Origin of the sequence: Sinomonas mesophila (assembly GCF_001999765.1) — a bacterium.
GTDB lineage: Bacteria > Actinomycetota > Actinomycetes > Actinomycetales > Micrococcaceae > Sinomonas > Sinomonas mesophila.
This window is the reverse complement of record NZ_KV908323.1, coordinates 398748-440938: the sequence shown is the minus strand read 5'-3', so window position 1 is coordinate 440938 and position 42191 is coordinate 398748. Positions and strand designations below refer to the sequence as shown.

The 42191-nt window shown below is 72.1% G+C and carries 25 protein-coding genes (1 of these 25 only partly in view); 13 read left to right on the top strand and 12 right to left on the bottom strand.

Translation table 11 applies throughout. The annotated features are described in order from the left end of the window. The 4 genes from BV907_RS03825 to BV907_RS03815 form a co-directional block, all read left to right on the top strand. The coding region (locus BV907_RS03825) for a putative PEP-binding protein (protein WP_342745502.1) at positions 1–622 on the top strand (622 nt) is incomplete at its 5' end. A 72-nt stretch (positions 623–694) separates the two neighbouring features. Further along, on the top strand, positions 695–973 hold the full coding sequence (locus BV907_RS03820) for an HPr family phosphocarrier protein (protein ID WP_077488358.1): 279 nt from the start codon (positions 695–697) through the stop codon (positions 971–973). A 142-nt stretch (positions 974–1115) separates the two neighbouring features. Next, positions 1116–1268 carry a hypothetical protein gene (locus BV907_RS18685; protein ID WP_175637355.1) on the top strand — a complete coding sequence of 51 codons (153 nt, stop codon included), beginning with the start codon at positions 1116–1118 and terminating at the stop codon, positions 1266–1268. Positions 1269–1357: 89 nt separating this feature from the next. Continuing rightward, a complete protein-coding gene (locus tag BV907_RS03815; RefSeq protein ID WP_245827773.1) occupies positions 1358–3031 on the top strand; it encodes an MFS transporter in 1674 nt (557 codons plus the stop codon). A gap of 80 nt (positions 3032–3111) precedes the next feature. Here the strand turns inward: BV907_RS03815 and BV907_RS03810 are convergent, their stop codons facing one another. Continuing rightward, positions 3112–3396, bottom strand: a complete 285-nt coding sequence (locus BV907_RS03810; RefSeq protein ID WP_077488356.1) for a hypothetical protein — start codon at positions 3394–3396, stop codon at positions 3112–3114. Positions 3397–3543: 147 nt separating this feature from the next. Between BV907_RS03810 and BV907_RS03805 the strand changes: the two genes are divergently transcribed. Further along, on the top strand, positions 3544–4548 hold the full coding sequence (locus BV907_RS03805) for a D-2-hydroxyacid dehydrogenase family protein (protein WP_077488354.1): 1005 nt from the start codon (positions 3544–3546) through the stop codon (positions 4546–4548). Between the two features lie 25 nt (positions 4549–4573). On the opposite strand, the gene BV907_RS03800 is transcribed toward BV907_RS03805, so the two are convergent. The 5 genes from BV907_RS03800 to BV907_RS03780 form a co-directional block, all read right to left on the bottom strand. Beyond that, the gene (locus BV907_RS03800; RefSeq protein WP_077488353.1) at positions 4574–5335 is read right to left on the bottom strand and encodes an SDR family NAD(P)-dependent oxidoreductase; all 762 of its coding nucleotides are present in this window, start codon (positions 5333–5335) and stop codon (positions 4574–4576) included. Positions 5336–5489: 154 nt separating this feature from the next. After that, positions 5490–6338, bottom strand: coding sequence for a class II fructose-bisphosphate aldolase (locus tag BV907_RS03795; RefSeq protein ID WP_077488351.1), 849 nt, complete (start codon positions 6336–6338; stop codon positions 5490–5492). Beyond that, positions 6338–7837, bottom strand: coding sequence for a GntP family transporter (locus BV907_RS03790; RefSeq protein WP_077488350.1), 1500 nt, complete (start codon positions 7835–7837; stop codon positions 6338–6340). The genes BV907_RS03795 and BV907_RS03790 overlap by 1 nt, the downstream gene beginning before the upstream one ends. A 102-nt stretch (positions 7838–7939) precedes the next feature. Then, positions 7940–8878 (bottom strand): NAD(P)-dependent oxidoreductase, encoded by a 939-nt coding sequence (locus BV907_RS03785; protein ID WP_281250839.1) that lies wholly within the window; start codon positions 8876–8878, stop codon positions 7940–7942. 48 nt (positions 8879–8926) lie between these two features. After that, positions 8927–10420, bottom strand: a complete 1494-nt coding sequence (locus tag BV907_RS03780) for a four-carbon acid sugar kinase family protein (RefSeq protein WP_077488347.1) — start codon at positions 10418–10420, stop codon at positions 8927–8929. Between the two features lie 199 nt (positions 10421–10619). Between BV907_RS03780 and BV907_RS03775 the strand changes: the two genes are divergently transcribed. Then, the gene (locus tag BV907_RS03775; protein WP_077488346.1) at positions 10620–11321 is read left to right on the top strand and encodes a FadR/GntR family transcriptional regulator; all 702 of its coding nucleotides are present in this window, start codon (positions 10620–10622) and stop codon (positions 11319–11321) included. An 88-nt stretch (positions 11322–11409) separates the two neighbouring features. Here the strand turns inward: BV907_RS03775 and BV907_RS03770 are convergent, their stop codons facing one another. Beyond that, positions 11410–12453: an NAD(P)-dependent alcohol dehydrogenase gene (locus tag BV907_RS03770; protein WP_077488344.1), complete on the bottom strand. Its 1044-nt coding sequence runs from the start codon at positions 12451–12453 to the stop codon at positions 11410–11412. A gap of 288 nt (positions 12454–12741) precedes the next feature. Here BV907_RS03770 and BV907_RS03765 point away from each other — a divergent pair, with 288 nt between their 5' ends. Further along, on the top strand, positions 12742–13008 hold the full coding sequence (locus BV907_RS03765) for a dsRBD fold-containing protein (RefSeq protein WP_077488342.1): 267 nt from the start codon (positions 12742–12744) through the stop codon (positions 13006–13008). Positions 13009–13014: 6 nt separating this feature from the next. Here the strand turns inward: BV907_RS03765 and BV907_RS03760 are convergent, their stop codons facing one another. Continuing rightward, positions 13015–13689, bottom strand: a complete 675-nt coding sequence (locus BV907_RS03760; protein WP_077488340.1) for a response regulator — start codon at positions 13687–13689, stop codon at positions 13015–13017. Then, on the bottom strand, positions 13686–15269 hold the full coding sequence (locus BV907_RS03755) for a sensor histidine kinase (protein WP_077488419.1): 1584 nt from the start codon (positions 15267–15269) through the stop codon (positions 13686–13688). The genes BV907_RS03760 and BV907_RS03755 overlap by 4 nt, the downstream gene beginning before the upstream one ends. 229 nt (positions 15270–15498) lie before the next feature. On the opposite strand from BV907_RS03755, the gene BV907_RS03750 reads away from it, so the two are divergent. The 4 genes from BV907_RS03750 to BV907_RS03735 are packed head-to-tail and all read left to right on the top strand — an operon-like array spanning position 15499 to position 19114. Then, positions 15499–16512, top strand: coding sequence for a Bug family tripartite tricarboxylate transporter substrate binding protein (locus BV907_RS03750; RefSeq protein WP_077488339.1), 1014 nt, complete (start codon positions 15499–15501; stop codon positions 16510–16512). After that, positions 16509–17012: a tripartite tricarboxylate transporter TctB family protein gene (locus BV907_RS03745; protein WP_077488337.1), complete on the top strand. Its 504-nt coding sequence runs from the start codon at positions 16509–16511 to the stop codon at positions 17010–17012. The genes BV907_RS03750 and BV907_RS03745 overlap by 4 nt, the downstream gene beginning before the upstream one ends. Continuing rightward, positions 17013–18725, top strand: a complete 1713-nt coding sequence (locus BV907_RS03740) for a tripartite tricarboxylate transporter permease (RefSeq protein WP_077488336.1) — start codon at positions 17013–17015, stop codon at positions 18723–18725. Further along, positions 18722–19114, top strand: coding sequence for a universal stress protein (locus BV907_RS03735; protein ID WP_077488334.1), 393 nt, complete (start codon positions 18722–18724; stop codon positions 19112–19114). Before BV907_RS03740 ends, BV907_RS03735 begins: the two co-directional genes overlap by 4 nt. Before the next feature lie 58 nt (positions 19115–19172). On the opposite strand, the gene BV907_RS03730 is transcribed toward BV907_RS03735, so the two are convergent. Further along, a complete protein-coding gene (locus BV907_RS03730; protein WP_245827772.1) occupies positions 19173–19982 on the bottom strand; it encodes a putative protein N(5)-glutamine methyltransferase in 810 nt (269 codons plus the stop codon). A gap of 143 nt (positions 19983–20125) precedes the next feature. Here BV907_RS03730 and BV907_RS03725 point away from each other — a divergent pair, with 143 nt between their 5' ends. Together BV907_RS03725 and BV907_RS03720 are read left to right on the top strand one after the other, a co-directional pair. Next, positions 20126–20335: a dodecin gene (locus tag BV907_RS03725; RefSeq protein ID WP_077488333.1), complete on the top strand. Its 210-nt coding sequence runs from the start codon at positions 20126–20128 to the stop codon at positions 20333–20335. Between the two features lie 20 nt (positions 20336–20355). Continuing rightward, on the top strand, positions 20356–21771 hold the full coding sequence (locus tag BV907_RS03720) for an MFS transporter (protein ID WP_077488331.1): 1416 nt from the start codon (positions 20356–20358) through the stop codon (positions 21769–21771). Positions 21772–21789: 18 nt separating this feature from the next. Here BV907_RS03720 and BV907_RS03715 read toward each other — a convergent pair whose 3' ends face one another. Next, positions 21790–23541: an HNH endonuclease signature motif containing protein gene (locus BV907_RS03715; RefSeq protein WP_175637354.1), complete on the bottom strand. Its 1752-nt coding sequence runs from the start codon at positions 23539–23541 to the stop codon at positions 21790–21792. 229 nt (positions 23542–23770) lie between these two features. Beyond that, positions 23771–42191, bottom strand: the 3' portion of a protein-coding gene (locus BV907_RS03710) for a hypothetical protein (protein ID WP_139346584.1). Its footprint extends 13664 nt past the window's final position; only the last 18421 of its 32085 coding nucleotides appear in the window; the start codon falls outside the window, past its right edge — the gene reads right to left on this strand; it ends in the stop codon at positions 23771–23773.

Sequence of the window (42191 nt, the reverse complement as noted above, 5' to 3'; positions counted from 1 at the left end):
CCAGCTCGCCGCCATCGCCGACGCCGCCGCCAAGAATGACGCCGAGGTCTGGGTCATGGCCCCTATGATCGCCACCCCCGACGAGGCCGCCCACTTCACCCGCCTCGCCCGCGAGGCCGGCCTCGCCACCGCCGGGGTCATGGTCGAGGTCCCCTCCGCCGCGCTCACCGCCGGGCACATCCTCGCCAACGCCGACTTCGCCTCCCTCGGCACCAACGACCTCACCCAGTACGCCATGGCCGCCGACCGCATGCTCGGCCCCCTCGCCACCCTCAACGACCCCTGGCAGCCCGCCGTCCTGCACCTGATCAAGGCCACCTGCGACGGCGCCGCCCAAGCCGCCCAGGCCAGCGCCGAGAACCCCGACGGCCGGCCCAAGCCCGTCGGCGTCTGCGGCGAGGCCGCCGCCGACCCGGCCCTCGCCGCCGTCCTCGTCGGCCTCGGCGTCACCACCCTCTCCATGTCCCCCCGCGCCCTCCCCGCCGTCAACGCCGTCCTCAAGACCATCACCCTCCCCCAGGCCCAGAACCTCGCCACCCTCGCCCTCCAAGCCCCCACCGCCGCCGACGCCCGCACCACAGTCCGCGCCCACCTCCCCCTCCTCGACACCCTCGGGCTGTAATCTGCGGCACAGCCCGGCCCGAGCACCTGTAGCCTGACTCCAATCCCTTTTCCTGACGACAAGGAGCAACCCATGGCAGAACGCACCGCAACGATCGGCTCCCGCGTGGGCCTGCACGCCCGGCCCGCGGCGATCTTCGCCGAGGCGGCCGGAGAGGCCGGCCTCGAGGTGACCATTGCCAAGCTCGGCGAGCCGGCCGACGAGGCCATGGACGCCTCGAGCATCCTGTCCCTCATGAGCCTCGGCGCGGAGTTCGGCGAGCAGGTCGTGCTGCGCGCCGATGGCCCCGGCGCGGACGAGGCCCTCGCGAGGCTCGTGACGATCCTCGAGACAGACCACGACGCCGAGTAGGACCGCGAACACAGCAAGGCCCGCCCGATCCGGGCAGACGCGTCGAGGCCCCCGCCCGGATCGGGCGGGGGCCTCGCGCGTCCCTGGGAGTCGAACGCGGGCGCGGAATGAGCTCCCTTTAGATCACAAAAAGGTAACGGTCTTGCCCGAGCCGCCACGCGCCCGGGCGGGCCGGAAGCGGGAGCGCAGGGCCGCCGTCGTGCGCGACCCGATCCGCGCGGGCATGGGGATGCGCCAGACGGACGATGGCGCCGTGACGCGCCCGCCGGCAGCGCGGCAGGGGCCCGGAGTGTGATCCGAGCCACGCCAATAACCGAGAGTGCCAACTCAAATCCCGGAACCCGTCGACTAGACTTGATGGCCATGTCACCAGACCGCAGTCAGATGACCGCCCCCTCACCGACCCGGCGCGTCGTGTTCCGCAAGCGCCGCCTCAGGGTCGATGACGTCAATGTCGTCGACCAGCCCATGCTCAAGAAGGCCATCGGCGGAACCATCGTCGGCAACACGATGGAGTGGTTCGACGTCGGCGTCTTCGGCTACCTCATCACCACGATGGGGCCGGTGTTCCTGCCCGAGGCCGACCCGTCCGTCCAGACCCTGTTCCTGCTCGGGACCTTCGCCGCGACCTTCATCGCGCGGCCTGCCGGCGGCGTGTTCTTCGGCTGGCTCGGCGACAAGATCGGCCGCCAGCGTGTGCTCGCGGCGACGCTCATCATGATGGCCGCCTCGACGTTCGCGCTCGGGCTCCTGCCCGGCTACGCGCAGATCGGCGTGTGGGCCGCGGTGCTGCTCGTGGCGATCAAGCTCGTCCAGGGCTTCTCGACCGGCGGCGAGTACGCCGGCGCCACGACCTTCGTGAGCGAGTACGCGGCGGACAAGCGCCGCGGCTTCCTCGCGAGCTTCCTCGACATGGGCTCCTACCTGGGCTTCGCGCTCGGCGCGGCCCTCGTCTCGGTCCTGCAGCTCACGCTCGGCCAGGAGGCCATGGAGGCCTACGGCTGGCGCATCCCGTTCCTCATCGCCGGCCCGCTCGGCCTGGTCGCGATCTGGTTCCGCCTCAAGATCGAGGAGAGCCCCACGTTCCAGGCCGCGCTCGACGCGCAGGAACAGGCCGGCAAGGAGCTCGCCGCGAACGACGAGGCCGCCGCGAAGGGCCCGATCGGGATCGTGCGCAGCTACTGGCGCGAGCTCCTCGTCGCGATGGTCCTCGTGGCCGCCGCGAACACGGTCGGCTACGCCCTGACCTCGTACATGCCGACGTACCTGACGGTCTCGAAGGGCTACGACGAGGTCCACGGCACCCTCCTCACCATCCCGGTCCTCGTCGTCATGAGCCTCTGCATCCCGCTCACGGGCAAGCTCTCCGACCGGATCGGCCGCCGGCCCGTGCTGTGGATCGGTGCCGTCAGCACGATCGTGCTGGCCGTCCCAGCGTTCGCACTCATCGGCATCGGCTCCGTGGCCGCGACCGTCGCCGGCCTCGCGCTCGTCGCGTTCCCCGTGACGTTCTACGTGGCGAACCTCGCCTCGGCCCTGCCGGCGCAGTTCCCGACCGCGAGCCGCTACGGCGCGATGGGCATCGCGTACAACGTGGCCGTTGCCGTGTTCGGCGGCACGACGCCGTTCATCATCGACGCGCTCATCCAGGCCACGGGCGACGACATGGCTCCGGCCTACTACCTCATGGGCACCTCGGTGGTGGGCGCCGCCGCGATCTGGTTCCTGCGCGAGTCGGCACAGCGCCCGCTCCCGGGCTCGCTGCCGAGCGTGGACACCCCGGCCGAGGCCGCCGAGGTCGTCGCGGCCCAGGACGAGGACCCGCGCATCGACCTCACGCACATGCCGCTGCCCGAGGTGCCGCTGGCCGTGACGGACGATGGCGACGAACTGCAGCTGGCGCTCGACCACCCGGCCGCCGTCGAGGCCGCCGAGCGCGAGGGCGTGGACCTTCAGGCGACTGCACTGGAAGCGCAGGCCTGCGGAAAGGAGCCCATCGCCTCGGGGCCGGTCTCGGGCCAGACGCCGGTCGTAGCGGGGGTTGGCGCCGCACTGTAGCCGCCTCGCCCGCACCACACGGAGCCCGCCTCCGCCTGAGATGGCGGAGGCGGGCTCCGTGTGTTCAGCTGGTTCGGCGCCTACGGTTTCAGCTCCTCGGTGAGCACCTCGTAGTCCTCCACCGAGAGGATATCCATATGCTGTTGCGCCGCCGTCTCGGCGCGAAGGGCGTTCGCAGCCTCCTTGCTGCCGTCCAGGGCCTCCTTGTCCTCCCACAGCGAGAGGGACAGCGACGTGCCGCCGTCGGAGAGCACGTAGTAGAGGCCCCTGCATCCCGGGAGCGCGAGCACGCGCTGGACCGTCTCCTCCGAGGGCTGCCCGGTGCTTCCAGCCTCGGGCCTGTACGTGCTGACTCTCATGAACATTGCTCTCTCCTCCGGGTCCCAGCGGCGCCGCGCCGGATAGCTGTGGAGGCAGTCCGCCTCCCTACCCAGTAGGGACCGGAACGCTCTGCGCGACAAGGAACGGCGCAGAGGAAACTTGGCGCAGAGGAATCTGCCTAGGCTGGCCCCATGACTCCCGCGAGCCCTCTTCGTCTCAGCATCGCCATCCTCGACGACTACCAGGGCGTGGCCCGCGAGCTCGCGGACTGGTCCGGGCTCGAGGCCGCCGGCGCCGAGGTCACGGTCTTCCGCGAGCACCTCGGGCACGACGACGCCGCCGTCGCCGCGGCGCTCGAGCCGTTCGACGCCGTCGTGGCCATGCGCGAGCGCACGCCCCTGCGCGCGGAGCGGCTCGCGCTCCTGCCGAACCTCAGGCTCATCGTCTCGACGGGCCGCCGCAATGCCTCGATCGACCTCGCCGCCGCCGCGGAGCGCGGCATCACGGTCTGCCACACGGGCTACCTCCCCTCCCCCGCCGCCGAGCACACGTGGGCGCTCATCCACGCAGCAACTCGGCGGCTCGACGCCGAGCTGGGCGGCGGCGGGGCCGGGTGGACGGACGACGGCGGGTGGCAGACGACCCTGGGCCGCGGCCTCGAGGGGAGGCGGCTCGGCGTCGTGGGACTCGGGAACCTCGGCTCGCGCGTGGCCCGGGTCGGGCTCGCGTTCGGGATGGACGTCGTCGCGTGGAGCCAGAACCTCACCGACGAGCGCGCGGCCGAGGTGGGGGTGCGGCGCGTGGAGAAGGAGGAGCTGTTCGCGACGTCGGACATCGTGACCCTGCACCTCGTCCTGTCGGCGCGGTCCCGGGGCATCGTGGGGGCCGAGGACCTCGCGCTCCTGAAGCACGACGCGATCCTCGTCAACAGTTCCCGAGGGCCCCTCGTCGACGAGGCCGCGCTGCTCGAGGAACTGACCGCGGGCCGGATCGGCTGCGCGGCGCTGGACGTGTACGACGTCGAGCCCCTCCCCGCGGGCCACCCCCTCCGCACGGCGCCGCGCACGATCCTCACTCCGCACATCGGCTACGTCACGCGGGAGCAGTACGAGGTCTTCTACCGCGACGCCGTCGAGGACATCGAGGCCTGGGCGGCCGGCTCGCCGATCCGGGTCATGGAGCCGCGTCCGAGCTAGCCCGGACGAAGTAGCAGGCTGGGGTTCACTCGCCCATCGGCCGGCGGGCCGGGTGGCCGAGGACCCGGTCCGGGAGCACCTTCGAGACGAGCACGGCGGCCTTGTACCGCCACGACGGGACGGACACGCTCCGCCCCGCGAGGCTGTCCTTGAGCCCGTCCCGGACGACGCTCTCGGCGCTCAGCCACGACCAGCGCGGGAGCCAGCGCGTCTCCATGCCCATGCGGTGATGGAACTCGGTGCGCGTCAGGCCCGGACACAGCGCCGTGACGCTCACCCCTGAGCGGCGGTAGTGCGCGTTGGCCCAGCGGCTGAACGCCACGACCCACGCCTTCGCCGCCGAGTATGTCCCGCGGGGCATGAACGCGGCGACCGAGGCGACGTTGATGATCCGCCCCTCGCCGCGCGCGAGCATCCCGGGAAGCACGGCGTGGCACAGGCTCATGACCGCCTCGACGTGCAGGCGCAGGTGGGCGACCTCCTCCGCCAATGGGTTGTGGTGGAAGTCGTGCAGGAGGCCGTGGCCGGCGTTGTTGACGAGGATGCTGACGGGCCGGCTCGGGTCCTGGGCGCGCACGACGGCGGCGGCGAGCCCCGCGGGGTCCGTCAGGTCAGCGCTGAGCACCTCGACCTCGATTCCGTGCCGGGACACGAGGTCCCGGGCGGCCGAGTCGAGCCGGTCGCGGTGGCGGGCCACGAGCACGAGGTCGTGACCCTGAGCCGCGAGCTGGCGGGCGAACTCCGCCCCGATGCCGGAGCTCGCGCCGGTGATGAGCGCCGTCGTCATGCGACCCAGCCTAGCGACTCGCCAGGAGGCGGCAGCCCCGGCGGCTTCCCGCAATTGTCGGGCTGAGCAGGGTGCCGAGCCTCGTCACCCTGCTCAACCCAACAATTCCGCCGGTGAGGTGGGGTGGGGTGGGGTGGGGTGGGCTGGGCAGGCCTCAGCCGCGCAGCGTCGCGAGGACGTCCCCCGCGACCCGGCCCGCCGCCGTCGACCACTCCCGGAGCAGCCCGGCGAGGTCCTCACCGTCCGCCTGCCGCCCCGCCACGCCCCCCGCCACGGAGGCGAGGACGGCGGTGCGCAGCTCGGTATTGACGTTGACCTTGCCGACGCGGAACGACGCGGCGCGGGCCAGGTCCGCGGCCGGGATGCCCGAGGCGCCGTGCAGCACGAGCGGCACCGGGGACTCCTGCGCGATCCGGCCCAGGACGTCCCACCGGATCTGCGGCTCGCCCCGGTACCGGCCGTGCACATTGCCGATCGCGACGGCGAGCAGCTGCGCGCCCGAGCGCTCGACGAAGCCGCGCACCTCGTCGGGGTCGGTGAGGCCCGCGGCCTCTTGCGCGAAGGCCTTGTCCTCGTCCCCCGCGAGGCCGCCGAGCTCCGCCTCGAGGACCACGTCCGGGCCCACGATCGCCCGCACGTGCCGGACGAACGCGACGTTGTCCTCGAGCGGCAGGGCCGAGCCGTCGGCGAGCACCGCGTCCGCCCCGGCCGCGACGGCGTCGGCGATCACGGCGGCGTCCGCGGCGTGGTCGAGCTGGACGCACACGGGCACGGACGCGCCGTCGGCCAGCGTGCGCAGCGCGGCGATGAGCCGCAGCCCCGCCCGGGTCGCGGCGGTCTTGGGCGCCACGTTGAGCACGACGCCGAGCCCCGCCTCCTCGGCGGCAGTCTCGGCTGCCTCGACAACAGCAGTGGCCGTGGCGAAGTCGTAGCACGTGAACGCCGGGACGGCCCCGCCCCCGAGGAGCGAGGCCGCCACGACGTCGTCGAGACGAGAGCGCATCAGTGCCCGAGCCCGCCGACGAGGATCCAGGCGACGTACGTGAGCAGGAAGCCCGCGACGCCGAGGATCGTGGTGAGGACGGTCCACGTCTTGAGCCCGTCCGCGACCGTGATGCCGTAGTACCGAACCACGACCCAGAAGCCGGCGTCGGTCACGTGGCTCAGGCCGAGGGAGCCGAAGCCGATCGCGATGACGATGACGGCGATCTGCGCGGGAGTGTAGCCGCCGGCCTGGACCGCTGCGGTGAGCAGGCCCGTCGTCGTCACGATGGCGACGGTCGCGGAGCCCTGGGCGGCGCGGAGGGCGAGGGAGATGATGAAGCCGAGGAGGATGATCGGCAGTCCGAGCCCGTCGAGGGTCGAGGACAGGGCCGCGCCGATGCCGCTCACGCGCAGCACCTCGCCAAACACGCCGCCGGCGGCGACGATCAGGAGGATCGAGGCGATCGGGGGCAGGGACTCCTCGAAGATCTCGCCGGTCTCCCGGAGGGACCAGCCGCGGCGCACCGCGAGCGTGAAGAACGCGAGGCCGACGGCGACGAGCAGGGCGAAGAAGGGGTTGCCGACGAAGGAGGCGACGCCGTAGAGCGGATCGGTCTTCGGGATCGTGAGCGTGCCGATCGTGCCGACCATGATCTGCACGATGGGGGCGGCGATGAGCGCGACGATGAGGCCGGGCTTCGGCGGGGCGACAACCTTGGTCTTCGTGGCGACACCGCCAGCGGAGCCGGCGGAGCCATGGTGCACGGCCTCGTCCTCGGTCTCGCCGTACTCGTCGAGCTGCGCCTTGACCGAGGGCAGGAGCTCCATCTCGCGGCGGTTCATGATGCGCCCCACCCAGTAGGACAGGAAGCCGAGGGGCACGCAGATGGCAAGCGAGATCATCGTGATGAGGCCGATGTCCGCGCCGAGGACGCCGGCGCCGGCCACGATGCCCGGGTGCGGCGGGACGGCGACGTGGATCGCGAGCATGATGCCGGCCATGGGCAGGCCGAACTTGATCGGGTGCACGTTCAGGAGCTTGGAGAACGCATAGACGATCGGCACGAGGACGATGATGCCGACCTCGAAGAACACGGGGATCGCGACCAGGAAGCCCACGAGGGTGAGCGAGACGGCGACGCGGGTGCGCCCGAACCGCTCGACGAAGTGGTCCGCGAGCGACTGCACGCCGCCCGAGACCTCGATCATCCGGCCCAGCACGGCGCCGAGCGCGATGAGCAGGGCGACCTTGCCCATCGTTCCGCCGACGCCCGTGGACACGACCGTGAAGATGTCCTTGAGCGGGATCTGCGCGGCCACGGCGACGGCGATGCTCACGGTGAGCAGCGCGACGAACGCCTGGATCTTGAAGCGGATGATCATGACGAGCAGCACGGCGACGCCGAGCGCGGCGATGGTGAGCAGCAGCGGGGTGCCGAGCTCGACGGCGGGCTTGATCGGCGGGGTCTCGGCGAGCGGGACCGCCGCCGCGATGCCGAGGGTGGTCAGGGGGTTCACGTCTCTAGTCTCCTTCGACTGGGAGCCGGGTGCGAGCCGGCGGAGGTGGGGGGTTGGGATGGGGGGAAGCGGGGATGGGGGGACGAGCGGTGGAGCCGGGACTCAGGCCGTGCGCTTGGCGGGCGCGACGACCTTGATGACGGCGGAGTCGTCCGCGGCGGCGAGGCCCTGGGCCTGGCCGATGAGGTAGAGCTGCTCCGCGGCGGCGGCGACGGGCGCGGCGAGGCCCACGGAGCGCGCGGCCTTGCCGACGATCCCCATGTCCTTGACGAAGATGTCGAGGCGCGAGAGCACCTCGGCGCCGTCCTCGGTGTAGGCCTCGAGCATGCGCGGGCCGCGGTTGGAGAGCATGAAGGAGCCCGCCGCGCCGGCGCCGAGCGCCTCGAGGGTCTTGGCCGTGTCGAGCCCGAGCGCGTCGGCGAGCGCGAGCGCCTCGGCGGCCGCGGCGATGTGCACGCCGCACAGGAGCTGGTTGACCGTCTTGAGGGCCTGGCCGTCGCCGGGCTTGTCGCCGACGACGGTCAGGGTCGAGGCGAGCAGCTCGAGGACGGGTCGGGCCCTCTCGTAGTCCGACGGCGTCGCGCCGACGACGATGAGCAGGTCGCCCTCGCCGGCGCGCACCGGGCCGCCGGAGAGCGGCGCGTCGACGAGGCCGACGCCGAGCTCGGCCAGGCGCGCGGCGGTCGCGGGGATCGCGTCGGTGCCGACGGTGCTCGTGAGGATCACGACGGCGCCCGGGGCGAGCGAGGCGGCGACGCCGTTCTCGCCGAAGAGGACCTCGTCGAGCTGCTCGCCGTTGCGCACCGCCAGCAGGAGGGCGTCCGCGCCCTGGACGGCCTCGCGGGCCGAGCCGAAGGTCGCGATGCCCGCGGCGGCGGCGAGGTCGAGGCGGGCCTGGGCGATGTCGAAGCCGTGGACCGTGAGGCCGGTCGAGAGGCGCGTGGCCATGGGCAGGCCCATAGCACCGAGGCCGAGGACGGCGACGGTGTGGGTCTGAGTCTGGGTATGGGTGGTGGCGGACACGGCAGAAATGTCGGACACGGGTGTTCTCCTATGAACGGGGCGGGGGATTCAGGGAGGTCAGGGGGATCAGAACGTGGAGCTGAGGGTCCGGGTGACGGCGGCGAGCGACTCGTCGTCGCCCACGTTGCCCGCGAAGACGATGTACGGGATGCCGCGCGCGGGGCCGTCGACCGGCTCCCACAGCGAGACGATGCCCGGCAGCATGGGCCCGCGCACGATCGCGCGGCGGATCTCGAGGCCGTGCGCGGCCACGTCCGAGGACGTGATGCCGCCCTTGGCGATGACGAAGCGCGGCGGCGTGGTCGTGAGGACGGAGTTGACCACGCGCACGACGGCGGCGCTGACCGTGCGCGCGATCTCGAGGCTCGCGGCCGGGTCGTCGGTCTTGACGAGGCGGCGGCTCGTGTGGACGATCACGTCCCCGTCCGCGAGCGCCCGCACGACGGCGGCGACGGTCGCCTCGAGGTGCGCCTCGGCGCGGGACGGGTCGAGGAGCTGGTCGACGTCGATCTCGACCGTGTGCGCGGAGGCGTGCTGCTCGGTGAGGCGGTCGAGCTGGCGGGTCGTGAGGCCCACGTGCGAGCCGACGACGATGAGTCCGCCGGCGGCGAGGTCCTCGCGCAGGGCCCCGGCGCCGCCGCCAGAGGCTTGGCCGCCGTAGATCTCCTCGGCCGTGAGCGGCGCCCGGACCTCCTGGCCGATGCGGCCGCGCACGAACGGCGGGCCCACGCGGTACAGGAGGGACTTGCCGCGGCGCTCGGCCTCCTCGAGGCCGAGTGCGAGGGCGCGTATGTCGCTCTCCCCCACGATGTCGGCGACGATCGGGGTCCCGTCCGTGGCGGGGGCGATCGCGTCGGCGATGGCCTCGGCGCCCGCGCGGATGATGCCGAGGTCCAGGACGATCACGTGGTCGGCCCGGAAGCGGCCGCCGGACTTCTCCTCGACGTACGCGGGGAGGAAGGAGGTCGAGAAGCCGAAGGTCGCGTCGCGGGCGAACTCGGTCTCGCTGACGGGGGTGAGGCCGGGCTGGGAGCCGGGCCCCGCCGTCGTGCGCATGTAGTGCTCGCCGCCGATGGTGACACGGCCGGCGTCGGGGAAGGCGGGCACCATGACGACGCCGTCGACCCCGGCGCCACCGTTCAGTTCAGACACAGTGCTCGCGATGACGTCCGTCTCGAGCGGGAAGTGGCCGCGGAGGGTCGAGTCGCTGCGGCTCACGAAGGCCAGCGGCGTGCCGCTCTCGCGGGCGGCCTCGAGCGCGGCGGCGACGACCTGGCGGTTGCGCTCCGCGGCCTCGGCGGGATCGAGGCTGCGCGTGTTGGTCAGGACGTAGACGGCCGAGGGGCGGGCGCCGCCGATGCGGGAGGCGAAGGCCCAGCGGAAGTCCTCGACCTCCCAGCGGGTGAGCACGGGCAGGTCGGCGACGGACTGCGTGCCGGTGGGGTCGTCGTCGAGCACGACGAGGACGCGGCCCGAGGCGGCGACGGCCGCGGCGACGTTCGCGGCCGGGATCTGGCGCTCGGACGGGTAGGCGGCGAGGGCTTCGGCTTCCAGGAGCATGGGCGACACTTCCTTGTGCGGGCAGATCGGCGGCTGCGGGTGAGCTAGTAAGATGTCAGACATCTAATATCTGCACTCAGAGTGACATAGAACGCGTTTCCGCGCAAGAGGCCCGTAGACTGGCGGCAGCCGGGGCCGGGTTGGACCCGGCGGACCGCAGCGAGCGGCCGCGCGCGCGGCGGAAGGGGTTGGAGACGCGGTGGCACGGAAGTCCCTCGTGGCCGAGGTCGCGGAGGAGCTCCTCGACCGGATCGTGGCCGGAGAGTTCCCTCCCGGGTCCGTCGTGCCCGGCGAGCTCGAGCTCTCGTCGCGGCACGAGGTGAGCCGCATGACCGTGCGCGAGGCCGTCAAGACCCTCGCGGCGCAGAACATCCTGCGCGTCGAGCGCGGCCGCGGCACGTATGTCAACCCCATCAACCGCTGGAGCTCCCTGCACGCCGTCCTCCGCGCGACGAGCGAGGGCACCGACGGCGCCTCGGCCGCCGTCCAGCTCATCGAGCTGCGCCGCATGCTCGAGACGGGGGCGTGCGAGCTTGCCGCCGCGCGCATCTCGGACACCGACCTCGCGGCCCTCGACGTCTTCGTCTCGAGGATGCGCGCCGCGCACGACGCCAAGGACCTCGAGGCGTTCGTCGAAGCGGATCTCGCGTTCCACGACGTCATCCTGCACGCCTCCGAGAACGCCTTCGTCGCCGTCCTCTTCGAGCCGCTGAGTCGGGTGCTGGCCCAGCGCCGGGCCGAGACGTCGGCGGTGCCGGAGATCCAGGAGCACGCCATCGCGATGCACGCGGGCATCGCCGAGGCGCTGCGCAGCCGCGACCCCCAGGCCGCGCGCGGGGCGATGGACGCGCACATGCAGCAGACCCTCGACGACCTGAGGACCTATGTCCTCGAGGCCTGAGTGCCCCCTGGCCTGAACCCGAGCCGGCCCTTCAACCCAGAAGACCCCCGGGAGTCGCCTCCCGGGGGGTCACTGAGGATCGCGTGCGCTAGGAGAGCGTCGCGGTGTCGATGACGAAGCGGTAGCGGACGTCGGAGGCGAGGACGCGCTCGTACGCGTCGTTGATCTTCTCGGCCGGGATGACCTCGATCTCCGCGCCGATCCCGTGCTCGGCGCAGAAGTCGAGCATCTCCTGCGTCTCGCGGATGCCGCCGATCATGGAGCCGGCGAAGGTCTTGCGGCCGGGGATGAGCGAGAAGACCTGCAGCGAGAGCGGCTCGGCCGGAGCGCCGACGTTGACCATCGCGCCGTCGACCGCGAGCAGGGACAGGTAGGCGTTGAGGTCGATCTGGGCGCTGACCGTGTTCAGGATCAGGTCGAACGTTCCGGCGAGCTGCTCGAACGTCGTCGGATCGCTCGTCGCGTAGTAGTGCTCGGCGCCCAGGCGCAGCCCGTCCTCCTGCTTCTTGAGGGACTGCGAGAGGACGGTGACCTCGGCGCCCATCGCGGCGGCGATCTTGACCGCCATGTGGCCGAGTCCCCCGAGGCCCACGACGGCGACCTTCTTGCCCGGGGCCGCACCCCAGTGGTTCAGCGGCGAGTACGTCGTGATGCCGGCGCACAGCAGGGGCGCGGCGACGTCGAGCTCGAGCGCGTCGGGGATCGTCACGACGAAGTCCTCCGCGACGACGACGTGGCTCGAGTAGCCGCCCTGGGTGATGGTGCCGTCGCGGTCCACGGCGCCATAGGTGCCAGTCATGCCCTTGAGGCAGTACTGCTCCTCGCCGCGGCGGCAGCTCGCGCACTCGCGGCAGGAGTTGACCATGCAACCGACGCCGACGCGGTCGCCGACGGCATGCTTAGTCACCTGCGGGCCGATCTCGGTGACGACGCCGGCGATCTCGTGGCCGGGAACGAGCGGGTAGGACGCCGGGCCCCAGTCGCCGCGGACGGTGTGGATGTCGGAGTGGCAGATGCCGGCGTACTTGATCTCAATCAGCACGTCGTGGGCGCCGAGCTCGCGGCGCTGGATCGTCATCGGCGCGAGCGGCTCGGTCGCGGACGTGGCGGCATAGGCGTGGGCGGTGAGCATGCTTCTCCTGGTCTTGATCTGCCCGGATCTCGGGCGGGACACCCTTCCATCCAAGCGCATCCGCCTCAGAGGCAGGGAGATCCTGCCGAACCGGGGTCTGGCAGTACCCCCCTCACGGGCCGGGGGACGAGACGGCCAAGAGGGGCCGCTCACTCCTTGCACAGCGCAGGCGGCAGAGCTACGTTGGCGCTGGCTCCACAGCAGCCGGCCCCTCCAAAGAGGCACTCTGGGACCGTGTCGCCGCTGGGAGCTTGACATATGGAGCTCTGACGCGAGGAGGCGGCCACCATGCCGGAGAAGAGCTGGTCGGTGAACATCGTCATCGACGAATACGAAAGCCAGACGCGGGCCACGGCCACGTTGTCGGCCGAGGGCCGCGCGGGGTGGGAGGGGGTCGGCCTCGCCCGACTCAATCCGGCGGACAGGGACATCCCGGCGATCGGCGACGAGCTGGCGGCGGCCCGTGCCCTAGCGGATTTGGCGCATCAGCTGATCGAGACCACCGCGGCCGACATCGAGAAGTCGACCCACAATCCGGCGCACCTCGAGGCCTAGCGTCAGCTACGACCCATCCCTCCAGAGGTAGCGGCGCTCGGGGCGGCCGACGCCGCCGTAGCGCAGCTGCACCTGGACCAGGCCCTCCTCGCTGAGGTACTCCAGATACCGGCGGGCGCTCACCCGTGACGTGCCCAGCTGCTCGGCGGCCTCGGTCGCCGAGACGTCCCCGGGCGCCTCGCGCAGCATCGTCTTCACGAGCTGGAGGGTCTCGGGGCTGCAGCCCTTGGGCAGCGGCCGGGAGGGCCGCCTGATGCCGAAGACCTCGTTGACGTCGTCCTGCCCCGCCTCGCCCTCGGACTCGGCGAGGGAGTGGTACGTGCGCCGGTAGTGCTCCAGCCGCTCCTTGAGGTCGTCCCCCGAGAAGGGCTTCATGAGGTAGTGCACGATCCCCCCGCGCAGGGCCCGGCGCACGGTGTCCACCTCGCGTGCGGCGCTGATGACGAGCGCGTCGAGGTCCGGCTGGGCCTCGCGCAGCCGCTGCAGGAGGTCCAGGCCGCTGATGTCCGGCAGGTGGATGTCCAGGAGCACGAGGTCCGGGGTGAGCCGCCGCGCCTCCTCGAGCGCCTCCGCGCCGGTGTGGGCGACGCCGACGACGGCGAAGCCCGGGGTCTGGCGCACAAAGCCGGCGTGGACCTTGGCGACCATGAAGTCATCCTCGACGATGAGGATCCTGATCATGAGGCGGTGCTCCACTTTCGCTGAAGTCGGGCCGTGAACACGGCCCCACCGTCATTGTGCACGTCCACCTCGCCGCCGCGGCGCAGGCAGACGAGCCGGGTGAGGGCCAGCCCGAAGCCCCGCCCGCCGTCGTTCGCCGAAGCCTTGGTGCTGAAGCCCTGCCGGAAGATCTCCTCGAGCCGGTCCACCTGGACCCCGGGCCCGGAGTCGCGCACGGTCACCCGGATCTCGCCGCCGCGCTCGGCCAGGCCCACGGCGACCTCCGCGCGCGGGAGCCCGGAGACGGCGTCGATCGCGTTGTCCACGAGGTTGCCGACGACCGTGGTGAGGTCGCGGGACAGCGCGTCGTCGTCCGCCCGCCCCAGATGGGATCCTTCGTCGAGGCTCAGGGCGACGCCGCGCTCGGCGGCGAGGCTGGCCTTTGCGATGAGCAGCGCGGAGACCGCGGGGTCCTCGACCTTGCTCGTGACGTCGTCGTAGAGCTGGGTCCGGCTCAGGCTCACGCCGTCGACGAACTTCACGACGTCGTCGTACTCGCCCAGCTGGATCAGCCCCGAGATCGTGTGCAGCTGGTTGGCGAACTCGTGGGTCTGCGCGCGCAGGGTGTCCGTGGTCGTGCGGGTGGCGCCGAGCTCCTTCTCGAGCGTGGACAGCTCGGTGCGGTCGCGCAGCGTCGTGACCGAGCCGATCACGCGGCCCCGGGAGCGCATGGGCCGCCGGTTGGCGACGACGACGCGCTCGCCGACGAGCACGAGGCGGTCCGGCTCGGCCTGGTCCGTCATGAGGACCTCATGCAGGGCCGGCTCCACGCGGAGCTCATCGAGGCTGCGCCCCACGCAGTCCGCGGGCAGGTCCAGGAGGTCGCGCGCGGCGTCGTTCGCGACGGTGACCCGCTGCTGCGGGTCCAGTGCGATGACCCCCTCCTTGACGCCGTGCAGGATCGCCTCCCGGTGCTCCACGAGGTTCACGATCTCGTCCGGCTCCATGCCGAGCGTCTGCCGCTTGACCCGCCACGAGAGCAGGAGGGAGCCCGCGGCGCCGAGGGCGAGCGAGACGCCGAGGTAGGTCAGCAGGTTCGGGGTCGCGGCGACCAGCCGCTCCCAGGCGGAGGGGTAGGAGCGGCCGACGGCGGCGATGCCCGCCATCCGCCCGGCGTCGTCGAGCACCGGCGCGTGGGCCACCAGATACTCGGCGCCGCCCATGACGACGACACCCGTCCACGCCCGCTCCTGCCGGATCGCGCTCTCGCCGACCTCGAGCGGGGCTCCGATCTGATCCGGGTCCGAAGAGGTCACAACCGTCAGGTCCGGCTTCGCGAGGGCCGCGATGCTCGATCCGGAGACGCCCCGGACGGACTCCGTCGCGGCGGGGAGCGCCGCGCCCAGGCGAGGCTCGGCCTCGGGCATCAGCGAGCGGACCACTGGCAGCGCGGCCAGCGACTCGGCGGCGGAGAGGACGCGGCGGCCCTCCTCGCGCTGGAACGCCTGGGCGGACTGGGTGAGCGAGATGGCGACGACGCCGACCAGCACCGCGAGCACGATCAGCAGCTGCAGCACGAGGTACTGCCCGGCCAAGGACAGCCTCAGCCCGTGGGGGCCGCGCTGCCCTCCGCTGTGCGTGCTCACGCCCATCCCTTCTCTCGTGTCCTGTCCATTATCGAGCGGCACGCGGTATCGAGCGGTGCGGCGCGGTCGGGGCGTGCACTCAATGAACACAACGTCCTTTGCGAACACAAGAGTGACCCGCGTCACGCTCGTCGCTACCGTGAAATCACGCTCGCACCCAACTTTTGAGACGAGGACAGCAACGATGCTTCGCAAGAATTTCAAGGCCCTCCGCCTGGCCGCCGCCGCCGTCGGCCTGGCCCTCGCCGCGACTGGCTGCGGCGTCACCGGCGGGGGAGGCGGGGGCGGGACCACCACCACCGCGGACCAGCCGCTGACCGGGCTCCGGATCATGGTCCCCAACACCGCAGGCGGCGGCTACGACACCACGGCCCGCACCGCCGCGAAGGTCATGGAGGAGACCAAGGTCGCCAAGGGCATCGAGGTGTTCAACCTCGCTGGCGCTGGCGGCACCGTGGGCCTGGCCCGCACGGTCAACGAGAAGGGCAACGGCGACCTCGCGATGCTCATGGGCCTGGGCGTCGTGGGCGCTAGCTATACCAACAAGTCCGAGGCCAAGCTGACCCAGACGACGCCGCTGGCCCGCCTCATCGAGGAGCCCGGCGCCATCATGGTCTCCAAGGACTCGCCGTACAAGACCATCACCGAGCTCGTCGACGCGTGGACGAAGGACCCGTCCAAGGTCGCCGTCGGCGGCGGCTCCTCCCCGGGCGGCCCCGACCACCTCCTGCCGATGCAGCTCGCTCAGGCCGTCGGCCTGGATCCGAAGCAGGTCAACTACGTGGCGTTCGACGGCGGCGGTGACCTGCTCCCGGCGATCCTCGGCAACAAGCTCGGCTTTGCCGCCTCGGGCGCCGGCGAGTACATGGACCAGATCGCCTCCGGCGAGGTCCGCGTGCTGGCCACGAGCGGGGACGAGCGGCTCGAGGGCGTGGATGCCCCGACGCTCAAGGAGTCCAACATCGATCTGGTCTTCACCAACTGGCGCGGCATCGTGGCGCCGCCGGAGGTCTCCGACGCCGACCGCGACCGGATCGTGGCCGCACTGACGAAGATGCACGGCACGCAGGAGTGGAAGGACGCGCTGGCCAAGAACGGCTGGAGCGACGCCTTCGCCACCGGCGACGAGTTCGCGTCCTTCCTCAAGGACCAGGACCAGCGCGTCGCGGACGTGCTGACGAAGCTCGGCCTGGCATGACCACCATCGCCTCCCGGCTCAAGGGCCGCGCCGAGCTGGGCTTCGCCGCCCTGCTCGGCGCGGTCGGGGCCGCCGTCCTGATCGATGCCTCCCGTCTGGCCGTCCCGTACTCGCAGTCGGACCCGGTGGGCCCGAAGACGGTCCCGTTCATCGTCGGCGGCCTGCTCGTGGTCTGCGCGGTGCTGCTCGTGGTGGACGTCCTGCGCGGCGGCCGCGGCGAGGCCGAGGGCGGCGAGGACGTGGACCTCACGCACCCGACCGACTGGCGGACGGTCCTGCCGCTCCTCGCGGCCTTCGTGCTCAACATCCTCATCATCGACATCGCGGGCTGGGTGATCTCCGGGGCCCTGCTGTTCTACGGCAGTGTCTGGGCCCTCGGCAGCCGCCGCTACGTGCGGGACGTGATCATCTCCGTGGCGCTGTCCCTGGCCACCTTCTACGGCTTCTACCTCGGCCTCGGCATCAGGCTCCCGGCCGGCTTCCTCACGGGGGTGCTCTGAATGGACACTCTGAACCTGCTCATGCAGGGCTTCGCCACCGCGGCGACGCCGATGAACCTCCTCTACGCCTTCCTCGGCGTGCTGCTCGGCACCGCCGTCGGCGTGCTGCCGGGCATCGGCCCCGCCATGGCCGTGGCCCTGCTGCTGCCCCTGACCTACGGCCTCGAGCCGACGAGCGCCTTCATCATGTTCGCCGGCATCTACTACGGCGGCATGTACGGCGGCTCCACCACCTCGATCCTGCTCAACACCCCCGGCGAGTCCGCCACCGTGATCACGGCCATCGAGGGCCACAGGATGGCCAAGGCCGGGCGGGCGGCCCAGGCCCTCGCGACGGCAGCCATCGGCTCCTTCGTCGCGGGCACGATCGGCACCGCCCTGCTCGTGGCCTTCGCCCCGCCCGTGGTGGACTTCGCCGTGAGCCTCGGCCCGTCCAGCTATCTGGCCATCATGGTGCTGGCCTTCATCGCCGTCACCGCGATCCTCGGCTCCTCGAAGCTCCGCGGCTTCGCCTCCCTCGGACTCGGCCTGGCCATCGGCCTCGTCGGCATCGACCCGGTGACCGGGCAGCAGCGGCTCGTCTTCGGCCAGCCCCTGCTGGCCGACGGTCTCGACGTCATCGTCGTCGCCGTGGCGATCTTCGCCGTCGGCGAGGCGCTCTGGATCGCCGCGCACCTGCGCCGGAACCCGCTCTCCACGATCCCCGTGGGACGGCCGTGGATGGGCAAGCAGGACTGGAAGCGCTCCTGGAAGCCGTGGCTGCGCGGCACCGCCTACGGCTTCCCCTTCGGGGCCCTGCCCGCCGGCGGCGCCGAGGTCCCGACGTTCCTCTCCTACGTGACCGAGAAGAGGCTCTCCAAGCACAAGGAGGAGTTCGGCCACGGCGCGATCGAGGGCGTGGCCGGGCCCGAGGCGGCGAACAACGCCTCGGCCGCAGGGACCCTGACCCCGATGCTGGCCCTCGGCCTGCCAACCAACGCGACCGCCGCCGTCATGCTCGCCGCGTTCACGCAGTACGGCATCCAGCCCGGACCGCTGCTGTTCGACAACGAGCCGGATCTCGTGTGGGCGCTCATCGCGAGCCTGTTCATCGGCAACACCCTGCTCCTGCTGATCAACCTGCCGCTCGCGCCGCTGTGGGCCAAGCTGCTGCAGATCCCGCGGCCGTACCTGTACGCCGGGATCCTGTTCTTCGCAACGCTCGGCGCCTACGCCGTGAACCTGCAGGCATTCGACCTCGCGATCCTGCTGGTCCTCGGGCTGCTGGGCTTCGCGATGCGGCGCTTCGGCCTGCCGATCCTGCCGCTCGTCATCGGCCTCATCCTCGGCCCGCGTGCCGAGGGCCAGCTCCGCAAGGCGCTGCAGCTCTCCGGCGGCGACGTCGCCGGGCTCTGGAGCGAGCCGATCGCGATCGGCGTGTACATCGCCGTCGCCGCGCTGCTCGCCCTGCCGCTGGTGCTGGCGCTGGTGCGACGCCGCCGGCCCCAGGCCGCAGCCGCCCTCGCCGCGGCCGAAGGCCCGACGGCGGCTGCAGCCGCCGTCGCGGAGGAGCCGGCCACGGACCGGGCCGCCGCTAGGGACCGGGCCGCCGCTACGGACCAGGCCGCCGCTCCGGACCAGGCCGCCGCTCCGGACCGGGCCGCCGCTCCGGCGCCCGAGGAGCGCCAGCCCCACCACAAGGACAGCCACAGCCACGAGAAGGAGTCACTGTGAGCATCGTCGTCGGCTACATCCCCACCCCCGAGGGCGAGGCGGCCTTCGAGCGGGCCATCGCCGAGGCCTCGAAGGCTGCCGCGAAGCTCGTCGTCGTCAATTCCTCCCGCGGGGATGCCGTCGTCGACCAGCGCTTCGCCCAGGAGGAGCAGATCGCCGCACTCCAGAGCCGGCTGGACGCCGCCGAGGTGGAGCACGTCCTCCTGCAGCCGCTGCGCGGACATGACGCCGCGGAGGAGGTGCTGGACGCCGCCGAGTCGCATGGCGCGGAGCTGATCGTCATCGGTCTGCGGAAGCGCAGTCCAGTGGGCAAGCTGATCATGGGCAGCACGGCCCAGCGGATCCTCCTCGAGGCCCGCTGCCCGGTGCTCGCGGTGAAGGCCGGCTGAGGGACGAGACGACAGGGCCCTGTCCCGTGGCACAACCACGGGACAGGGCCCTGTCGTCTCAGGTGCGGGCCTCCACGCGCGGCCGCGTCCCGAGGGCCGCGGCCGCGTCGAGGTCGTCGTCCTGAACGGTGCGGGCCGGAAGGCCGACGCCGGCGAGCAGCCCCGCGGTGACGCGCGCCTGAGCGGGACTCGCCTCCAGGATCACGGTCCCTCCCGGGGCCAGCCACTCCCCCGCCCCAGCGGCGACCCGTCGGTGCAGGGCGAGGCCGTCGTCGCCGCCGTCGAGGGCGGCGAGCGGCTCGTGGTTGCGCGCCTCGGGCGGCATCAGGGCCACCGCCACCGTGGGGACGTAGGGAGCATTCGCGACAAGGACGTCGACGCGCCCGCGCAGCGAGCCTGGGAGCGCTGCGAACACGTCCCCGATGTGGACGCGCCCCGAGCATGGGGCCAGGTTGTGGCGCGCGTACGCGGCCGCGACCGGGTCGATGTCCGCAGCGTGCAACTCGCAGGCGCGGCCCCGGGCCGCGAGCTCCGCGGCGACGGCCGCCCCGATGGCCCCCGAGCCGCAGAAGAGGTCGACGATGACGGCTGGACGGACGGCGGGAGCGTCACGCCCGGCCGCCTGTCCCACGAGCTCCACGGCGAGCCGCACGAGCAGCCGGCTGCGCTGCCGCGGCACGAAGACCCCGGCGCCGACGGCGATGCGCAGGCCCGCAAACTCGGCCCAGCCCAGGACGTGCTCGAGGGGCTCCCCGGAGCACCGCCGGCGCACGAACTCCTCGAGGTCGGCCGGGGTCCGCGCGGCCTCCAGAACGAGCCGCGCTTCGTCCTCGGCGAAGACGCATCCGGCCGCGCGGAGGCGGGCCACGACGGCTTCCGCAGGAGGCAGCCCGGCGCACCGCCCGGGTTCTGGCCAAGCATTCACCACGGGGATAGTCTGCCAGCACGGTCCGGCCGACGGCCGGGCGACGGCCGCCCCGGCGGCTCCCGCACGACTGCACAGGAGGAACCATGGCAGGGCACACCTACAGCGTCTCGGAGATCGTCGGAACCAGCCCGGACGGCGTCGACGACGCAGTCAGGAACGCCATCGCAGCAGCAGCCCAGACGGTCCGCCACCTCGACTGGTTCGAAGTACAGTCGATCCGCGGGCACCTCGAGGACGGCGCCGTGGCCGACTGGCAGGTGACCGTCAAGCTCGGCTTCCGCCTCGAGCGGTAGGCACGAAGCCTCGCGAGGACATGGCTCCGGCACGCCGCCGCCCGGCTCTTGGACTGAGCAGGGCGGCGGCGGTCCTCTGCATGGTCCAGTTCGTGGGTGTGCTCGGCGTGTCGATCGGGATCACCCCGATACCGGCCATGCTGGAGAGCGTTGGCGCGGGCCCCGCCATGGAGGGGCCCCTCGCAACGGCCTACGCCATGTTCTTCGGAGGGCTCCTCGTCCTGGGCGCCCGTCTGGGCCGAATGTTCGGCCCCCGGAAGGTGCTCCTCGCGGGCCTGGCCGGCTTCGGGGTCGGGAGCGCGGCCGGTGGGCTCTCGCTTGAAGCGTGGCATCTCGTGACGGCCCGGGCTCTGCAGGGCGCATGCGCGGCCATCTCGGTCCCGGTAGCCCTCGGTCTCCTCCTCGCCGTCTCCCCGGACGAGCGCTCGCGCAATCAGGCACTCGCGCTGTGGGGAGCCGCCGGGGCTGTGGCTGGCTCCGGCGGGTTCTTTGTCGGTGGCGTGCTGACCGACCTCTGGGACTGGCGGTCCGTGTTCTGGCTGAACCTCCCCATGGCTGTCCTGCTGATCGTCGGGGTGCTGACGTGGATCGCGGCCAACAGAGCCGGTGAACCCGGCGTCTCGCTCGACGTCGTCGGGGCGTCCCTGCTGACGGGCTCGGTCATGGCGGTGGTGGCGGGAGCGGCGCTGGTCGAGCAGGAGGGCTCGGGCCCGTGGGGCACCGTCATCATGGGCCTTGGCGTCCTGGGCGGCCTCGCTCTCGCGGGCTGGAGCCGGCGTGCCAGGGAGCCCATCCTGCCTGCGGCCGCCATCCGCAACCGCCGGCTCGCGCTGGGGTCTGCAGGGTCGTTCATCAACACGGCCGCTACCTCCTCGACGAGCGTTCTGCTGACCCTCCACCTCCAGCAGCAGTCAGGCCTTTCCGCGTTCGGCACCGGGCTCCTCCTGCTGAGTGTGAGCGGCGGGGCAGTGGCCGGCTCCGCGGCGGCATCCGTGGTGATCGCGCGCTCCTCCCGCCGTGCGGCCGTCCTGAGTGGTCTCACCCTGATCGCTGCCGCCAACCTCGCCGCCGCCGTCGCCGTGGAGACAGTCGCCGTGGAGACAGTCGCCGTGGAGACCGTGGCCGTGGAGACCGTGGCCGGGATCGTCGCGGCTCTGGCGGCCCTCGGAGCGGGCCTCGGGCTCTCATCCGTCGGCTGCATCAATCTGGGCACCGACGTCCCGGAGGCGCACACCTCCACCGCGACGGGCGTCCTGAACACTGGCGCCCAGCTGGGCACTGCCATCGGTGTGGCGGCTCTTGTCCTTGTCGCTGCCCCCGAGCGGTATGGCACGTGGTCCGGGACGACTGTCGCCCTCGTCGCCGGCGGCACCGCCGCCCTGCTCACGGCGGCCGCCATGGCCAGGCCGCTCAGGCGGGCGGAGCAGCCGGCTTGAGGCCCGAGTGCCGCAAGGTCAGAAGGGTGGGGGTGGGTCGGTGTGGGGGTAGGTCAGGTGCTTTCGGCCGGAGGGTGCGGTCCATTCGAGGGTGCCTGCGGGTAGGGAATGACCGGTCTGCTGCTCCGGTGCGGGCCCGGTCTGCGGCGCCGGTTCCGGCGTCTGGGCGGTCTGGGCGGTCTGGGCGGTCTGGGCCGCCTGGGCTGTCTGGCCGATGTGGCGGACTTTCCAGTAGCCGAGGGTTTTGATTCGGTGGTGTTCGCGGCAGAGGAGGGCGAGGTTGTCCACGCTGGTGTCGCCGCAGTTGGCCCAGGAGTGGGTGTGGTCGGCCTCGGTGGCGGCTGCGGGTTTGTCGCAGCCGGGGAATCGGCAGGTGGCGTCCCGCAGGGCGAGGAAGCGGCGCATGGCCGCGGTCGGGGCGTACCGGACGCGGCCGATGGCCAGCGGGGCCCCCGTGATGGGGTGGACGGTGAGGCGGGTCCAGGTCGCGGTCTCGGAGGCCAGGAGGCGGGCCGCGGCGGGGTCGATGGGGCCGTAGCCGAGGATCTCCCCCGGTGTGTCGCTCGTGCCGGCCAGGGTGGCGGCGGGGACGGTGACGACGAGCTCCATCCGCACCCCGCCCGCGGGCGCGGAGGGTCCTGCCAGCAGACCGCCTGTGCCGGTGAGCAGGTCGGTGAGGATGTCGGCGCGGAGCTGGTTGACGGTGCGGGCCTCGTCGGGTGCCTGGAGGCCGCGGGCGATGGCGTTGAGCCTCGTGTCGATGAGCGCCCCGGTTTCGAGGGGGATGAGGGCGGTGAGGTGGCACATGCCGTCGCCGCAGGGGTCGACATCGACGCGCCGGTCGGCCATGGCCCTGGCCCTGCGCTTGGCGAGGGGCGCCTCGGCGTAGTCCTCGGCGAGGCGGCGCAGCCTCCGGCCGAGGGCGCCTGGGGTGGGGGTGCGGTCGGGGTCCTCGGGGGCGGCGACGGCCGCGGCCGCGGCAGCGAACTCGGCCAGCTTGGCCGTGGGGATGGGGGTGGCGGCGTCGAGGATGACCGCGGCCCGGCGGCGGGTCATCCGCCCGGCTCGCATGGCGGCCAGGACGGGGGCCATGGACGGATGGGTGAGGGCCAGGGCCTCTTCGACCATGGCCCTGGCGGTGCGCTGGGGGAGCCTGAGCAGCGCGGCGGTCTCGGACGCGGCGAGGGCGGGGGCGTCGAGGCGGGCCTCGGGGGCCTCGCTGGAGGAGCCCTCGGCGCGGGTGAGCGCGGCGAGCAGGACGGCCCTGTCCGCGTCGATCCTGGCCTGCTCGGCCTCGAGGGCCTCGAGCGCGCCCAGGGCCTCCGCGGCGCGCTCGAGCCGGATCAGCGCCATCGCCGCCCCGGGCGAGGGCAGCCCGGCGGACGGATCGCCTGAGTCTGACTGGCCGCCTGCGGCTGACGGGCCGTCGGGGTCGCCGGGCTCCTGGCAGGGACGGGAGGGCGGCGAGGGCGGGCAGGTGTGCCCGCAGGCGCAGCCGCCGCCCGCCGTCGTCGTCCCCACCCTGGGGAGAGGGTCGAACAGCGCCGGGTCGAACCGCGGCGCCTCGAGCCACCTGACCTTCCCGGCGGCAATGTCGGCGAAGTCCTCCGGGCTCATCGGATCCACGAGCCCGAGCTCCTCGAAGTCCCGGTCATCGACCCAGTCCTCCGTGCACGGATCCTCGGGGAACTCCTCGCCTTCATGCGGGTCGCCGACAGGCCGCGGCGCGTACCGGTCCCCGAACTCGTGTTCCCCTTGCTCCCCCGCCATGGATTCACCATCGCACAGGGCTCCGACAATTCTCGGCGGGGTGGAACCGGCGCGGTGACGCGGCGAGGTGAACCGGCGAGGACTGAACCGGCTTCGTGCATTCAGCGGGCCTCGCCCGCCGCAAAGGGGGAGGCTGCCCCGTTCCCCTCGGGGCGCCTCCCCCTCCCCCATCGTCCGTGGACCGCCCCAGCGGTGCGAGTCAGGGCTCCACGGAGTTCATGGGCGTGCTCTAGGCACGCCGTCTGCCGGCCACGTTCGGGCTCTCCGGCGCTGACGTCGACTCGGACGACGACGGGTGGGCCGTCTCGCTCGTGCCTGCGCTGCTGGTCGTGGTCGGCTCGGTCCCACCCGGCGTCGGCCCAGTCCCGGCCGTGCTGGCGGTCCCACCCGACGGCGACGTCTGGCCGGGGTCGGTGCTCGTCTCGGTTGTCGTAGTGGTGGTCTGGCCCGATGCCGTCTGGCCCGACGACGTGGTCTGACTCGACGCCGTCTGGCCCGGCGCCGTCTGGCCCGGCGCCGTCTGGCTCGGCGCCGCCGTCTGCGTGGGCGTCGCCTCGGCCGGCTGCTCCGCGCCCGTGCCTGCGAACTGAACGTCGTCGGTCCGGTAGCGCAGCGAGCCCACGGAGACGGCGACCGTGCCCGGGGCGCCCCATCCGACGACGCCGGTGCGGCCGTCGGCGAGCGGCGAATGGAACTGGAACGAGCCGAGCACCTGCCCGTCCAGGACTACGGTCACGATCGTCGCCTTGACGGTCAGGGCCAGCGTGTAGTCCGCGCCGGCCACGAGGGACCGGGCGAACGCGCGGTCGACGACGACGCCGGCCCGGGAGGAAACGTGGCCCACGACAACGCGCTGCCCAGTCAGGTCGAGGGCCACGAACTTGAAGTCGGACGTGCCGTACCAGTCGACGACGACGCCCGTGAGCCCGACCGCGCGCAGCACGAGCTCGAGGTCGAGGTACGCGAGGGGGTCGAGCGCCTCGGCACCGAAGGAGAGCATCGACAGCGCGAGCCCGGACGCCGCCGTCGTGCCCTCGTAGCGCCCGGTTCCGGCCCCGGTGACCGCCCACGTCCCGGCCGCCGGCGTGAGGCCTCGGGCCGTGCCGTCCTCGAAGTCCACGGCCATATCGAGCGTGATGGCGGGGGCGATGACGGTGAGTGCGATGTTGTCGAACCAGCCCCGGGCCTGCTGCGAGCCGAAGCCCACGAGGCCGCGGTTGAGCGCCACGGAGTCACCGCCGAGGATCCGCGGGGCGAAGGTGTGGCTCAGGGCGTGCCGGCCGTCGATCGTGGCCGTCACGACGAGGCCATTCACGACGACGCCGAGCGCGTAGTACTTGCCGGCGGTGACGGAGCCCGGCACGACGCCCTGCACGTCGTAGTGCCAGCCGGCGGCGTCCCGGTGACCGACGACCATCTTGTTGATCGACTCGTCGACGCCCGCGAACTTGAAGTCGAACGGCCCGAAGTAGTCGAAGACCACGAACGCGTTCGCCTTCCAGCCCGAAGTGGGCTTGTCCATCGAGATCTTCGCGGTCAGCTCGTAGTACACGCTGCGATAGACGTCCGAGTACCAGACGGCGACGGCGTCTCCCGCGCTGTCCGCGGCGGTCACCTGGAGCACGCCCTGCTGGACGGTGAAGGCGCCCGAGTCGGTCGCGAAGCCCTGGAGCGTGCCGTCGTTGAAGTCGGCCCCGCGCAGCGTGTCCCGCCGCCCGCCGGGGATGTTGCCGGCCTGCGGATCGGTGGGCCCTCCGGTCTGGGTCTGCCAGTGGCCGTGGTCGTGCTGGGTGATGAGGCCGAGCTCGCCCATCGGCTCGCCGCGGCGCGCCTGCTCGGTACCCTCGTCCGACCAGCGGGTCGGGTCGGCGCCCTGGCTCGCGCCGAGCGCGTAGAGGAACTCGGGCAGTTGCGGCTCGACCTGGCGGGACACCGTCGCGATGCCGAACGGCGCGAACGGCACGAGGTACGTGTTGAACTCGCCGACCCAGTCGATGAGCCGGTCCCCGCCCGTGTTGCCGATGAGGATGTCGAGCCCGGCGCCGCCGAACACGCGGTCCTGGAAGGTCGAGTTCACGCCGTCGGGGACGTCGTTGAGGCCGCCGTTGCTGCCCAGGTCGTCGTCCGCCTGCGAGAGGTCGTTGCCCCACCCGGCCCACAGCGTGTCCTTGCCGGTGCCGCCCACGAGCCAGTCGTTGCCGAGGTCGCCGAACACCGCGTCGTCGCCATCCGTGGGCTGGTCCGTGGTCGTCTGCGTGCACTTGCCCTGATGGTCGACGGCGATGCACGCCGTGGTCCAGTTGCCGTCGGTCACGTCGTTATTGAGGAAGAACGGGCGGGCCCACGGGGCCGCGCCGGCCTTCCACACGGTGCCGTCGGCGTTGAAGAGGATGGCCCGGCGCGGGTCGTACTCGTCGTAGAGGGCGAACTCGCCGAGGCGCAGCTCGTTGTGGTTGTTCGCGTGCCACGGGTTGGTGTCCGCGCCGAAGTGCAGCACGTCCCCGGGGTTCCAGGGGTGCCAGAAGTCGAGGTACTCGAGGCCGATGACATTGCCCAGTGAATCGAAGTGCTGCGCATACCCGGCACCCAGCGCTTCGGCGCCGGACACCGCGTCGTCGCCCGCCCCGCCGTGGATCCAGTCCGAGCCGAGGCCGCCGAAGATGATGTCGTCCGAGTTGTTGGCATCGAACGTCGGGTGGTTGGCCACGTGGTGCTGGGACTGGTTGGTGTCCGGGCCGAGGTTGTAGACCGTGAGGTCCACGGCCTTGGCGAGCGCCCCGGCGACGTTGATCGTCGCCGTCTGGACCTGGCCCGGCGTGTAGATGAACTCGTTCAGGACATCGCCCTGGCTCGTCTTCGTGTCCGGGTCCACGGTGCGGAACCGGTAGACGCCGTAGAGCGGCTCGGCGTACTCGGTGCACGGGGCCGAGGAGGCGGCCGAGCAGCCGGCGTTGCGGGAGGTGAAGATCCGGCCGTCGTCGCCGAGGATGCCGTCGGCTCCCGTGCCGCCGGAGATCCAATCGTTGCCCCAGCCACCGATGAGGTCGTCGTCCTGCGCGTCGCCGTACAGCGCGTCGTGGTCGGCGCCGGTGTAGGCCGTGTCGTCGCCGGTCTCGCCGTGGACCTCGTCCCGGCCGCCGATCTGCGTGTACTTCCACGCGCCCGAGGAGGTGTTCAGGACCGAGGAGCACGTGGGCTGCGTCGCGGAGCCGTTGCAGTCCGCGCCAACCGGGAGGCCGAAGTTCTCGGGCCTGTAGTCCGGGCCGCCTGGCGTGTAGTCGAGCAGGTGCACCCCGCGGACCACGATCTTGAGGCTCGGGCTGTAGCCGAAGGCCGGCGAGTCGTAGACGAAGGTGACGTAGTTCGCGGAGGCCTGGGCCGCCGTCGTGCGCCCGGTGCCGATCGCTGTGATGCTGTTGATGCCATCCACACTGCTGACACCTACGATCCGGATGATCCGCCCGTTGTCGCCCACGATCGTGTCCGCGTCCCGCGCGTGCATCGCGGACGACGGCGTGCCGTCGCCGAGGGTGCCCCCGGCCATTCCGGGGACGCTCGGCACGCCGGAGACCTGGTTGCCGATGCCGGTCTGGACGCCGGCGCCGCCGAAGAGGAGGTCCGCGCCGCGGTCGTCGCCGGGCAGGTAGGCGAGGGCCGGGAAGGCGACGCCGTCGGGGCGCAGGGCCGGCGTCGTGAGCGAGAAGAAGTCGCTGCTGCCGCCCACGATGTCGTCCTGGCCGAGGCCGCCGAGGACGACGTCGTTGCCCGCGTTGCCCTCGAGGTAGTCCTCGCCGTCCGTGGCCGCCTCGGCCGAGCCGAGCGCGAAGAGGACGCCGGTGTAGTCGCAGACCATCGCGCCCGGGGCGCCGACGCAGCCGGATGGCTGGCGGGAGGCGCCGACGTGGTAGGCGGCCGTGCCGCCCGACCGCGGCGAGTCGTCGACCCAGCGGCGGAACGCGGGGTCGATGCCGCCGTCGCCCTGGATCACGTCGTTGCCGAGCTGGCCGAGGACGACGTCGTGCGCCTGCCCGCCCGCGAGGTAATCGTTGCCGAAGCTGCCCGCGCCGGCGGTGCCCTCGTCGAACGCGACCGTGTGGAACAGGTCCGTCACGTCGTACTCGGCCCACCACGGGGCGCCGTCCGGGTCGCGGTAGGCGCGCGGGGTGCCGTCCGTCAGGAGCAGGCCCGAGTCGTTCTCCGTGCCCGTGATGCCGCACGCCGTCCGGTCGGAGCGCGAGTACAGGAGCGTGCCGCACAGCGTCTGGAAGTGCGGGCTCGTCCAATCGCCGATCGTCCGGGCCAGCGTGACGCTGTCGCCGAAGACCATGTCGTCGGCCTCGTCGCCGTCGGCCATATCGTGCCCGGCGCCGCCCACGAGGAGGTCCTGGCCGAGGCCGCCGAAGATCACGTCGTCGTCGCCCGTCTGCAGGCTGACCGACTCGATGCGCCGCCACGTGTCGCCCAGGTCGGCAGCGCCCCCAGTGACAGCGCTGCCCCAGCGCGTCGTCTGGATCTTCTGCGGGAGCGGGCTCGGGGTGTTGGTGTCCGCGACGTGCTGGACGACGGCGCCGTGGTCGCCGAAGACGACGTCCTCGAACGCGGTCTCGGGGCCGGTGTAGTCCACAGGCAGCGGGCCGTAGCCGGGACCGCCCGCGCCCTCGCCGAAGAGCAGGTCCCGCCCTGCCACGAGCAGGTCGTCCACGACGGCGGTCACCCCGCCGACGACGGGCGGCAGCGTCGTGCCGTTGTTGAGGTAGCCGGCGCCCGTGATCGTGGGCCGCATGGCCTGGTTGACGGTCGCGATCTGCAGCGCGCGGGTCAGGACGTCGACGTTGACGCCCGAGTCGCCGTAGACCTGGTCGGTGCCGCGGCCGCCGCGGAGCTCGTCGTCGCCCGAGCCGCCCGCGAGGAAGTCGCCGGTCTGGGAGCCGATGAGGACGTCGTCGCCGCGGCCGCCGTAGGCCGTGATGCCGACGGTCGGGAGCTGCCAACCCTGCAGGTTTGCGGGCAGGTCGGCGAAGAGGCCCGAGGCGTCGATGACGTCGTTGCCGTGGTGGTCGAACGGGTTCGCGAGCCCGAAGACCCATTCGTCGTCCTCGTTCTGCGCGTCCGGAATGGCCGTGAACGGATCGAACGGCTTGAGGCCGAACTCCATGCCGAGCGCGTCGCCCGGGCGGCCCGAGTACCAGACGCCGTCCTGGGACGTGTCGCCGTAGACGACGAGCGGCGAGCCGGGCCCGGCGGTGTGCGCGCCGTCGCACGTGACGGGGTCGTCCTCCGCGCCGTCGCCGTCGGCGTCGATCCGGTACAGCAAGGAGCCGCGGTTGCAGACCGTGATGATGTCCCCGCCGATCGCGGTGCCGCCGTCGCGTGCCTCATCGAGGCCGGTCACCGTGAACGTCGGCGCGTGCCACACGGCGATGCCGTCGGCGTCGAGGGTCACGGTCGGGGCGAGCGCGGCGTTGGCGAGGAACATCTCGGAGCGGTCCGCCGAGAAGCCCGCGATCGTGAACGGCCCGGCGAGGCCCGAGATGCGGACCTGCATGCTTTCGAGGAAGTCGGCGGAGAACGCGCCGGACGTGAGCTTCAGAGACGAGGTTCCAGCAGAAGGCTGCGTGCGGACCTGCATCGGGGCCGTCACCGTGGCCACGTACGGGACGGCGACGTGCACGTCGGTCGGGACGGTGCCCGTGACGGCGGTGAGCGGGCCGGAGAGGATGACGACGGCGCCCTCGCCGCAGTGCGGGAACGGGTCAGCGAACGGGCACGCGGCGTCGGCGAAGCCCAGGATCATGCGGGTGAAGGACTCGCCCGCGAGCTGGACGTGCTGGTAGGTGCCGTAGGGTGCGCCGGCCACATAGCCCGAGCCGGGCAGGACGTCGGTCACGGCCCACGGGCGGCCGTCGAGCCGCGTGAGCACGAGGCCCGCTCCTGGGTACTGCGCGGCCTGGGCCGGGGTGGGCTGCGAGCGCTGCATCTCGAAGGCGTTCTGCAGCGGGGCGTTGCCGCCGCCGTGGACGGTCGTCAGGCCGCCGTGCGGGCCCGGGACGAAGGCGGTGTACGTCCCCGAGAGGACGGTGTCCGGTTGGCTTGGATCGCCCACGGCGTCGCCGCGGCGGAGTGTGAGCGTCAGGCCGTCGGCGGAGATCTCCATGATCCGCCACCGGCCGACGAGTTCCGGGACGCCGGCAGCCCCGAGCCGCTCGAGCATGAGCAGCTGGCCGACCACGAAGCCGTCCGCGGCCCACGAGCCCGAGGCCCGGGTGAGCGTCCCGCCGTCGACCGTCCCGGCAGCGTTGGTGAGGTTCGCCGTGAAGGTGAGCTGCCCGGTGAACGTCACGGGGGTGTCGAGGCCGACGACGGTGCGCAGCGCGGTGCCGGCCGTCGCCGTGCCGGACAGCAGCGCGAGGTACATGACGGTGCTGTCGGTCGTGTCAGACGGGTCGTCGTCGCCGAAGCCCACGACCTTCCAGGCGCCTGACATCGCTGTGTTCTGATCTTCGATCCTCACGGGCTGCCCCACGAGGAAGCCCTGCGCCTTCCAGTCGAAGGGCGCGGGCCGCGAGAGCCGGTGCGTCGAGCCGAACTCGCCCGCCGAGGCAGCGAGGACCACCGTGCCGGTGAGCTTGACGGCATCGTCCGGCTGGAGCGTGCCCTGGATGTCGAGCCGGTCGTTGCCCGAGCCGAGGAAGAGGTTGAGGACCTCGACCGTGCTCCGCCCGCCGTCGGTCGTGTACGCGCCGTCGACGACGGCGACCGAACCGAAGCTGATGCCGCCCGGGAAGACCTGCGGCTCGCCGAACGTCTCGCCCTGCGCCCCGCCGTAGGAGGCGCCGAAGTCGAGGTCGCCTGCCATGCCCAGCCCGCGCAGGGTCGTGGAGGTCATGGCGCCGCGGGTGTGGGCCTGCGAGCCGTCGCCGTAGATGTTCAGCACGTCGATCTGCTTCGCCTCGGGCGCCTGCGCGCCGATCGCGAAGAGCGGGCCATCCTGCTCGCCGGGGAGCTTGAGCCCGAGCTGGAGGCTGCGGTCGGCGCCAGAGACGCCGCCCTCGACGGCGAGCGGGCCGCGAAGGCGCGTGAGCAGGTGCTGGCTCACGGGGAACTGCTTGACGCCCTGGCGCACGATCGGCTGGTAGTAGCCGAGGTCCGCGCGGAGCACGACCTGCTGGTCCCGGAACCATGCGTTCGGTTCGGCGTCGACGTCGCTGAACGTGGCCCGGGCGGCGATCCGCACCACGGTGTACGGCCCGGCGCCGAGAGCCGCGAGGCTGTCGTAGGAGGTGGGGCGGAACTCGAGCTGCTCGTCGTGGCCGGCATTCGTGCCGCGGATGTTCTGGATCTTGACCCGCACGCACACGCTCGCCGCGTCGCAGATCTGGACCCACTGGCCCTCGAGGAAGCCGTCGGCGAGCCAGCCCGAGCCGTCGGCGCGGGTCAGGCGGTAGTGCGCCAACCCGTCGTCGCCCGTCACAATGCCGAACGACGCCGCGCCGTCCCACAGCCCCGAGCGGGTGAGGACGTTGATCGAGGTGCCAGAGACAACACCGCCACAGCCCGCCCCCAGCACGGGCGTGACGGTGAAGGATTGTCCGTCGAGGGCCACCGTGAGGACGGTGTAGACGCCGGCGGGGCAGGCCGCGAAGCGCAGCCGCTGCCCGGGCGCGACGCCCTCCTCGAGGAAGCTTCCGAGGTCGGAGCCGTTGGCGCGGGTCACGGTGGAGCCCCCGAAGGAGAGGCTGCCGAGGAACACGCGGGACGGGAGGTCGCCGCCGATCACGGCGTAGTCGGCGGGGGTCACGAGTTGCAGGACGCCGCCCACGATGATCCCGTAGACGTCCACGAGGCCGTCCGGCGTGACCACCACGTTGACGGGCGCCGTAGGCCGAGTCGTGAGTCGCAGCCAGTAGCCGTCGGTCTGGTTCGGGTAGGTGCCCGGGACGGTGCAGGCCGCGTCGCCGCACTGGACGACGACGGTGTCCACGCCGGTCGGGATCGTCACGACCCCGGCGGTCTCGTCGTCGTACACCAGGACGTCGGTGCGCTGGACGCCCGAGCGGAGGTTCGGGAAGCGGTACGCCGAGGTCGGGTTCGCCTGGCCCCACGTGATGACGGCCGTGGTCGGGTCGCCCGGGTCGGAGTTCGGGCGGGCCGTGAGCCGGAGCAGGACGGGGACGTCCCAGTTCGTGCCGTCGAACGTGAGCAGGTAGTGGGTGCCGTCTGCGTCGACGACCTGGGTCCAGCGGCCAGCCGGGAGCGGGCTCACGAGGGCCAGTTGGAGCAGGACCTGCGAGGCGGCGTCCATGGTGATCTTGACGGTCACGGTCGCGGCGCCCGGGTCCTTCGCGAGCTGGACGAGCAGGTCGTCCTGCCGCTGCGTGGTCCCAGAGCCGTCGACGGGGGTGCCCTCGATCACGAGCGAGCGGTCGTCGAGGACGCGGCCCGCCGTCGAGTTGTTGGGCGCGCCGACGCCGGGCTCGATCTGGGTCACATACACGCCCGGGGTGTCGTTGTCGTAGACGCGGACGTTGACCTGGCGGACGGCCGCACCGTGGAACGCGGCGTCCGCGATCCGGTTGGCGGCGATGACGGTGTGCTGGACGACGACGGTGCGGTCGCCCTCCGAGCGCGGGTCGTCGACGGCCCACACATAGACCCGCTGCGGGATGTTCCACGTGCCGGGCAGGAAGGTGAGGACTACGGCGCGTCCCTCCTCGTCGACGACCGTGCCGTTGACGACCTTGTGGCGCTGGAACTCGGAGAGCTCGTCGCACTGGGCATCCGTGGCGCCGACGCACAGCCAGACCGTGTCCGCCTCGCCGTCGGTGAGGCCGAAGCCGGCCGGGTTCGCGAACGCGTCGTCGGCCTCCTCCTGCGGCGAGCGTGCGGCGGAGACAGTCACGTAGACGGCGGCGGTCGGGGCGTGGCTCAGCTCGACCGTGTACCAGTCGACCCGCGTGATGGGGCCCGCCGTCGTGCCCTCGCGGACGCTCGTCGAGGTGCCGGTCTCGCGGATCACGACGACGCCCGTCTCCGGCGTCGCGAGGTTGTACGGGACGCCGTCGACGACGATGCCGTCGTAGCGCGGGTCGGTGCTCGTGACGATGTGGTCGACGGCGCCGGAGAGGCCCTCGAGCTCGCGCGTGACAATGTCCGCGGTGACGTCCCCGGCGACCGAGATCGCGTCGGAGCCGAGGCCGCCGATGACCCGGTACGCGACGCCGAAGGCCGTGGAGAGGACGAAGAACTGGTCGTCGCCCTCGAGGCCGTCGACCTCGACGATCTCGATGGTCGTGTAGCTGACGTTGAGCCCGGCCCCGAAGATGCCCTGGTCGGTGATCGCGAAGTCGTCGGCGAATTCGGTGCCGACCACGACGAGCTTGTCGAAGCCCGTGCCGCCGTCCACGTTGACGGGCGCGTTGACGTTGTACTGGACCTCGTCCTCGCCGCCGCCGGCGCGGATGTCGAGCGGGCGGGCCACCGAGAAGCCCAGCCCGATGACGGGGACGGCGACGCCGTTCGCGTCGAGCGGGATGACGTCGTCGGCCCACATCGTGTAGTCGAGGTCCACGTTCGAGCCGGGGGCGTGGGTGAAGGTCGTGTGCGCGTCGGCGTTGTTGCAGACGCCGTCGCCGTTCCTGTCGTAGCGCACGTAGCCGTTGGCGAGGCTGCACTGGCCGAACGGGACCGTCGTCGGGAACGCGCCCGTGACCGGGTCGCCCGCGAAGGTCACGTCCGAGAGGCCGCAGCCGGCGACGTTGTCCGCGTCCGTGTCGCAGACCGCGGCGATCGCGAAGGCGCGGACCACGAAGAGGTCGTTGTCGTCGTCGCCGTTGAGCTGGAGCTCGGCCTGGTTCGAGTAGACCGTGAACCGGTCGTTGCCCGTGCCGCCCGTCGCGAGCAGCGGTGCGTGGGTGCCGGGGCTGAGCCAGCCGCGCGTCGTCGGGACGAGGGCCGGGAAGGTGTCGGTCGGAAGCAGCCCACCGCCGTCGGGCGCGTTCTCACTGTCGCGTTGGGTCCCGAAGATCTGTCCGATCTGGAACGTGTCGTTGCCCGCGCCGCCGTCGAGCGTGATCGTCGTCGTCGTGTCGTCGGAGGAGAAGGCGTCATTGCCGCCGAGGCCGAAGACCGTGAGCCGGCCGTTGAGCGCGGCGTCGTACGTGATCCGCTGGACCATCCAGGACGGCTCGTTCCCGGCGACCCGGTCGCGGTAGGCGCCGATCCCGCCGTCGGCCGCGCCGCTGCCGGCGAGGAGAGCCACGAAGGCGGGCCGGTCCGCAGCCTCGGTCGGGGACGTGCACGTGCCCGGGACGCCCGCCGCGAGGCCGAACGGGCCCTCGTTGTCGATGCAGGTCAGGGCGCGGAGCAGGAAGATGTCGTCCGTGGCCCGGTTGACGCCCGGCGCGGAGGAGCCGCTGTAGGCCGGGTCGGCGTTGTCGTGGCCGTAGACGGCGGCCTCGTCGACGCCGTTGGACGCGTGGCCCGTGTCGAGGATCTGGATGACGTAGTTGCGGATGCTGCCGTGGGAGCCGTTCGTGTAGACCGCGTAGTAGTCCGTCTCGCCCTGGCCATCGAGGGTCAGGGTGTGGCCCGCGCCGGTGCCGGCGCCGATCGTTCCGCTCGACTGCAGACCAGTCGGCGACGTCACCACGTCCATGGACTGCAGGTACCAGACGGTGAACCGGTCCTCGCCGTCGGCGGCCATCGTGTTCGGGGCGAGGGCCGCGGCGCCGTGCACCGTGGTCTTCGAGCCGAGGAAGAGGTAGCCCGCGCTGCCCCACGTGGTCTTCGTGCCGGGCTGGGTGAGGTCGAGGCCTGACGGGTCGCCGAGGTCGAACGTGTCGACGTCGGCGTTGCCCCAGATGTTGGTCTGGCGCGTGGGGACGGGGTTGGCCGCGCTCGGCGTGCACGTGCCCAGGGGCTCGTCGCCGGGGCCGCCCGCAGTCACGACGCAGTCGGCGATGATGCGCCCGCGCAGGATCATGCTCGTGCCGAACTCGGGATCCGGGACCGCGAGGGTGCCGCCGGTGTCGGCGTTGCCGTGGTCGCCGCGGAGGTCGATCGCGCGGTCGGCGAGGATCTGGGAGTTCGCGTGGAGGGCCACGTCGTCGCCGACCCGGAGCTCGACGCTGCCGCTCTCGGCGAAGACCGTGCCGTGCGGGACGGCGCGCGGGGCGTCGGCGTCGGTGTTCGGTCCCCGCGTCGCGGACTCGGCGAAGCGCGCCGCGCCGTCCTCGACGAGGTAGAAATCCTCGTCGGTGGCCGCGGTCTCGCGGACCGTCAGCCGGATGTCGCCGGCGAGCGAGTGCGCCAGGACCAAGCGCAGGTACGCGTCCGTCTCCGTGAGCCAGATGCCGCCCGCCGCCTCGAGGCCGACGTCGTCGCCCTCGGCGGAGAGGGCCGGGTCCGAGGTTCCCGTGGTCGGGTGGTTGCCGCAGTTGAGGAAGGCGCACTCGAACGGGGGCGCGCGGTTGGAGTCGATCGTGACGTCCTTGGATTGGAGGCCGATCGATCCGCCGTTGGCGTCGAGGTCGATGCTCTGCCCGCGGACGTTGTCGCCGTCGTCGGCGCGCGCGTTGAGCACGGAGCCCGAGACGGTCCTCAGGCCCACGTTGCCGGTTGTCAGGGCCTCGTTCCCGGCCGTGAAGACCTCGAAGAGCGGAAGGTCGCCCGTGAGCTCGTCGAGGTAGACGCCCAGGGTGATCGCGTCGTCGGCGGCCGTGTCGTAGGCGCGGAGCACGCCGTCGGACGCGCTGTCCCAGCTCGGGTCGAGGACGGCCGTGTTGATCTCGAGCCAGTCGCCCACGAGGCCGATGCCGCCGAGACCCCCCGCCGTTCCAGCCGTCAGGGTGACGTTGACGCCCGTGACGTCGATGGTCGGGCAGCCGTCCGCGTCGAGGATCCGCTGCGGCGAGTACAGCGTGACGTCGCCGTTCGTCGAATGGATGTGGCCCACGAGCATGTCGCCGACGAGCTCGGTCGCCGTGATGTTCCCGTTCGTCCGCAGGAAGATCTGCGGGACGTTGGCCGCCATGCCCGGGTCGTCCACGGGGCTCGAGCTCGGGCTGCCGCCCGTCCACGCGACGTCGGTGTTGACGACGAAGTGGACGGTCGTGTCGGGGACGTCGGCGGTGACGGCGTGGCCCGCGCTGTCGATCTGCGTCGTGAGGCACGTCTTGGGCTCCTCGCCGCCCGTGGTCACATGGCAGATGTCGATGTCGTCGCCCGCTCGGACGGCCGCGACAGCGTACGTCGACTCAATCTCCTGCGCGGCGGTCGTGCCGAGGGCGCGCAGGATGTGCGCGAGGTCGGGGTCGGATCCGTCGGGCCGGAAGTGGGTCTCGTACTGGCCCGAACCGGTGCCGCAGCCACCGCCGCACGGGAACAGCGGACCGCTGTCTGTCAGGGCCGGGCTGTACTGGTTGAGGTACGTGTACCCGTAGTACGGGGTCCCCGGGTCGTACATGTTCACGGTCACGAGCGTGAGCGCCGAGGTCTCGTTCCCGGACTTGCTGTCGTTGACGACGACGTCGACGTCGTCTCCGGCGTTGATGCGCTCGATCGGCACCGTGATCGCGTTGCCGAGGGCCTCGTCGGTGCGGCGGAACACGGTCAGGTCCAGGACGGCGTCGCGACCGGCGTCGACGGTGAGCTGGACCTCGTAGAGGCACGGCGCCGCCGGCAGGCCGAGGCCCTCGCAGAACTCAGGGTCCGGATGGATGAACTTCACGAGCTCGACCGCGATCGGGTTCCGCTCGGGGTCGGGGTTCGCGTGCGTCGGGCTCTGGTGGCCGATGTCGCCGTGCGGCGCCTCGAGGTCCAGGATGTTGGTCCGAATCAGCTCATTCCCGCTGCCGGAGAGGATGTCCCCGCTCGCGTTCGTGATCTCCGTGCGGCCGAGGGGGTTCTCGATGTAGTCGTCGATCCGGAGGAAGGGGTTCCGCACCGGGCACGTGAACGCGCAGGTGTTGCGGATCTGGATCCACGTCGGCGGGAACCGGTACTCGATGTCGCCGTCGAAGGACGGCGCCGGGGCGGTCGGGTCCAGGCTCGGGGCGTTGACGCCGGTGCCGGGCGGGATCGTGTCGACGCGGATGTCGATCGTCGGCGCATTCAGCGTGTTCACGGCATCGATGATGTTCGTGACCATATTCAGGTTCGAGGCGTTCAGGAGCTTGACGTAGTCCCAGGTCTGCTGGAACTCAAAGAGGCCTCCGCGACCCCAGATGCGACCGGACGGCCCGGAGACGGCGGGCGCGCTGAGGTCGTTCGCGAGGAAACGGGCCTGCGCGCCGTGGTCGTAGATGATGTCGTCCACGTAGAACGTGGTTCCCGTGAGCTGGCCCTGGGTGTGCGTTCCCGTGAGCGGGTTGTCCTCGAAGCACCCGAAGGTCATGGCCGCGTTCGCGCAGACCTTGACGTTGACGATCTTGGTGATGGTGCCGCTCGCGTCGACCTCGAGCCAGGGGTTGGGCTCGCCGAGCATGATGACCCGGACCTCCCAGAAGATGTCCCGCAGGAGCCCGGAATTGCTGCCGACCTCGTCACCGCCGTTGCCGAAGTCGAGGAAGCCTCCGTCGGTGTCGGCGTGACGCCGGATCCGGTCGGCCTGGTCATTCACCGCGACCGTGAGGTCCGACGTCGTGATGACCGCGCCGTGGAGGCCCACCACCTTGGCCGTGAGCGACGGGTTCACCCTCGCGTACGAGTCCGTCTCCCCGCCGCCGCAGTCGCACTCGGCGAAGGCGTCGGCGTTGAGGTCGATGTGCCGCCATTCGCCGACGACGGCGGTGTCCACCTGGCCGTTGATGCTCGCCGAGGCGCCGAGGAAGGCCTGGGCGAGGCCCTCGACGGTGATCTCGGAATCGGCGTCGGAGTCGGCGCCGAGGGCGATCGCGTAGGTGTAGGTGTGCGCATAGGCCTTGAGCGGATCGACGAACGCTGCGATCCGGACGTGGCGGCCCGTGACTCCGCCCGTGACCTCGGTGAGCGTGTCCGCCGTGTCGGCGCCCTGGCCCACGAGGACCTTGGCCTTCGTCTCCGCCGAGGCACCGAGGCCGCCGACGTCGGCGATCGAGTCCGCGAACCCGTCGACGGCGGTGTGGGACTCGATGGTCGCACGGTCGCCGGCCACGAAGGTGCCGGCCGCGACCGTCTGGGTCGTGTAGCCGGCCCGGGCGATGGTCGCGCCGAACGAGCCCCCGACGAAGCCGCCCTGCTGCGTCGAGGCGAGCACCTTGGGCTTGAGGTCGCTGTTGGCCGAGACGAGCAGGTCGTCTGTGGCGGATACCGTGGCACCGGCGGAGACGGACAGGGTGTTGGTGACGAAGACCGCGGCCCTGGCATCAGAGTCGCCGATGCTGATGGCGCCGCCGCCGGCGTTGCCGGCGATGCCCTTGCTCGCCGCGTACGCGTGGGTCGTGATCGTGACGTCGTCGCCGGCGATCTGGGCGGCAGCGCCGACCGTGAGCTCGACCGTCACGGTCGTGGTGGCGTCCGCCGAGGCCGTCGCGACGTTGATCGCGCCGCCGCCACCGCCGGCCGCGGTGGCCGTGACGACGCCGTCGCCCGTGCTGCCGGCCCCGCTCGGGCCGCCGATGCCCTCGAGCCTCTGGGTCCCCGTACCGGAAGTCAGCTGGAGGATGAAGCGCTGCACCCCCGTTCCGGCGCCGGTGAGGTTGAGGCCCTCGGCCCGGAAGATGTGCGGGTAGCCGCCGCCGTCAGTGATGGCGATGGCGGGACCGCCCGGCGTGTGGGAGAGCTTGAAGGTCGCCCCGGTGGACTCGACGACGTAGTAGCCGCGGCCGGTGTCGAGGAGGCCGATCTCGGCATCGCTCGAGCGCGTGAGCGTGTGGCGGACGGCGGCGTAGTCGGGCGTCGTGTTCGGCGTGAGGCTGATCGCGACGACCGCGGCGCTGCCCGCGGCGCCGTCGTCGTCCGCCCCTGGACCGCTCTCCGGCGTGCTGTCGCAGACGCCGTCCCCGCCGACCGAGATCCCGCGAGCGCGGCAGTAGGTCGATGCGAGCCGGACGTTCTGGCCGTCCACGCGGATCACGTAGTAGGTGCCGCCGCTGGTCAGGCCCCCGATGGCCTTGGCCGCATCCGCCGCCACGTAGGTGACGCGCGCCCCGCTCACGAGGCCGGAGTCGTCGAGGTTGCCGTCGCCGTCCGCGTCGCGGCCGATGAAGATGACATTGTTGTCCACCGGGTCGCACGGGAGCGGCGTGCAGTTCGCGACGTCGACGAAGCGGCTCGTGAAGACCCCGACGGGCGGGGGCGCGTGGTACGTGACGTAGGTGCCGTTCGCGAGGCTGCCCGGGAGCGTGTGGTTGACGCCGTCGACGGCGCTGCCGCTCACGACCACCTCGGGCGGGTTGGTCACATCGATCGCGGTGGACTGCAGCTTGAGGCGGGTCGCGTCGATCTTGTAGACCTTGTAGGTCCCGGGCGCCAGGCCCCCGATAGCCGCATCGATCGGCTGGTACACGATGAGGTCGCCGGTCTCGAAGTGGTGCGAGCGGCCGAAGTCGATGATGTCCGTGACGGGATCGACGGTGACGGACGGGTCCGCGAACGTGACCTCGAGGCCGAGCTGCAGGGTGTTGGCACCGGTGACGATGACGTTGATGCTGCGGCCAGCGAGATTCGAGGCGATGGCCGTCCCGCCGCCGGGCGAGTAGGCGACGAGCTGGCCCGTGTAGGCGTTGTGGACGAGCGTGAACGTGATCGTGTTGCCGGACACCGTGGAGGCGTCGAAGGAGCCGTCGCTCGCCGGTGGCGCCGGCTGGTTGTTCGTCGCGTTGATCGTGACGGCGCCGCCGAGGCTCGTGATGCGCGCCCCGCCGGTGACGAGCATCTTCACGGTCGCGTCCATCGAGGCGGTCGCACCGTAGAAGTTGAGGTTGAGCACTCCTCCATTGGTGCTCTCCGTGGTCGCGTCCGCGTCGTTCAGGCTCAGGGCCTGGGCCGTGATGTCCCCAGAGGCGATGATGACCGAAGCCGCACCGCCCAGCGTGGCCTGGACCGTGGGCGTCCCCTGGGCGGACGAGTTCGAATCGGCGATGGACAGGACCCCGCCGCCGGCGTTGTCCATGCCGGCCCACGCGGTGTCGTCGGCCTTGGCGAGGACGACGAGGGCTGCGGCGCCGCTCGTGCTCGTCACGCCGTCGAACACCCGGACGTGGCCGAGGAGGTTCGCCTCCGTCGTCCCGTCCGCCTCCGCCGTCGGGTCCGCGTCGGGAGCCGCGCTCACGAGGCCGCCCTGGGTGCGGGTGAAGGACGAGTAGGCGTAGTTGCCGGACAGGGCGCGCAGCGCCACCGTGCCCGACGGCGCCGCGAGCGTCGCGCCGGCCTCGACGGTCGCATAGACGGCCGCCTTGGCCTGGGCAAGCATCGTGACGTCGCTGATGGCCAGGACGAAGGAGATCGTGAGGGTCTTGGCCGCGGCCTCGACGACGTTGGCCTCGAGGAATGCGGTGCCGTCGTAGTTGTGGTGGGCCAGGACCGAGGCGCTGCCCGCCGTGCTGTGCGCGCGGCCCGTCCCGCTCACGGTGGCCCGGGTCTCGGTCGAGTCGACGGCCGTGACGCTGCCCGCCACTGCCGCCACGAAGCCGGCGATCTGGACCGACCTGTACGTGGCCGTGACGGCGATCCTCGAGTCGGCCAGGACGGTGACGTCCCCGACGGCGACGAGGACGCCGCCGACCCGGCTCGAGGTCGTCGCGGTGGCCTTGGCGTCGAGGTCCGCCACGGAGACGCCGGCGCCGATGCCGCCGCCCGCCGCGCGGCCCTGGATCCGCGGGTTCGCGCTGAGCCGGCTCACGACGTCGGCCTTCGCGATCGTCCCGGAGGTGCCGTCGAAGAATGCCTCGACCGTGCCGCCCGAGGTCACGGTGCCCTCAACGACGCCGATGCCGGCGAGGAGGCCCACGGCCGGGAGGGCGAGCGCATCGACCTGGGCGTCGCCGAAGGCCCTGCCGAGGACGGTCAGGAGGGTCGACGCCGAGACCTGCGTGCCGCTTCCGACGCTGGCCGCGACGGTGGGCGAGTTGGTCGCGTCGGAGAAGCCGCCCGCCACGCCGGCGGCGAGACCGATCGCCCCTAGGCTCACGCGGGCGAAGGCGGGGGCGACGGTGTTGGACGTGTCAAAGACGGCGTTGGTCTCGTCGTCGAGGGTCGCGAACGTGTAGTTCGGGGACAGGCCGTTGCCCGCCACGTCGACGTTGGCGCGGGCCTCGAGCCTGACGTTGCGCCCGGAGAGCGAGCCGCCGCCGGCGGTGAAGGCCTTGACGGTGGGAGTGAGGACCGCGTACGTCGACGTGAGGCCTGCGCTCACCCCGAGCGAGGCGCCGAAGCCCCTGGCGTCGGCGATCGCCGTCGCCGTCGTGGCCGCGACGAACGCCACGTCGCCCGAACCGTTCGCGGCGACCTGCGCCTTGTCGCCGAGGAACGCCCTGACCGTCGGCGACGACGTGGTCGTGACCTTCACGATCGCGGCGTCGATGGCGAGGCTGAACCCGGCGGCCGAGGACGTCGCGAGCGGGGACGACGTGTACGACGCCATGGCGGAGACGCCCGCGCCGGAGGTCGTCACCGAGGCCGGGTCGCCCGCGTCGGCGGCGAGGACGCCCTCGGCAGGGCCGATCCGGACGAGGACGTTCGTGAGGTCCTTGGCCTGGGCCTGCGACCCCGAGACGCCGGCGAGCTTGATCCCGATCGCGGCCGTGTTCGCCGTCGGGGTGCTCGTCCCGCCGGCCACGAGGGCCACGCTTCCGGCCGTGACGTCGGCCCGGTCGTCGATGAACGCGGCGATCGTGCCCTGGGTTGTCGCGACGAGGTCCACGAAGGCGACCTCGATGAGCGCCGCCGTCGTGCGGCTCGCGGTCGCCGAGGCATTGGCCGTCCTCGTCGCTGTCAGGACGGCGGCCCCGGATCCCAGGTCAACGGTCTCGTCGAACCCGATGTACGCCTCGGTCGTCCCGCCGACGCTCGCGCGCGGGCTCGAGTCGAAGCCGCCCGCGATGGTGATGCCGACCATCGCGGCCTCGGCCGTGGCATCCGGGGTGGCCGTGGCCGTGATCGTGAGCGAGCCGGCGGTGACCGTCTTGGAGTTCCCCACGAACGCGCGCGTCGTGCCGAGCACCTGGGCGTCGGGCTGGAGCAGCGCGACGGACAGCCCGCCGGCGGCGAGGCCACCCGCCGTCGCCGTCGCGTCGTCGTCGCTCGTCGCGCTCACCGTCACCGCGCCGGCGCCCACCTGCGCCCCGCCGAGGGCCGCCTCGGTGGTCGCGGTGACGTTCGCGAGCGCGTAGGCGACCGAGACGGCCACGATGCCGACGGCGATGATCTCCGAGGCGTCGGCGGTCGCCGTGTTGTGGCTCGTGGCGGTCGCCGAGGCGGAGGTCCCGTTGGACACCTGCCCGAGGTAGCTGGCCTTGGTGGAGCCGCTCACGGTGGCCCGCGGGAGCTTGACGTCGACGGTGCCGAGGCCGATGGTCGGGCCGTCGGACTCGGAGGTGGCGGTGTACGCGGAATCGGACGTGACGGTGAAGGCCCCGGACGTCCAGGCGGTGCCGGCGTCGCCCCCGGCGACCGTCTCCGCCGAGATGTCCGCGACGGTCTGGGTGCCCGAGAGGGCGAGGCCGCCGATGCCG

Bases quoted from the DNA above. Each gene is read 5' to 3' on its own strand.
- BV907_RS03715 (WP_175637354.1), bottom strand. From the start codon at position 23,541: ATGGCGGGGGAGCAAGGGGAACACGAGTTCGGGGACCGGTACGCGCCG.
- BV907_RS03720 (WP_077488331.1), top strand. From the start codon at position 20,356: ATGGCTCCGGCACGCCGCCGCCCGGCTCTTGGACTGAGCAGGGCGGCG.
- BV907_RS03805 (WP_077488354.1), top strand. From the start codon at position 3,544: ATGACTCCCGCGAGCCCTCTTCGTCTCAGCATCGCCATCCTCGACGAC.
- BV907_RS03750 (WP_077488339.1), top strand. From the start codon at position 15,499: ATGCTTCGCAAGAATTTCAAGGCCCTCCGCCTGGCCGCCGCCGCCGTC.
- BV907_RS03770 (WP_077488344.1), bottom strand. From the start codon at position 12,453: ATGCTCACCGCCCACGCCTATGCCGCCACGTCCGCGACCGAGCCGCTC.
- BV907_RS03795 (WP_077488351.1), bottom strand. From the start codon at position 6,338: ATGCGCTCTCGTCTCGACGACGTCGTGGCGGCCTCGCTCCTCGGGGGC.
- BV907_RS03740 (WP_077488336.1), top strand. From the start codon at position 17,013: ATGGACACTCTGAACCTGCTCATGCAGGGCTTCGCCACCGCGGCGACG.
- BV907_RS03725 (WP_077488333.1), top strand. From the start codon at position 20,126: ATGGCAGGGCACACCTACAGCGTCTCGGAGATCGTCGGAACCAGCCCG.
- BV907_RS03745 (WP_077488337.1), top strand. From the start codon at position 16,509: ATGACCACCATCGCCTCCCGGCTCAAGGGCCGCGCCGAGCTGGGCTTC.
- BV907_RS03800 (WP_077488353.1), bottom strand. From the start codon at position 5,335: ATGACGACGGCGCTCATCACCGGCGCGAGCTCCGGCATCGGGGCGGAG.
- BV907_RS03760 (WP_077488340.1), bottom strand. From the start codon at position 13,689: ATGATCAGGATCCTCATCGTCGAGGATGACTTCATGGTCGCCAAGGTC.
- BV907_RS03820 (WP_077488358.1), top strand. From the start codon at position 695: ATGGCAGAACGCACCGCAACGATCGGCTCCCGCGTGGGCCTGCACGCC.
- BV907_RS03810 (WP_077488356.1), bottom strand. From the start codon at position 3,396: ATGTTCATGAGAGTCAGCACGTACAGGCCCGAGGCTGGAAGCACCGGG.
- BV907_RS03780 (WP_077488347.1), bottom strand. From the start codon at position 10,420: ATGCTCCTGGAAGCCGAAGCCCTCGCCGCCTACCCGTCCGAGCGCCAG.
- BV907_RS03815 (WP_245827773.1), top strand. From the start codon at position 1,358: ATGACCGCCCCCTCACCGACCCGGCGCGTCGTGTTCCGCAAGCGCCGC.
- BV907_RS03765 (WP_077488342.1), top strand. From the start codon at position 12,742: ATGCCGGAGAAGAGCTGGTCGGTGAACATCGTCATCGACGAATACGAA.